Origin of the sequence: Algimonas arctica, from assembly GCF_014652695.1 — a bacterium.
Lineage (GTDB): Bacteria > Pseudomonadota > Alphaproteobacteria > Caulobacterales > Maricaulaceae > Litorimonas > Litorimonas arctica.
Map to the genome: position 1 here is coordinate 1 of NZ_BMZH01000006.1, position 53,399 is coordinate 53,399.

General features: G+C 55.0%; 71 protein-coding genes and 1 pseudogene (1 of these 72 running past the window's edge). 41 read left to right on the plus strand and 31 right to left on the minus strand.

What is annotated here, in order from left to right; genetic code table 11:
• Positions 1–101, plus strand: a 101-nt coding sequence (locus IE105_RS08265) for an EF-Tu C-terminal domain-related protein (protein ID WP_233353933.1), incomplete at its 5' end; no start/stop codon positions are given.
• A 105-nt stretch (positions 102–206) separates the two neighbouring features.
• Complete coding sequence (gene rpsJ, locus IE105_RS08270) at positions 207–521, plus strand: 30S ribosomal protein S10 (RefSeq protein ID WP_189497333.1); 315 nt, start codon at positions 207–209, stop codon at positions 519–521.
• A 243-nt stretch (positions 522–764) separates the two neighbouring features.
• On the opposite strand, the gene IE105_RS08275 is transcribed toward rpsJ, so the two are convergent.
• Positions 765–2,111, minus strand: coding sequence for an NCS2 family permease (locus tag IE105_RS08275; RefSeq protein ID WP_189497335.1), 1,347 nt, complete (start codon positions 2,109–2,111; stop codon positions 765–767).
• Positions 2,108–2,551 carry a hypothetical protein gene (locus IE105_RS08280; protein WP_189497337.1) on the minus strand — a complete coding sequence of 148 codons (444 nt, stop codon included), beginning with the start codon at positions 2,549–2,551 and terminating at the stop codon, positions 2,108–2,110. Before IE105_RS08280 ends, IE105_RS08275 begins: the two co-directional genes overlap by 4 nt.
• Before the next feature lie 327 nt (positions 2,552–2,878).
• Here IE105_RS08280 and rplC point away from each other — a divergent pair, with 327 nt between their 5' ends.
• From rplC to rplQ, 27 genes and pseudogenes are all read left to right on the plus strand, one after another.
• Positions 2,879–3,646: a 50S ribosomal protein L3 gene (rplC, locus tag IE105_RS08285; RefSeq protein ID WP_233354070.1), complete on the plus strand. Its 768-nt coding sequence runs from the start codon at positions 2,879–2,881 to the stop codon at positions 3,644–3,646.
• Between the two features lie 2 nt (positions 3,647–3,648).
• Positions 3,649–4,269: a 50S ribosomal protein L4 gene (rplD, locus tag IE105_RS08290; RefSeq protein WP_189497339.1), complete on the plus strand. Its 621-nt coding sequence runs from the start codon at positions 3,649–3,651 to the stop codon at positions 4,267–4,269.
• Entirely contained in the window at positions 4,266–4,562 is a 297-nt protein-coding gene (locus tag IE105_RS08295) for a 50S ribosomal protein L23 (RefSeq protein ID WP_189497341.1), read from the plus strand. Before rplD ends, IE105_RS08295 begins: the two co-directional genes overlap by 4 nt.
• 4 nt (positions 4,563–4,566) lie before the next feature.
• On the plus strand, positions 4,567–5,403 hold the full coding sequence (gene rplB, locus IE105_RS08300) for a 50S ribosomal protein L2 (protein ID WP_189497343.1): 837 nt from the start codon (positions 4,567–4,569) through the stop codon (positions 5,401–5,403).
• Between the two features lie 14 nt (positions 5,404–5,417).
• Positions 5,418–5,696 (plus strand): 30S ribosomal protein S19, encoded by a 279-nt coding sequence (rpsS, locus tag IE105_RS08305; RefSeq protein WP_189497345.1) that lies wholly within the window; start codon positions 5,418–5,420, stop codon positions 5,694–5,696.
• A gap of 6 nt (positions 5,697–5,702) precedes the next feature.
• On the plus strand, positions 5,703–6,089 hold the full coding sequence (gene rplV / locus IE105_RS08310; protein ID WP_189497347.1) for a 50S ribosomal protein L22: 387 nt from the start codon (positions 5,703–5,705) through the stop codon (positions 6,087–6,089).
• Complete coding sequence (gene rpsC, locus IE105_RS08315; protein ID WP_189497349.1) at positions 6,089–6,838, plus strand: 30S ribosomal protein S3; 750 nt, start codon at positions 6,089–6,091, stop codon at positions 6,836–6,838. Before rplV ends, rpsC begins: the two co-directional genes overlap by 1 nt.
• A 12-nt stretch (positions 6,839–6,850) precedes the next feature.
• Positions 6,851–7,270, plus strand: a complete 420-nt coding sequence (rplP, locus tag IE105_RS08320) for a 50S ribosomal protein L16 (RefSeq protein ID WP_189497351.1) — start codon at positions 6,851–6,853, stop codon at positions 7,268–7,270.
• A gap of 1 nt (position 7,271) precedes the next feature.
• A complete protein-coding gene (rpmC, locus tag IE105_RS08325) occupies positions 7,272–7,508 on the plus strand; it encodes a 50S ribosomal protein L29 (RefSeq protein ID WP_189497353.1) in 237 nt (78 codons plus the stop codon).
• Positions 7,509–7,513: 5 nt separating this feature from the next.
• Entirely contained in the window at positions 7,514–7,747 is a 234-nt protein-coding gene (gene rpsQ, locus IE105_RS08330) for a 30S ribosomal protein S17 (protein WP_189497355.1), read from the plus strand.
• 38 nt (positions 7,748–7,785) lie between these two features.
• The gene (rplN, locus tag IE105_RS08335) at positions 7,786–8,154 is read left to right on the plus strand and encodes a 50S ribosomal protein L14 (protein ID WP_189497357.1); all 369 of its coding nucleotides are present in this window, start codon (positions 7,786–7,788) and stop codon (positions 8,152–8,154) included.
• 2 nt (positions 8,155–8,156) lie between these two features.
• On the plus strand, positions 8,157–8,477 hold the full coding sequence (gene rplX, locus IE105_RS08340) for a 50S ribosomal protein L24 (RefSeq protein ID WP_189497360.1): 321 nt from the start codon (positions 8,157–8,159) through the stop codon (positions 8,475–8,477).
• The gene (gene rplE, locus IE105_RS08345; RefSeq protein WP_189497362.1) at positions 8,470–9,024 is read left to right on the plus strand and encodes a 50S ribosomal protein L5; all 555 of its coding nucleotides are present in this window, start codon (positions 8,470–8,472) and stop codon (positions 9,022–9,024) included. Before rplX ends, rplE begins: the two co-directional genes overlap by 8 nt.
• Before the next feature lie 86 nt (positions 9,025–9,110).
• Positions 9,111–9,416 carry a 30S ribosomal protein S14 gene (gene rpsN / locus IE105_RS08350; protein WP_189497364.1) on the plus strand — a complete coding sequence of 102 codons (306 nt, stop codon included), beginning with the start codon at positions 9,111–9,113 and terminating at the stop codon, positions 9,414–9,416.
• 11 nt (positions 9,417–9,427) lie between these two features.
• A complete protein-coding gene (rpsH, locus tag IE105_RS08355; RefSeq protein ID WP_189497366.1) occupies positions 9,428–9,826 on the plus strand; it encodes a 30S ribosomal protein S8 in 399 nt (132 codons plus the stop codon).
• Positions 9,827–9,839: 13 nt separating this feature from the next.
• Entirely contained in the window at positions 9,840–10,373 is a 534-nt protein-coding gene (gene rplF, locus IE105_RS08360) for a 50S ribosomal protein L6 (RefSeq protein WP_189497368.1), read from the plus strand.
• Entirely contained in the window at positions 10,373–10,726 is a 354-nt protein-coding gene (gene rplR / locus IE105_RS08365; RefSeq protein WP_189497370.1) for a 50S ribosomal protein L18, read from the plus strand. The genes rplF and rplR overlap by 1 nt, the downstream gene beginning before the upstream one ends.
• Before the next feature lie 10 nt (positions 10,727–10,736).
• Positions 10,737–11,309 (plus strand): 30S ribosomal protein S5, encoded by a 573-nt coding sequence (rpsE, locus tag IE105_RS08370; protein ID WP_189497372.1) that lies wholly within the window; start codon positions 10,737–10,739, stop codon positions 11,307–11,309.
• Positions 11,310–11,498 (plus strand): 50S ribosomal protein L30, encoded by a 189-nt coding sequence (gene rpmD / locus IE105_RS08375; protein WP_189497374.1) that lies wholly within the window; start codon positions 11,310–11,312, stop codon positions 11,496–11,498. It begins immediately after the preceding gene.
• A 47-nt stretch (positions 11,499–11,545) separates the two neighbouring features.
• Positions 11,546–12,001: pseudogene (rplO, locus tag IE105_RS15660) on the plus strand (50S ribosomal protein L15); the annotation flags it as partial.
• Between the two features lie 18 nt (positions 12,002–12,019).
• Positions 12,020–12,466, plus strand: coding sequence for a DUF2853 family protein (locus IE105_RS15665; protein WP_373299070.1), 447 nt, complete (start codon positions 12,020–12,022; stop codon positions 12,464–12,466).
• 131 nt (positions 12,467–12,597) lie between these two features.
• A complete protein-coding gene (gene secY / locus IE105_RS08385) occupies positions 12,598–13,965 on the plus strand; it encodes a preprotein translocase subunit SecY (RefSeq protein WP_189497377.1) in 1,368 nt (455 codons plus the stop codon).
• Positions 13,966–13,992: 27 nt separating this feature from the next.
• A complete protein-coding gene (locus IE105_RS08390; protein WP_189497714.1) occupies positions 13,993–14,628 on the plus strand; it encodes an adenylate kinase in 636 nt (211 codons plus the stop codon).
• A gap of 205 nt (positions 14,629–14,833) precedes the next feature.
• On the plus strand, positions 14,834–15,202 hold the full coding sequence (gene rpsM, locus IE105_RS08395; RefSeq protein WP_189497379.1) for a 30S ribosomal protein S13: 369 nt from the start codon (positions 14,834–14,836) through the stop codon (positions 15,200–15,202).
• 9 nt (positions 15,203–15,211) lie between these two features.
• Positions 15,212–15,601 (plus strand): 30S ribosomal protein S11, encoded by a 390-nt coding sequence (rpsK, locus tag IE105_RS08400; RefSeq protein ID WP_189497381.1) that lies wholly within the window; start codon positions 15,212–15,214, stop codon positions 15,599–15,601.
• Between the two features lie 119 nt (positions 15,602–15,720).
• Positions 15,721–16,737 (plus strand): DNA-directed RNA polymerase subunit alpha, encoded by a 1,017-nt coding sequence (locus IE105_RS08405; RefSeq protein ID WP_189497383.1) that lies wholly within the window; start codon positions 15,721–15,723, stop codon positions 16,735–16,737.
• Between the two features lie 65 nt (positions 16,738–16,802).
• Positions 16,803–17,213, plus strand: a complete 411-nt coding sequence (rplQ, locus tag IE105_RS08410) for a 50S ribosomal protein L17 (RefSeq protein ID WP_189497385.1) — start codon at positions 16,803–16,805, stop codon at positions 17,211–17,213.
• Positions 17,214–17,479: 266 nt separating this feature from the next.
• On the opposite strand, the gene IE105_RS08415 is transcribed toward rplQ, so the two are convergent.
• From IE105_RS08415 to IE105_RS08425, 3 genes are all read right to left on the minus strand, one after another.
• A complete protein-coding gene (locus tag IE105_RS08415; protein ID WP_189497387.1) occupies positions 17,480–18,283 on the minus strand; it encodes a DUF2306 domain-containing protein in 804 nt (267 codons plus the stop codon).
• Between the two features lie 364 nt (positions 18,284–18,647).
• A complete protein-coding gene (locus tag IE105_RS08420; RefSeq protein WP_189497388.1) occupies positions 18,648–19,082 on the minus strand; it encodes a group III truncated hemoglobin in 435 nt (144 codons plus the stop codon).
• Between the two features lie 2 nt (positions 19,083–19,084).
• Positions 19,085–19,255 carry a hypothetical protein gene (locus IE105_RS08425; protein WP_189497390.1) on the minus strand — a complete coding sequence of 57 codons (171 nt, stop codon included), beginning with the start codon at positions 19,253–19,255 and terminating at the stop codon, positions 19,085–19,087.
• 97 nt (positions 19,256–19,352) lie between these two features.
• On the opposite strand from IE105_RS08425, the gene IE105_RS08430 reads away from it, so the two are divergent.
• A complete protein-coding gene (locus IE105_RS08430; protein ID WP_189497392.1) occupies positions 19,353–19,790 on the plus strand; it encodes an RrF2 family transcriptional regulator in 438 nt (145 codons plus the stop codon).
• 1 nt (position 19,791) lies between these two features.
• Complete coding sequence (locus tag IE105_RS08435; RefSeq protein ID WP_189497394.1) at positions 19,792–20,070, plus strand: TehB-like domain-containing protein; 279 nt, start codon at positions 19,792–19,794, stop codon at positions 20,068–20,070.
• Positions 20,071–20,136: 66 nt separating this feature from the next.
• Here the strand turns inward: IE105_RS08435 and IE105_RS08440 are convergent, their stop codons facing one another.
• The 4 genes from IE105_RS08440 to IE105_RS08455 form a co-directional block, all read right to left on the minus strand.
• Complete coding sequence (locus IE105_RS08440; protein ID WP_233354072.1) at positions 20,137–20,526, minus strand: fatty acid desaturase; 390 nt, start codon at positions 20,524–20,526, stop codon at positions 20,137–20,139.
• Between the two features lie 98 nt (positions 20,527–20,624).
• Complete coding sequence (locus tag IE105_RS08445; protein WP_189497398.1) at positions 20,625–21,050, minus strand: hypothetical protein; 426 nt, start codon at positions 21,048–21,050, stop codon at positions 20,625–20,627.
• Positions 21,047–22,039: a hypothetical protein gene (locus tag IE105_RS08450; RefSeq protein ID WP_189497400.1), complete on the minus strand. Its 993-nt coding sequence runs from the start codon at positions 22,037–22,039 to the stop codon at positions 21,047–21,049. The genes IE105_RS08445 and IE105_RS08450 overlap by 4 nt, the downstream gene beginning before the upstream one ends.
• Before the next feature lie 22 nt (positions 22,040–22,061).
• The gene (locus IE105_RS08455) at positions 22,062–22,619 is read right to left on the minus strand and encodes a GbsR/MarR family transcriptional regulator (protein ID WP_189497402.1); all 558 of its coding nucleotides are present in this window, start codon (positions 22,617–22,619) and stop codon (positions 22,062–22,064) included.
• 176 nt (positions 22,620–22,795) lie between these two features.
• Here IE105_RS08455 and IE105_RS08460 point away from each other — a divergent pair, with 176 nt between their 5' ends.
• Complete coding sequence (locus tag IE105_RS08460; RefSeq protein WP_189497404.1) at positions 22,796–23,563, plus strand: RNA polymerase sigma factor; 768 nt, start codon at positions 22,796–22,798, stop codon at positions 23,561–23,563.
• Positions 23,564–23,598: 35 nt separating this feature from the next.
• On the opposite strand, the gene IE105_RS08465 is transcribed toward IE105_RS08460, so the two are convergent.
• From IE105_RS08465 to IE105_RS08505, 9 genes are all read right to left on the minus strand, one after another.
• The gene (locus IE105_RS08465; protein WP_189497406.1) at positions 23,599–25,683 is read right to left on the minus strand and encodes an alpha/beta hydrolase family protein; all 2,085 of its coding nucleotides are present in this window, start codon (positions 25,681–25,683) and stop codon (positions 23,599–23,601) included.
• A 67-nt stretch (positions 25,684–25,750) separates the two neighbouring features.
• Complete coding sequence (locus tag IE105_RS08470) at positions 25,751–27,565, minus strand: monovalent cation:proton antiporter-2 (CPA2) family protein (protein ID WP_189497408.1); 1,815 nt, start codon at positions 27,563–27,565, stop codon at positions 25,751–25,753.
• Positions 27,566–27,607: 42 nt separating this feature from the next.
• On the minus strand, positions 27,608–28,312 hold the full coding sequence (locus tag IE105_RS08475; RefSeq protein WP_189497410.1) for an ATP12 family chaperone protein: 705 nt from the start codon (positions 28,310–28,312) through the stop codon (positions 27,608–27,610).
• Positions 28,312–29,286, minus strand: a complete 975-nt coding sequence (locus IE105_RS08480; protein ID WP_189497411.1) for an RluA family pseudouridine synthase — start codon at positions 29,284–29,286, stop codon at positions 28,312–28,314. Before IE105_RS08480 ends, IE105_RS08475 begins: the two co-directional genes overlap by 1 nt.
• Positions 29,283–29,660, minus strand: coding sequence for a fluoride efflux transporter CrcB (gene crcB, locus IE105_RS08485; RefSeq protein ID WP_189497413.1), 378 nt, complete (start codon positions 29,658–29,660; stop codon positions 29,283–29,285). The genes IE105_RS08480 and crcB overlap by 4 nt, the downstream gene beginning before the upstream one ends.
• A gap of 80 nt (positions 29,661–29,740) precedes the next feature.
• Positions 29,741–31,183 (minus strand): Do family serine endopeptidase, encoded by a 1,443-nt coding sequence (locus IE105_RS08490; RefSeq protein WP_189497415.1) that lies wholly within the window; start codon positions 31,181–31,183, stop codon positions 29,741–29,743.
• An 85-nt stretch (positions 31,184–31,268) separates the two neighbouring features.
• Complete coding sequence (locus tag IE105_RS08495; RefSeq protein ID WP_189497417.1) at positions 31,269–33,119, minus strand: M56 family metallopeptidase; 1,851 nt, start codon at positions 33,117–33,119, stop codon at positions 31,269–31,271.
• The gene (locus IE105_RS08500) at positions 33,112–33,486 is read right to left on the minus strand and encodes a BlaI/MecI/CopY family transcriptional regulator (RefSeq protein ID WP_189497419.1); all 375 of its coding nucleotides are present in this window, start codon (positions 33,484–33,486) and stop codon (positions 33,112–33,114) included. Before IE105_RS08500 ends, IE105_RS08495 begins: the two co-directional genes overlap by 8 nt.
• A 146-nt stretch (positions 33,487–33,632) precedes the next feature.
• Positions 33,633–34,094, minus strand: a complete 462-nt coding sequence (locus IE105_RS08505) for a hypothetical protein (RefSeq protein WP_189497421.1) — start codon at positions 34,092–34,094, stop codon at positions 33,633–33,635.
• 108 nt (positions 34,095–34,202) lie between these two features.
• Between IE105_RS08505 and IE105_RS08510 the strand changes: the two genes are divergently transcribed.
• Complete coding sequence (locus IE105_RS08510) at positions 34,203–35,177, plus strand: SDR family NAD(P)-dependent oxidoreductase (protein WP_189497422.1); 975 nt, start codon at positions 34,203–34,205, stop codon at positions 35,175–35,177.
• 191 nt (positions 35,178–35,368) lie between these two features.
• Here IE105_RS08510 and IE105_RS15525 read toward each other — a convergent pair whose 3' ends face one another.
• Entirely contained in the window at positions 35,369–35,503 is a 135-nt protein-coding gene (locus tag IE105_RS15525) for a hypothetical protein (RefSeq protein ID WP_267904667.1), read from the minus strand.
• Between the two features lie 96 nt (positions 35,504–35,599).
• Between IE105_RS15525 and IE105_RS08515 the strand changes: the two genes are divergently transcribed.
• Positions 35,600–36,889 (plus strand): cation:proton antiporter, encoded by a 1,290-nt coding sequence (locus IE105_RS08515; RefSeq protein WP_189497424.1) that lies wholly within the window; start codon positions 35,600–35,602, stop codon positions 36,887–36,889.
• An 11-nt stretch (positions 36,890–36,900) separates the two neighbouring features.
• Here the strand turns inward: IE105_RS08515 and IE105_RS08520 are convergent, their stop codons facing one another.
• From IE105_RS08520 to IE105_RS08535, 4 genes are all read right to left on the minus strand, one after another.
• Complete coding sequence (locus tag IE105_RS08520; RefSeq protein WP_189497426.1) at positions 36,901–37,119, minus strand: hypothetical protein; 219 nt, start codon at positions 37,117–37,119, stop codon at positions 36,901–36,903.
• 194 nt (positions 37,120–37,313) lie between these two features.
• Positions 37,314–37,742, minus strand: coding sequence for a glycosyltransferase family 2 protein (locus tag IE105_RS08525; RefSeq protein ID WP_233354073.1), 429 nt, complete (start codon positions 37,740–37,742; stop codon positions 37,314–37,316).
• A 70-nt stretch (positions 37,743–37,812) separates the two neighbouring features.
• A complete protein-coding gene (locus tag IE105_RS08530) occupies positions 37,813–38,748 on the minus strand; it encodes a DUF8453 domain-containing protein (RefSeq protein WP_189497430.1) in 936 nt (311 codons plus the stop codon).
• 9 nt (positions 38,749–38,757) lie between these two features.
• The gene (locus IE105_RS08535; RefSeq protein ID WP_189497432.1) at positions 38,758–38,979 is read right to left on the minus strand and encodes a DUF6471 domain-containing protein; all 222 of its coding nucleotides are present in this window, start codon (positions 38,977–38,979) and stop codon (positions 38,758–38,760) included.
• Positions 38,980–39,062: 83 nt separating this feature from the next.
• Here IE105_RS08535 and IE105_RS08540 point away from each other — a divergent pair, with 83 nt between their 5' ends.
• Complete coding sequence (locus IE105_RS08540; RefSeq protein ID WP_189497434.1) at positions 39,063–40,022, plus strand: IS1595 family transposase; 960 nt, start codon at positions 39,063–39,065, stop codon at positions 40,020–40,022.
• Between the two features lie 187 nt (positions 40,023–40,209).
• Positions 40,210–40,401 (plus strand): hypothetical protein, encoded by a 192-nt coding sequence (locus tag IE105_RS08545; protein WP_189497436.1) that lies wholly within the window; start codon positions 40,210–40,212, stop codon positions 40,399–40,401.
• Here IE105_RS08545 and IE105_RS08550 read toward each other — a convergent pair whose 3' ends face one another.
• The 6 genes from IE105_RS08550 to IE105_RS08575 are packed head-to-tail and all read right to left on the minus strand — an operon-like array spanning position 40,402 to position 44,620.
• Positions 40,402–40,860: a hypothetical protein gene (locus IE105_RS08550; RefSeq protein ID WP_189497438.1), complete on the minus strand. Its 459-nt coding sequence runs from the start codon at positions 40,858–40,860 to the stop codon at positions 40,402–40,404.
• A 45-nt stretch (positions 40,861–40,905) separates the two neighbouring features.
• Positions 40,906–41,433 (minus strand): glycosyltransferase, encoded by a 528-nt coding sequence (locus IE105_RS08555; RefSeq protein WP_189497439.1) that lies wholly within the window; start codon positions 41,431–41,433, stop codon positions 40,906–40,908.
• 36 nt (positions 41,434–41,469) lie between these two features.
• Positions 41,470–41,706 (minus strand): hypothetical protein, encoded by a 237-nt coding sequence (locus IE105_RS08560; RefSeq protein ID WP_189497442.1) that lies wholly within the window; start codon positions 41,704–41,706, stop codon positions 41,470–41,472.
• 50 nt (positions 41,707–41,756) lie between these two features.
• Positions 41,757–42,809 (minus strand): tRNA epoxyqueuosine(34) reductase QueG, encoded by a 1,053-nt coding sequence (gene queG / locus IE105_RS08565; RefSeq protein WP_189497444.1) that lies wholly within the window; start codon positions 42,807–42,809, stop codon positions 41,757–41,759.
• Positions 42,810–42,833: 24 nt separating this feature from the next.
• A complete protein-coding gene (locus IE105_RS08570; protein ID WP_189497446.1) occupies positions 42,834–43,508 on the minus strand; it encodes a glutathione S-transferase family protein in 675 nt (224 codons plus the stop codon).
• Positions 43,509–43,567: 59 nt separating this feature from the next.
• Positions 43,568–44,620 (minus strand): cation diffusion facilitator family transporter, encoded by a 1,053-nt coding sequence (locus IE105_RS08575; RefSeq protein WP_189497448.1) that lies wholly within the window; start codon positions 44,618–44,620, stop codon positions 43,568–43,570.
• 114 nt (positions 44,621–44,734) lie between these two features.
• Here IE105_RS08575 and IE105_RS08580 point away from each other — a divergent pair, with 114 nt between their 5' ends.
• From IE105_RS08580 to IE105_RS08590, 3 genes are all read left to right on the plus strand, one after another.
• The gene (locus IE105_RS08580; RefSeq protein ID WP_189497449.1) at positions 44,735–47,467 is read left to right on the plus strand and encodes a M1 family metallopeptidase; all 2,733 of its coding nucleotides are present in this window, start codon (positions 44,735–44,737) and stop codon (positions 47,465–47,467) included.
• A gap of 108 nt (positions 47,468–47,575) precedes the next feature.
• Positions 47,576–48,388, plus strand: a complete 813-nt coding sequence (locus tag IE105_RS08585; protein WP_189497451.1) for an undecaprenyl-diphosphate phosphatase — start codon at positions 47,576–47,578, stop codon at positions 48,386–48,388.
• A 66-nt stretch (positions 48,389–48,454) separates the two neighbouring features.
• Positions 48,455–49,633 carry a serine hydrolase domain-containing protein gene (locus IE105_RS08590; RefSeq protein WP_189497454.1) on the plus strand — a complete coding sequence of 393 codons (1,179 nt, stop codon included), beginning with the start codon at positions 48,455–48,457 and terminating at the stop codon, positions 49,631–49,633.
• Between the two features lie 15 nt (positions 49,634–49,648).
• On the opposite strand, the gene IE105_RS08595 is transcribed toward IE105_RS08590, so the two are convergent.
• Complete coding sequence (locus IE105_RS08595; protein ID WP_189497456.1) at positions 49,649–50,119, minus strand: Dps family protein; 471 nt, start codon at positions 50,117–50,119, stop codon at positions 49,649–49,651.
• 56 nt (positions 50,120–50,175) lie between these two features.
• Positions 50,176–51,345 carry a pyridoxal phosphate-dependent aminotransferase gene (locus IE105_RS08600; RefSeq protein ID WP_233354074.1) on the minus strand — a complete coding sequence of 390 codons (1,170 nt, stop codon included), beginning with the start codon at positions 51,343–51,345 and terminating at the stop codon, positions 50,176–50,178.
• 40 nt (positions 51,346–51,385) lie between these two features.
• Between IE105_RS08600 and IE105_RS08605 the strand changes: the two genes are divergently transcribed.
• Both IE105_RS08605 and IE105_RS08610 read left to right on the plus strand, forming a co-directional pair.
• Positions 51,386–52,294, plus strand: coding sequence for a DMT family transporter (locus IE105_RS08605; protein WP_189497457.1), 909 nt, complete (start codon positions 51,386–51,388; stop codon positions 52,292–52,294).
• 231 nt (positions 52,295–52,525) lie between these two features.
• On the plus strand, positions 52,526–53,399 hold the start of the coding sequence (locus IE105_RS08610) for a hypothetical protein (protein ID WP_189497459.1). Its footprint extends 920 nt past the window's final position; only the first 874 of its 1,794 coding nucleotides appear in the window; the start codon lies at positions 52,526–52,528; its stop codon lies beyond the right edge, outside the window.

Below are 53,399 nucleotides of genomic sequence, written 5' to 3' on the forward strand. Positions count from 1 at the left end.
AGCTGATCGTCCCAATCGCGATGGAAGAGAAGCTCCGCTTCGCCATCCGCGAAGGTGGCCGCACAGTCGGCGCCGGCGTGGTGTCAAAAATCACGGAGTAGGCCCAATCAATTTGAAGCGGGCCTGCTTCAATCCCTAACCCCGATGCGGAAGGTTATTTTTCCGCGTCGGATCGTTGTTTGAAAACATAAAAATAAAGTAGAGCCATGGCTGCCCAAAACATCCGCATTCGGTTGAAGTCATTTGACCACCGTATCCTCGACAAGTCGACCGGCGAAATCGTCGCGACGGCCAAGCGCACAGGCGCATCGGTCCGTGGCCCAATTCCGCTGCCAACGCGCATCGAGAAATTTACGGTCAACCGGTCGCCCCACGTCAATAAAAAGTCACGCGAACAGTTCGAAATTCGGACTCACAAGCGTATGCTCGACATCGTCGACCCGACACCACAAACTGTCGATGCGTTGATGAAACTCGACCTCGCCGCAGGCGTCGATGTTGAGATTAAACTGGGCGCATAGCGATCCCAACGAAAGGGAGCGGGTGAGCGCTAAGCGCTCAAGCTATCCCTTCGTACGATATTATTTTAAAAAGGCGTCCTTCGGGGCGCCTTTTTTATTGGCCTCATGCGGTCTTGGTCGACCAAAGAATGATGAAGGATCCCCCTTGGGTCCACAATGGAATTATCAAACTGATAGGCGTGCGGGACAGCCTGATCATCCACCCTAATTTGAGCCCATCTATTCGCCGCGTTCAACGTAGACTTAAATCCACAAGTACTGAAATCCTAGCGCCACGCCCAACGCGACGGTTGACCCTAAAAGATAGGGGTTGACTCGCCCTTTGTTCACAACGGCTTGCTTGAGACTATAAGCCACAAAACCAAACAGCATGGATTTGTCTAAGCTAAAAGTGAGGAATGCGATCGCACCCATGACGACGATAATAATAAGGTCAAAGTAATCTAAGCGGCTGCCGGGGTCTTTCGTGCCATATGCGGCATCAATTAACTCGGTCGTCGGTTGTAGCAGTAAGCCGACAAAGACAAGAACACCGCCAACGGCAGCAACCGGAACGAGTTGTACTAATGGGGCGAACATTAAGCTGAGCAGCATCAATACCCCGGCAACGACGGCAACCAGTCCCGTTCTTCCGCCTTGTTTAATGGCGATAGAGCTCTCGACAAAGGTGATGATTGTCGATGTTCCCATAAGCGAACCGCCAACCGTCCCCAAACTGTCAACATAAAGGGCCGCCTTAGGGTCTTTGATTTCAGGAATATCAGCCAAATTCGTACCGCGCGTAAGGCCAATAAACTTCCCAATGCTGCCGTAAAAGTCGATCATAAAGAAGATCAATAAGGCTGCCCAAGCACGGGGGTCTGTAAAAATAATAAAGATATCCAAACGACCGATCGCTTGTGTGAATTGTTCAGGTTCAGCGGCGGGGGTGTCAGCCACGATTCCGAGTGGTCTGGCGACAATCGAACAAATAATAATTGCAATCAGCATGCCGGCGGGAAAGCGGAGCGGTTTCCAGGCTAAGACCACTGAAATGACTAAGCCGAGTACCAAAAGAACGAGTTTTGGATTGGCGAACTCCCCAATACCGGTCAGCAGTCCATTTTCAAAAGTCAGGACATCGGTCACAACAAGGCCGATAACTAAGACAAATATACCTACACTGGCGGTAATCGCTGCTCTTAATCCTTCTGGAATGGCATCAATAATCTTGGGTCGGATAGGTATCAACGTCAGAAGAACACACAATATCCCGGACCAGAAGACCAAACCAAGAGCTTGTTGCCAGCTAAACCCCAACGAAACGACGACGACAAAAACGAAAAAACTACTCGATTCAAGTCCGGGCGCGACAGCAAAGGGTAATTTTGAATATACCCCCATCCAAATTGTGAAGGCGGCCGATGTAACAACTGTAGCGAAGAATGCCGCGCCAGCCGGTATGCCGGATTCCGCAAGAATAGTCGGATTCACAATGAATATATAAGACAGGCTGAGGAACAGTGCGATGCCAGCGACAACTTCTCTGAGGAGATTCGTGCCTCGCTCCTCCATAGACGATATGGTTATCTGACGAATGCTGGAGATCATTGACCTGATTCCTTTGATTGATGTTTATGCCTATTCTTTTGACGGTTTCGGCCAATGTTCGTGCCAAGTAGGGCTCCGGTTGCACTAAAGAATGCTTTCTCGGCCATGGCTGCGGAGCCCGACTTTTCAAAAAAGACCGACCCAACCCAAACCACGCTGGCCAAGAGAAAAAGGAATAGAAAAACCGCGGTTTCCCCGGCCGATGTTTCATTCATTTCTCTGATCAAAATATCTAGGTGGCGTGAAAGCCCCCACGTGAGATTCATGACGAACCCAAACGCTGCGACAAATGCGGCGGGAAGAAAGGATAAGACATTGCCAAGGAACGGGGGCTGACCAGCCACAAAGCAATAAGTACCAAAAAGAAATAGAGCGATTGTCACGAGCACGATCAGAACTATTACAAGTTCGCGCTCTCCCTCTCTACGTGTATCTATCATGTATACACCCTTAATGTTCTGAGGCACCGAAAGTCAATTACGTAGGCGCTATATATTTTTACAACTTTAAGGTGTGTATCCTGAACGTAAATGTGAAAGGTGAGGCAATCTGCACTTCTGCTGTTGACGACTCGGAATCATCTCCATAAAGCCCGCGATGTTCATAGCTGGCAGTGCTTAGGCAGACGCGGCTCACGACATTGGACTAAAAGACGGCCAGACGCTCTGATAGCGTGCTGGCCTGATTTTGTATTTGTCGTTAGTCTATCTCCCAAAACACTGTTCATATGACGCCCGAAGACCAATGAGGGTCATCAGGTGTACTTCATGAAGGATAACCTACTGATGCAACGATCAGGATTATTGGCGCGCAAACTCGGGATGACCCGGGTTTATGACGACGCCGGCAACCATATCGCTGTCACTGTTCTGGACCTGCAAGGGTGTCAGGTTGTGGCGCAAAAAACTCCTGAGCGCGACGGCTACGCCGCTTTGCAGCTCGGTTCTGGTGAAGCGAAGGTCAAACGCGTGTCTAAAGCGGAGCGCGAGCGCTTCGGTAAAGCGGGCGTAACGCCGAAACAGAAACTCGTCGAATTCCGCGTTTCTCCGGATAATATGATCGAAGTCGGCGCAGCGATGTCTGCGGAGCACTTTGTTCCGGGTCAGAAAATCGACGCCTCCGGCATTACTGTCGGTAAGGGTTTCGCTGGCGCGATGAAGCGTCACAATTTTGGTGGTCTTCGGGCCACACACGGTGTGTCAATCTCACACCGTTCACACGGCTCTACAGGGCAGTGTCAGGATCCGGGCCGCGTCTTCAAAGGTAAGAAGATGGCGGGTCACATGGGTGCGGTTCGCCGGACTTTGCAAAACCTGACGGTTGCACGTGTTGATGCTGAAGAGGGTCTGGTTTTGGTTCACGGACACGTTCCGGGTTCCAAGGGTGCGTGGATTGAGTTGCGTGACGCTGTCAAAGGCGTGAAAGCAACGGATCTGCCGATGCCAGGTAAATTTACAATGGACGCGCCTAAAGCTTCTAAAGCAAAGGCGGCTCCGGCTGCTGATGCTGCGGCGTCTAAAGGCGAGGAAGAGTAGTCATGAAGATCGATGTGACAACACTCGACGGCAAAAAGGGCGGCTCTGTCGACCTTGATGACGCTGTCTTTGGCCAAGAGCCACGCAAAGATATCCTGCACCGCATGGTCCGCTATCAGCTAGCCAAGCGCCAAGCAGGCACACACCAAGTGCAAGAGCGCGGCGATGTCTCTAAGACAACGAAGCGTATTGGTAATCAAAAAGGCGGCGGTTCAGCGCGTCACGGTAACGGATCTGTGTCACAGTTCCGCGGCGGTGCAAAAGCGCACGGTCCACGCACACGCAGCCACGCGCATGACCTGACGAAAAAGGTCCGCAAAATGGCATTGCGTCACGCTTTGTCAGCCAAGCAATCAGCGGGTGAGTTGATCATCGTTGATACGCTGAGCATCAAAAAAGCCAAAACAGCCATGTTGCGCAAGCAACTCGAAGCGATGGGCGTGACAAATGCGCTGATCGTGGGTGGTTCTGAGGTTGATACGGTCTTTGGTCGCGCTGCACGCAACATTCCAAACATCGACGTGCTGCCAAGCCAAGGTGCCAACGTGTATGACATTCTACGTCGTCACACATTGGTCTTGTCTAAAGACGCTGTCGAAGCCCTGCAGGAGCGTCTAAAATGAGCGCGAACGCCAAACATTATGATACAGTTCTGACACCCGTCATTACTGAAAAATCGACTATCGTCGCTGAGAACAACCAGATTGTTTTCCAAGTGCCTTTGTCTGCCACGAAGCCGGAAATAAAAACTGCTGTCGAACAGCTGTTCAATGTCTCCGTCATGGCCGTCAACACGATCTTGACCAAAGGGAAGACAAAGCGCTTTCGTGGTCGTCCGGGTCGTCGGAATGACGTCAAGAAGGCCATTGTTACGCTGAAAGACGGCGACACCATCGACATTGCGACGGGGCTCTAGAACCATGGCATTGAAGACATTTAACCCAACAAGCCCATCGCGGCGTCACCTGGTTCAGGTTGACCGTAGCGAGTTGCACAAAGGGCGTCCTGAAAAGGCGCTTACTGAAGGTCTGACAAAGACCGGCGGTCGCAACAACACAGGCCGCATTACATCTCGCCGTCAGGGCGGGGGTCACAAGCGCCTTTACCGGATGATTGATTTCAAACGGAATAAGGTTGGCATGGAAGCCACAGTTGTCCGTTTGGAATATGATCCGAACCGGACCGCTTTCATCGCATTGATCCAGTATAAAGACGGCGAAAAAGCTTACATCCTTGCGCCACAACGCCTCGCGGCAGGTGACACAGTCTTGTCAGCCGAAAAAGCAGACGTGAAGCCGGGCAATACCATGCCGCTTCGCTCTATGCCTGTCGGGACAATCGTTCATAACATCGAAATGAAGCCAGGTAAGGGCGGGCAGATTGCTCGTTCCGCCGGTGCCTATGCGCAGCTTGTCGGTCGGTCTGAAGGTTACGCGCAGGTGCGTCTGAAATCAGGCGAGATGCGGATGATCCACCAGACATGTCTTGCGACTGTTGGGGCGGTTTCCAACCCGGATCACATGAACATTAACCTCGGTAAAGCTGGCCGTAAGCGTTGGTTGGGCGTTCGTCCTTCTGTTCGCGGTGTGGCCATGAACCCGGTCGATCACCCCCACGGTGGTGGTGAAGGTCGGACATCCGGTGGTCGTCACCCTGTGACACCTTGGGGTAAGCCGACGAAGGGCGCACGGACGCGCTCGAACAAGGCTACTGACAAATTCATCATTCGTTCGCGTCATGCGAAGAAGAAGCGCTAGGAAAGGACGAAACTATGCCACGTTCCGTCTGGAAAGGGCCGTTTGTTGACGGTTACCTTCTGAAAAAGGCCGAGGCTTCTCATGCCGAAGGTCGTCGTAAACCGATCAAGACATGGTCGCGTCGTTCGACAATTATGCCAAATTTTGTAGGCCTGACATTTCAGGTTCATAATGGCCGAAAATTCGTGCCTGTGCTCGTCGATGAAGACATGGTCGGTCACAAGCTCGGTGAATTTTCGCCAACCCGCACTTATTACGGCCACGCGGCTGATAAAAAAGCCAAGCGGAGATAGAGACCGATGGGTAAGCAAAAACAACCGCGTCGGCTCGCCGACAATGAAGCGCGCGCTAAGCTGCGTATGATCCGCATCTCGCCGATCAAACTGAACCTTGTGGCTCAGTTGATCCGTGGCAAGAAAGTGGACGTCGCCTTGGCTGACTTGGAATTCTCGCATAAGCGGATTTCCGGTGACGTGAAAAAGGTGCTGGAAAGCGCGATCGCGAACGCTGAGAACAACCATAATCTGGACATCGATAATCTGATCGTTTCCGAAGCCTATGTCGGTAAGAACTTCGTTATGAAGCGCTTCCGGGCCCGGGCTCGCGGTCGCGGCGCGCAGATTCTCAAGCCGTTTTCCGAGCTGACAATTGTCGTCAAGGAAGTGTCTGAAGAGGAGGCCGCGTAATGGGTCAGAAGATCAATCCGATCGGCCTTCGCCTCGGTATCAATCGCACTTGGCAGTCACGCTGGTATGCCAACACGAACGATTTTGGTGATTTGCTTCACCAAGATCTGACGATCCGGAATTTCCTGACGTCAGAACTTAAAAACGCCTCTGTGTCTCGCATCGTTATCGAGCGTCCGCACAAAACATGCCGCATCACAATCTACACGGCGCGTCCGGGTGTTGTGATCGGTAAAAAAGGCGCTGACATTGAAAGCCTGCGTCTACGTGTTGCGACGATGGTTGATGGCGAAGTGTTCATCAATCTTGTCGAAGTCCGCAAGCCGGAAGTCGATGCGAACCTCGTTGCTGAAGGCATTGCCCAACAGCTTGAACGTCGCGTCTCTTTCCGTCGCGCCATGAAGCGGTCGCTGCAAAGCGCGATGCGCATGGGTGCTAAAGGCTGTAAGATCAAATTGGGTGGACGTCTTGGCGGTGCCGAGATTGCCCGGGTTGAACAATATCAAGAAGGTGCCGTGCCGTTGCATACATTGCGCGCCGACATCGACTACGGGACTGCACGCGCGATGACTGCCATGGGCATCATCGGGATCAAAGTGTGGATCAATAAAGGCGAGATCATGGAGCATGACCCATATGCCCATGAACGCCGTATGACAGAGCAGGGCGATACACGCTCGCGCGCAGGCGGCGACCGGGGCGGTCGTGGTGGCGATCGCGGCGGACGACGTCCAGCTCGTACGAACTAGGAGGCAGGCGAGATGCGTCAGCCAAAGAGAACCAAGTTCCGCAAAGCCCATAAGGGTCGGATTAAAGGCACTGCCAAAGGTGGCACGGCCCTGAATTTCGGCTCCTACGGTCTTAAGGCTCTCGAGCCTGAGCGGGTAACAGCACGCCAGATCGAAGCGACTCGTCGCGCGATCACGCGTCACATGAAACGTGCCGGTCGCGTGTGGATCCGGATTTTCCCGGATGTGCCAGTGACAAAAAAGCCTACTGAAGTCCGTATGGGTAAAGGTAAGGGTTCGGTTGAATTCTGGGCCTGTAAGGTCAAGCCGGGTCGTGTCATGTTCGAAATCGACGGTGTTAGCGATGAAGTCGCTCGCGAAGCTCTGCGCCTCGGCGCTGCGAAGCTTCCGATCAAGACAAGAATCGTCACACGTCCGGGTGAGGGCAACTAAAATGGCCGATAAAAATCTCAAAGTTGGCGAATTGCGCCAGATGACTGACGATCAGTTGTCGGAAAAGCTGTTGATGCTCAAGAAAGAGCAATTCAACCTGCGCTTCCAAGATGCAACCGGTCAGCTTCAAAGCACAGCACGCGTTCGTGAAGTTCGCCGGGCTGTTGCGCGGGTCAAAACACTTCAAGTCCAGCGTAAAGCCACGGCTACGAAGACTGACAAGAAAGCGGAGGCGTAAGCGCTATGCCAAAACGTATTCTGCGAGGCACAGTGGTGTCTGATAAGGGTAACAAGACAATCGTCGTCAAAGTTGAGCGTCAGTTCCTGCACCCGCTGCTGAAAAAGACAATTCGTCGGTCCAAGCGTTACGCGGCACACGACGAGCAAAACGTGCACAAAGTAGGCGATAAAGTTCGCATTATTGAGTGCCCGCCCAAGAGCAAAACCAAGACCTGGGAAGTCGTCACATCTGCTTAGGCAGATGTGCGCGAGACTCCCAAGCTTAGGAGAGACCAATGATTCAGATGCAATCCAATCTGGAGGTCGCGGATAATTCCGGGGCCCGCCGCGTGCAGTGCATCAAGGTGCTGGGCGGATCAAAACGCCGCTACGCACATGTTGGCGACACGATTGTCGTTTCTGTGAAGGAAGCCATTCCTCGCGGTAAAGTAAAAAAGGGTGACGTCCGTAAGGCCGTCGTCGTTCGTGTTCGTAAGGACATTCAACGTCGTGACGGCTCTGTCATCCGCTTTGATGGCAATGCTGCCGTCATTATCAATAATAACGGCGAGCCCATCGGCACGCGGATCTTTGGCCCTGTTCCTCGCGAACTGCGTGCTAAGAACCACATGAAGATCGTCTCGCTCGCACCTGAGGTGCTGTAGTCATGGCTGCGAAGATCAAAAAAGGCGACTATGTTGTCGTCATCGCCGGTGCGGATAAAGGCAAGAAGGGCAACGTCCTTCGTGTCATTCCTAAAGAGGACCGTGTTGTTGTCGAAGGCGTTCGCGTTGTAAAACGTCACGTCCGGGCCAGTCAGACTGACCCTGAAGGCGGCATCAAACAGTTCGAAGCCCCGATCCACATTTCCAATGTCGCGCACATCGATCCCCGTGATGATGTTCCAACGCGCGTTGGTTTCAAGACGCTCAAGGATGGTAAAAAAGTCCGCGTCGCCCGTAAATCGGGAGAAGTCATCGATGTCTAAGCCTTATGAACCTCGCCTCGCGGCCGTCTATCGTGACGAGATCCGCCCGGCCCTTAAAGAGCAGTTTGGTTATTCCAACGAGCTTCAGATTCCCACGGTCGAAAAAGTCGTCCTTAATATGGGTCTCGGTGAAGGCGTTGCGGATAAGAAAAAAGTCCAAGCTGCGATCGAAGAGCTCACACTGATTGCGGGTCAAAAACCTGTTCCGACAATCGCCAAACAATCCATTGCGGGCTTTAAGCTTCGTGACGGCATGATCATTGGCGCCAAAGTCACGCTCCGTCGTGACCGGATGTGGGAATTTTTGGATCGTCTAACCAACATTGCACTGCCGCGCGTTCGTGACTTTCGCGGACTGAACGCTAAGAGCTTTGACGGTAATGGGAACTTTGCCATGGGTCTGAATGACCTGTTGGTTTTCCCAGAGATCAGCTATGACAAGTCCGATGCCACTCGTGGTATGGATATCGTGGTGCAAACCAGCGCCAAAACAGATGAAGAAGCCAAGGCATTGTTGGCCGCGCTTTCGTTCCCCTTCCGTAAATAATCGGACGTCGGACCAAAAGCGAACGCAACGAGCTAAGCGGGAACCCCTCAACATATAGGGTTCTCCCCGCACAGGAGAAAATTTGAATGGCTAAAGTCAGTTCAGTCGAACGCAATCTAAAGCGTCAACGTTTGGTGGCTCAGTATGCCGCGAAACGCGCACTGCTTAAAGATATTGCCCGCGACAAAGACCTTCCGGTCGAAGAGCGTTTCGGCGCTCAGTTGAAACTTGCGGCCTTGCCGCGGAATTCAGCCCCTTCGCGTATCCGTAACCGTTGTCAGGTTACCGGTCGTCCGCGCGGTTATTACCGGAAAATGAAAATGAGCCGGATCGCATTGCGCGAATACGGTAGCCAGGGTCTGATCCCTGGTCTCACGAAATCCAGTTGGTAGGAGGGTAGACCATGTCTTTTTCCGATCCCCTCGGCGATATGCTCACGCGTATTCGTAATGCGATCATGCGGGGCCGTACGTCGGTCTCGACACCCGCCTCTAATCTTCGCGGCGCCGTCTTGAACGTGCTCGCTGACGAAGGCTTCATCCGCGGTTTCTCTGAAGCCAAAGATGATAAGGGCTTTCGCGTCTTTAACATCGAATTGAAATATTACGAAGGCGACGCCGTTATCCGTGAAATTAAACGGATTTCTAAACCCGGCCGCCGCGTATATTCTTCGGTCAAAACGTTGCCACAAGTCCGTAACGGTCTTGGCATCGCCATCTTGTCCACGCCCAAGGGCGTCATGAGCGACACCGCTGCCCGCGAACATAACGTCGGCGGCGAAGTCCTCTGTCAAGTCTCCTAGGAAAGGGCGAGCAATGTCACGAATCGGCAAAAAGCCCATCGCAGTCCCTGCTGGCGTCACGCTGACGCAAAAGGGCCAGTCCATTTCGGTCAAAGGACCGAAAGGAGAGCTATCCTTCGTGCTTCCCGACGCCGTTGTCGGAGAGTTCAAGGATAATGAGTTGACAATCACGGATGTTGAGGGCGTCAAAAACGCCAGCGCTATGTGGGGCATGGCCCGCACAATGGTCTCAAACATGATTGAAGGCGTCACAAAGGGTTACAGCAAAGCGCTGGAACTCCGGGGCGTTGGTTATCGCGCGCAAGCACAAGGCACTGGCCTGACGATGCAGCTCGGTTACTCTCACGATATTAATTACACACCGCCTGCCGGCATCACGATTGAGGCGCCTAAGCCAACATCAGTGATCGTTTCCGGGATCAACAAGCAGCAAGTCGGTCAAGTCGCAGCTGAAATTCGCGCCTTCCGCAAACCTGAGCCTTATAAAGGCAAGGGTGTTCGCTATGTTGGCGAATATGTGCGCCAGAAAGAAGGGAAGAAGAAGTAATGGCTTCCACTGCCCACAAATTAATGAAACGCCGGGCGCAACGCGTTCGTCGTCGTCTCAAAAAACATTCGCAAGGTCGTCCGCGTTTGTCAGTTACTCGTTCCGACAAGAATATTTCGGTTCAGGTGATCGACGATGCACAGGGCATCACCGTTGCTTCCGCCTCGACGCTTGAAGATAAGAGCCAAAAAGGGTCCGACGTTGCTGCGGCAACACGGATCGGCACTTTGATCGCCGAACGCGCAACCAAAGCGGGTGTCACCGACGTGGTCTTTGATCGCGGCGCTTATCTTTATCATGGCCGCGTCAAGGCGCTGGCTGACGCCGCGCGTGAAGCCGGCCTGAAATTCTAGGATAAACGATATGGCAGGCAGAAATGACAACCGCCGCGGCGGTCGTAACGACGAACAAGACAGCGAGTTCATTGACCGTCTCGTCCACATTAATCGTGTGGCTAAGACTGTTAAGGGGGGCCGGAACATGAGTTTCGCCGCACTCGTCATCGTAGGTGATGAAAAAGGCCGGGTCGGCTTCGGTAAGGGTAAGGCACGTGAAGTGCCAGAAGCCATCCGTAAGGCGACTGAAGAAGCCAAGAAAACAATGATCCGCGTGCCCTTGCGGGAAGGCCGGACCTTGCACCATGATGTCAAAGGACGTCACGGGGCTGGTAAAGTCATGATGCGTGCAGCCCCTCCCGGGACTGGCGTGATCGCAGGTGGTCCAATGCGGGCTGTTCTTGAATGCCTCGGCATTCAGGATGTTGTTGGCAAATCCATCGGGACGTCCAATCCTTACAACATGGTTCGGGCGACTTTTGATGCGCTAAAGCGTATGGAAAGCCCACGGACTGTCGCGTCTAAGCGCGGTAAGAAGGTCGCAGATATCGTCGAGCGTCGCTCCGACGGCGCATCTGCACCGGAAGCATTGGAGGCTTAGATGGCTGCCAAGAAAACATTAAAGGTTCGCCAAACAGGCTCGCCGATTCGTCGTAAGCCGGATCAGCGCCAAACCCTGGTTGGTCTTGGACTGAATAAAATGGGCCGCGTCCGTGAGCTCGAAGATACGCCGTCTGTGCGCGGCATGATCAAAAAAGTCTCCCACATGGTGGAGATCGTCGAAGAGTAGTCCCCCGGCTCCTTGAGTCTTCGGAAACCTCTCGAAAGGTAAATACAATGCGTTTGAACGAATTATCAGACAATCCGGGCGCAACAAAAGCCCGTAAACGTGTCGGTCGTGGTATCGGCTCCGGTAAAGGTAAAACCGGCGGTCGTGGTGTCAAAGGTCAGAAATCCCGTTCCGGTGTTTCGATCAATGGCTTTGAGGGCGGCCAAATGCCGATCCACATGCGCCTGCCGAAACGTGGTTTTAACAAGCCGAACCGTTTGCGTTTTGCTGAGCTGTCCATCGTGAACCTAGAGCGCGCGATCCAAGCCGGTAAAATCAAAAAAGGCGACAAGCTTGACGCCGAAGCCCTTGTCCGCGCGGGTGTTATCCGCCGCTCACATGATGGTGTTCGCATCATCGGTGCCGGTGAATTGAGCCAGCCATTGGATCTTCACGTTGCATCCGCGACAAAAGGTGCTCTCGCGATTGTTGAGGGGGCCAAAGGCTCCATCACAATGGTCGAAGGTAAGCCTGAGCGCGTGATGAAAGACAAAGCAGACGGCACAGAGCCGAAAGCCAAGAAGCCTGCAAAAGCGAAAAAAGCTGATGTTGTGGCTGAAGATAAGCCTGCGAAAAAAGCACCGGCTAAAAAGGCCGCTGCCAAAAAAGACGATGCTGACTCTGAGTATCTTGCCAAAACGCAGGATTATGATGCTGATGCGGACAATGCCGTTGTGACAAAAATCGAGAAATATCTCGGGGCGTCACTCTCAAACCGCGACGCGAAATATGTGTCGTGTAGTGATGAGACGGAATTGGAAACAATCGTCAAAGGCTTCATGAAGAAAAAGTTGGGCATCGATGATAAAGATGCGGCCATGGAGAAGGTGAAAGCCGTCTGTGAAACCATGAAGCCGACACGGATGAAAAACCGCGTCACATTCTACTACTTGCTTGCCAAAAACGAAGGCAAGCTAGGCGAATTCTAGTTAGCCTACCCCATTTGACCCCGGCGCAACTGCGGCGGGGTCTTTCGCTTTTGGGACACCGTCCCTAGCTAAGGAAGATATCCGCAACGCCGCGTCATTTCTTCGCGCGTTCGCGAAGAGGACCTTCGATCATGGTATCAGCCGCAGAACAGCTTGCGCAGAACTTCCGGCCCGGGACCTTTTTTAAGGCCAAGGAGCTGCAGCAGCGCCTTCTCTTTACTCTCGGTATTCTCGTCATCTATCGCCTTGGAACCTACATCCCGGTTCCGGGTGTCGATTTAGGTATGTTTGAGAGCTTTCTCAGCAGCGGCACATCCGGTGGCTTTGGCGACCGATTGAATATGTTCTCTGGCGGTGCCGTAGAACGGATGGCGATTTTCGCGCTTAACGTGATGCCTTACATCTCTGCGTCGATCATTATGACGCTGATGAAGGGGTCTGTTCCAAGCCTAAAAGAGCTGGACAAAGAGGGCCAGCAAGGCCGCCAACAGATCAACCAATATACGCGCTACCTCACGCTCGTTCTCGCGGCGTTCCAAGCCTTTGGTGTGGCCAAGCTGATTGAAAAATCCGGTGCGGCGATTGATCCGGGTGTGTTCTTCCAAACTTCGACTGTGATTACATTGGTCGGCGGGACGATGTTCCTGATGTGGCTTGGTGAACAGATCACGGCGCGGGGTGTCGGTAACGGCGTTTCTTTGATCATCTTCGCGGGTATTGTTGCAGAGCTGCCGCGCGCGATCTTCCAGGTCTTCTCGCTGAATAGCTCGTCTTCTGTTGTCTCGACGCAACTCCTGATCTTCCTCATCGTGATGTTTATCGCCCTATCGATGCTGATTGTTTACGTCGAACGCGCGCAACGTCGCCTGTTGGTGCAATATCCAAAGCGTCAAATGGCGCGGGGCCGTCAGTTCGGGGGCGAAAGCTCCTTTATGCCGCTTAAGCTCAATACGGCCGGTGTTATCCCACCGATCTTTGCAAGCTCGCTTTTGATCCTGCCAACAACACTCGCGCCTCTTATGCTGGGCCAAGATGGTTCCGGCGCGTCTGGCGTGGCGACAACGCTTCTGGCTGCGCTTGGTTATGGTCAGCCGATCTATCTCGCGCTGTATGCCTTGCTGATTGTCTTCTTTTGTTATTTCTACGTTCCTTACGTTTTCAAGCCAGATGATGTGGCGGATAATTTGCGTAAGAATGGCGGTTTTCTTCCCGGTATTCGTCCGGGCGCGCGGACGGCTGATTACCTCAGCTATGTCTTGTCTCGCCTGACGTTTATCGGCGCGTTTTATGTCGCCTTTGTCTGTGTTGTGCCTGAGCTTGTGATTGCGCAGAATGACGGAATTCCACCGTCTGTCGCGATGCTGATCGGCGGGATGAGCTTGCTGATTATTGTTTCTGTGACCTTGGATACGGTCGCGCAGATTCAGTCGCACTTGATCGCGCACCAGTATGAAGGCCTGATCAAGAAATCACGCATGCGCCGTAGAGCTAAAAAGTAAGCCCGCAGGGGTGGGGAGCACATGTCGATGACTGATCGAAAGCTAAATCTCATTTTGTTCGGCCCTCCTGCGGCTGGCAAAGGCACACAAGCCAAACGGCTTGTCGCCGATCACGCGCTTATCCAACTTTCAACGGGCGATATGTTACGCGCCGCTGTGGCTAGCGGCTCAGAGCTCGGCGAACGCGTTAAGCTGATCATGCAGCGCGGGGACTTGGTCTCTGATGACATCGTGATCGCGCTGATCGAAGATCAAATTAATCAAAATCCTGACGCGGCCGGGTTCATCTATGATGGTTTCCCGCGTACAGTGCCGCAAGCCGAAGCGCTTGATGCTGCGCTCGCGTCACGCGGCATGGCGATCGACTCGGTCATTCGTTTGGTCGTGGATGACACCGCACTGATGGACCGGATCAAGACGCGATTCGCAGAACAGGGACGCAAAGACGATAATCCTGAGAGTTTCGCGATTCGTCTCGGAAATTACAATAAACAGACGGCCCCGTTGCTCCCGTATTATGTGGCACAGGGCAAATTAGCCGAAGTTGATGGGATGCAGAGCATCGAATCTGTGTCGACTCAGGTCGGTGATGTGCTAAAGATGATCAAGGCCGCAAAAAGCCCTCAGAAAAAGGGTTTCTTCGCACGTCTTTTCTCACGCTGACTGACATCGCTGCTGCGTTCCTGTTGACGGAACTGTGGTTGCGGATTAAGGGAGCGCCCTTCGCGAAGGTGGCGCGTAATCCGCCTATATCCCTATGGGAAACGCTCTTTGTATTAAGAGCACAAGAAACAAGCGGACTGCCATTGCGGTCCAAAGCGCACCCGACCATCCCGGTCTAGGTTCGCCAGGAAGAAGGAAGAGCATTGTGGCTCGTATCGCTGGGGTAAATATCCCGACCAATAAGCGCGTAAAAATCGCGCTCACGTATATCCATGGTATCGGTCCGGCGAAAGCCCTCGAGATCGTCACGGCCGTTGGCATTGCTGACGATCGTCGTGTCCAAGATCTGACTGATTCTGAAGTTTTGAGCATTCGCGAAGCGATTGATCGCGACCACATGGTCGAAGGTGATCTGCGCCGCGAAGTTAGCCAGAACATCAAGCGCCTTATGGATATGGGTAACTATCGTGGCCTGCGTCACCGTCGTGGTCTTCCGACCCGTGGTCAGCGGACACATACCAATGCTCGTACCCGTAAGGGTCCCGCCAAAGCCATTGCCGGCAAGAAGAAGTAGGACGAAACAATGGCTAAGGAACCAGGTCGCGTCCGCCGTGCGGATCGCAAGAACATCACATCGGGCGTTGCCCACGTGAATTCAACATTCAACAATACAATCATCACCATCACCGACGCACAGGGTAACGCTGTTGCTTGGTCGTCTGCAGGGACAATGGGCTTTAAAGGATCGCGTAAATCGACTCCTTATGCAGCTCAGGTCGCCGCAGAAGACGCCGCAGCAAAAGCTCAAGAGCACGGCATGAACACATTGGAAGTCAATGTGAACGGTCCTGGCTCTGGTCGCGAATCGGCTGTCCGTGCATTGCAAGCGGCTGGTTTCACCATCACGACTATTCGTGACGTGACACCAATTCCACACAATGGCTGTCGTCCGCCTAAGCGCCGTCGCGTTTAGACGCTTCGGTTTAATCGGCACGTCTACGCCGAGTTAGTTTCTACAGCCTGCCGGAGAGACGTTTCCGGCAAGGCTTACAGCCCCGAATATCGGGGTTTTCCCAGGAGAGGGAACCCACCATGATCGAAAAGAACTGGCAAGAGCTTATCCGTCCGATCAACCCGGAAATCGAACCGGGCCGTAATCCAGAACGCAAAGCCACGATCACGGCTGAGCCGTTGGAGCGTGGCTTTGGTATGACACTGGGTAATGCGCTGCGTCGCGTCCTATTGTCGTCCCTGCAAGGGTCGGCTGTCTCGGCTGTGCAGATCGACGGTATCGTTCACGAATTTACATCTATCCCGGGCGTCCGCGAAGACGTCACGAATATCGTTCTTAACATTAAAGGCCTGACGGTCCGTTTGCACGCGGAAGGTCCTAAGAAAGTCCTGCTCCGTCATACGGGTTCAGGTCCTGTCACAGGTCACGATATTGAAGAAACGGCTGACGTCGAAATCCTCAATAAAGATCACATCATCTGCACCGCCGACGAAGGCGCCGACATCCGTATGGAACTGACCATTACCTCTGGTAAAGGCTATGTCCCTGCGTCAGCGTCCCGTCCCGAAGATGCGCCGATTGGTCTGATTTCGATTGATGCGCTTTATTCGCCCGTCAAACGCGTGGCTTACCGCGTCGAAGATACTCGCGAAGGCCAAGTGCTCGACTATGATAAGCTGCTAATCGATATCGAAACCAATGGTGCTGTGTCGCCTGAGGATTCTATCGCTGTTGCTGCGCGGATCCTTCAGGATCAGTTCCAAGTCTTCGTCAACTTTGATGATCCAGAAGACACGGTTCGCGGCGAAGAGAAGCCAGAGCTCGACTTTAACCCAGCGCTGCTGCGTAAGGTTGATGAGCTTGAGTTATCTGTGCGTTCAGCCAACTGCCTCAAGAACGATAATATCGTTTACATTGGTGATCTGATTCAAAAATCCGAAGCCGAAATGCTCCGGACCCCGAACTTTGGTCGCAAATCTCTGAACGAGATCAAAGAAGTGCTCGCCGCTATGGGTCTGCACCTCGGTATGGATGCGCCAAACTGGCCACCAGAAAACATTGAAGAACTCGCCAAGAAATACGACGATCATATCTAGGCTCCTCTCATAAAAGAGAACGCCTGATTTCAGGTCGCACGTTTTAAAGCTAAGGAATTTTTGCCATGCGCCATCGCATTGCCCACCGCAAACTGAACAAAACAGCCTCACACCGTAAGGCTATGTTCGCAAACATGTCATCGAGCCTCGTCGAGCACGAGCAAATCGTCACGACATTGCCGAAAGCCAAAGAGCTTCGTCCATTCGTAGAGAAGCTCGTCTCACTCGCCAAAAAAGGCGATCTTGGCTCCCGCCGTATCGCCATCGCGCGTATGCGGAACAAGGAACAAGCTAGGAAGCTTTTTGATATTCTCGGCCCACGCTATGCGGAACGCTCCGGCGGTTATATTCGCATCATGAAAGCCGGTTACCGCTATGGCGATAACGCGCCTATGGCTGTTATCGAATTTGTTGACCGGGACGAAAGTGCCAAAGGCAAAATCGATCGCGAACGCGCAGAAGCGGCTGACGCATAGCGTCAGGCAAAAGCTCCTTAATGAGCTTTTGACGTCAGAGCGCCGACGTCTCAATACGTCGGGGTCTCAATCTATATTAAAAGACCTGCCTCACGGCAGGTCTTTTTTTTTGGCGGATGCGCGATAGGTAGGAAATCAGCGGCAGACGTCGTCCTGAGGAAACGGACTTTAATCTCCAGAGTCCACACGATCCAAGCTTCTCAAACGCTCACAATTGGATTGTCAGGTTTGAGGTCAAAGTCTTGGCTTTCTTTGTGCGGACATGCCTAACCCAAAACGGGGAACCACATACCCAGCGTGGTTAAACCCACGCCGACTGTGGTGGCCAGCGCGGCGAACCACAGGAAGATAGCGAAGGCGAAGCGGACGCGGCTACTCGGTCCAACTTTGATCCGCCAGTAAACTTCGTACAAGACGACCGGTAAGAATTGTAGGACTGACATAGCGTCGATAAACCACCCCGTACCATTCGATTGGTCTATGCCGATGCCTCCCGTCAGGACAAACCAGATCATAATCAGAACTCTGAAGAACCAGACCGCACTGGCGGCAAGGAATAACCGCGTGGCCCAACGCATATGCACAGTGAATTTGCGTTGCCGCGCATAACGGACGGTTTGCCAAGCGAACCATAAGATCAAAAATCCTTGGAAGGCGAATCCGGCCCGCAGGGTCCAAGCGCCAATCCCGCGCGCCACCAGCATATAGGCCCCAGTGGCGACAACGATAATAACGGTGACAACAAAAGCCCGGCCAGACCATCGGTGGAAGGCGGGAAACTTGGCGCGAACGGCGGGCACGAGTTGCAAGGGCCCGAAGAAATGGATGATAACTGCCAACGCCAAATGCGCCGCCACAGCGACATTTCCAAATGTTCGGCTCTGCACATAGGCGTCCGATAAATGCGCATTCATACCGGCCGGGTTGCCAGCGATAAGAGGTCCGCCATAGGCATAAAGGATATAGGCAACAAATATCCACTGACCGATTAAGACCGGGGTATACCAAGCCGACGCGGCAATCTTCAGGGCTTTGATTGACCGGGGAGACGGGACACTTATATCTGACATTCGATAAAAATACATCGATAAACGATAACTGTCAATTGCTTATGTTTGGATTAATCCATGGACGTGGCGTGCCTAAGATATAGCGAACCAAAGACGTAAACTGCGCTTCGTTTTTGATGGGCGTTAAGTCAGGTTCGATAATCTTCCAAACAAACCTGATCTTCGTTAACCGTTGATAGACTTACCCGCCGGGATCGGGTTGACGGGGAAAAATCCCGCGCCTCATTGAGCACGCGCAAATTGTTTCGACATTGCCAGCAGCCAAAGCGCTTCGTTCATTTTTTTGTTGGGCGGATGTGCGCGCGTTGCGCCTGTGTCGTCCAAAAACTAGGGGCTCAACGTAGCCTTTGAATAACCTCTGGGGTTAAACCGTGTCTTTTGAGGGCCTGAGGCCAAACTCAACGAAGGGGTGGTTTTTATCTCCTCCGCTTTCGGCGTGAAAGGCCAATCCCATTTGCAGACTTTGCGCAATCCGTTGCGCCATGGCGTGCATAGCAACGGACTGCTCTGGCAATAAGACGGCGTCGGCCGTGTCTTTGAACAGAGCGAGCCAGCGCGTGAAATGGGCTGGGGTCAAGCCCTCTATGGCGACATGTTTGCGCATGGGATTGCCCGTAAATCGCCCCGTCTTGAGGAAAATAGAACTCCAAAAATCAATGATATGGTCGTGATGTTGAGGCCAAGCCTCAGCCGCAATTTTCGTCGCAAAGATCGGGGCCAGAACGGGGTCTTGCCGAACCCGCGCGTAAAAGGCGTGGACGATTGTTTTAATACACGCTTCATCAATGGGGGCTGACATCTCTAGCGAATGACAAAGGGTAGGGTGCAAAACATCGCAATGATCCCCCAAAAGATCATGTTGATCATGGACCGGAAAATTCCGCCATCACTATCGACGGCAATATTGAGCGAAGACAGAACAGTCGTTCCCGGGAACAGAAAAATTACGGCGAGTTGACGGAGCACAGCCATGATAAACCTATAATAAGTAAACTATTTGCGTATTATATAGATCAGCTTTATAGGGGCGTCAAGCTGCGGGCGTATGGCCTACCGAAAGAGAGGGTTTATGAATATTACGACGTTTTCGGATTATGCCTTGCGCGTGCTCATTTACCTGGCGGTCGATGAGGCCGAGAAATCCACGGCCAAAGATATTGCGGCCTCCTACGATATTTCATTCCATCATGTGGCAAAGGCGGCGCAATGGTTAGCGCGCGAGGGCTATATACACGCCGAACGCGGACGATCGGGGGGCATATCGTTAAGTCGGCTTGCGCAAGACATTAATGTCGGCGAGCTCGTGCGCGCGACGGAAGCGGGGACGGCTCTCGTTGACTGTATGCGTGTGGACGGGGGCGCTTGCTCTATCCGTCCCGCCTGCGGGTTGAAACAGGCCTTAGCCGAAGCCCAAGACGCCTTTTATGCCGTCTTAGACAGGGTCAGTCTGGCGGATGTTGTCGTAAAACGCTCCGCACTGAGCCAATTACTTACTGTGGGAGATTGATATGGCAGCGACATTACCCGAGCCGGTCAAGAAATACGCCGAATCCCCAATTTTTACAGAACAGACGGTCCCGAAGAAATTAACGCGGGAACATGACACCAAGCCGGGTGTCTGGGGGCGCCTGATTGTCTTGAAGGGCGAACTTGATTTCGTCATTCCCGGTCTTCCGGCCATAACGGACCGCATCGACATACATGCCCCTGCGATCATAGAGCCCACAGTCTTGCATTACCTCGTGTTGGATGGGCCCGTGACGTTCAAAATAGAATTCCTCAAATAGATCGCACAGCCAGAGTTTCGCGTCGGCAAGGGGTGAGGGTTATTTGAAACACCCCGGCGGGCGGTTTCAGATGGGTTTCTCAAGGGTCATTGTCTGCGTCATTGTCTGGGTCATGGGCGTGACATCCGGTTCAACCACATGCCAAACTAACCCCATCTTGCGCAAGGCTTGAAGAACCCACCAGCCGGGATCGGGCTGCCCCGGAAATAGACCCAATCGCGCGCTCTCTGGAAAGGCGTGATGGTTGTTGTGATAGGCTTCGCCAAAGGTGATGAGGCCAAAGCCACGAACATTATGCCCTTGGGTGCAATGTCCTTCATTATGGAAATCGCGATGACCTTGATTGTGGGCGACCCAACCGACCGCCCAATGTCCGAAGATTGAAAGGCTGATCCGGCCACATACCGCCCACGCGACAAATCCGGGGCCGCCGCCCCATAATAAAAGCAATGCCACGGGAATCTGTTGGGCGAAGGCCGTCAATTGCAGGCGCTGCATCGTGCGACTGGACTGATAGAGCGCACTCGGCTCAAAGTCTGGGGGGTGGTCGAGCTTTAAGGCACCATGCACTTGCCAGAAAAATCACGTAGTGGGCCATGCCCATGACGCAAATAGGGGTGGCAATCCGCCTGCCGCTGAGCCCAGTCGCGTAGGTCATGTGTGTGCATCATGGTGCGTGGACCGCCGAGTCCCACCAACGTTCCGAGCCAGACCCCGATCAGCGTTAGCCAGTGTGGGCAGTCAAAGCTTTCATGGATTAAGCGTCGATGCATCCCGAGCGAATGCCCTCCGCACAGAACGATAGCGCACGCGACAAAGAACGCGGCCACAGCGGCCCAACTAAACCAGATATAGCCTCCAATAATCCAACCTGCGGTTATTGCGCTCCACCAAAGTGATTTTACCGGGTCCCAAGTGACGCACCCTGCGACAGGGTCCGCTTCGCGCGTCTTGATTATCCTCGCCGTGATATCTCTCATTGTGCGGGTCCAAGAATATCACGCAGCGCGTAATCCAGACCGTCACCGACGGCTTTCTTTTGTAGCGGTGCAAAATACCATGCGGGGGCGAGCTTACGCTCATACCCGACCGTGATGGTGACTTGGGTCTGTCCCGTTGTGAGCGGGGTCATCTCGAGCGCCCACGTCTCGAAATTCATGTAATGCGACAGGTAACTATCGTCATGGATAAAGCGCGCCCGGAGCCGCGTCGGGGTGCTTTCCGTGAATTCCATGACTGTCGTGCCACGGTGCACATTGATGTGGGCCAATCCCCAACGGCGATATTCCATATGCGCGGTATGTATCGTGCCGATGTCCAGTGATTGAGCATCGACGGAGATCGGGCGCGGAAACAACGCGAGGAAACGAGACCGCCCGGCGGCCGGATAAGTATGACCAATAATATTGGCGCGGACTTGTGCGGGTGTGAGGTCGAGAACAGCCGTGCGACTGACGGTGGTCGCTTTGTCAGGACCGAGTGAAACCCCTGTGCCGGGAATGCCTTCTAAAGACAGAATCACAATGATCATCGGAATCAGGCTAGACCGCAGATGCTGTCCGGGTCCGCCGTCACTATTTTCGCTTAATATACTGTCGCTGGGGGCTTTCATATATCGCGAGTTCGTCGCGATGATCAGAATCGCGAAGAAAAAATAAATCGGCAGGAACATAACGACACAGAGGAACCCCTCAAAGAGCAGCAGTGACGTGGACAACATGACTATCAAGGCCGTCCGCATATGGGTCCACAGCCGTGCCCAAAACCCGATCCCGGATGCCGGAGGTGTCACGAGATAAATGAGAACCCCGACAAGATAGGGGATGAGCACGTATAGCACCGCGCTTTCACGCATCCATTGTGTGCCGAGCGCGAAGCGCGTCATGCCAGAGGCCGCCGCAATCAACAGAAGGTATCGGATCCAGATCGGTTTCGGACCTGCCTGCGTAAACCATTGCCATCGCGTCATGATTGCCTCCTCCGAGGTGCGGTCAGCTTTTACTTAAACCAAGCAGCGCGACGATCCGGTCACCGAGGCGTACAAGTCGGGTCAGGGTGCGGACGGGCAGCGCCTGCATTTGGCTGTACCAGCGGTCCATATCGGCGGTGAAGGCGTGCATCTCGCGGAGGCGGCGACGCTGTTCGTCCGAGACCTGAATGTCGCCCTCCGCGTCGCTAAGGCAATGCGCAAGCGTTTCGAGCGCCGGATCAATCTCGCGGGCCTTACGGACGGCGGCAATTCGGCGCGCTAAGTCCCACACATCGGTTTCGGCAGTAAAATGATCGCGCCGTTCGCCCGCGACGGGAACGCGTCGGACGATTTTATACCCCATGAGTTCCTTGAGACTGTTGCTGACATTACTGCGCGCAATTCCCAGTGCTTCGCTGATTTCGTCGGCGGGAAGGGGATGCTCGGTGATGTAGAGAAGCGCGTGAATCTGCGCGATGGATCGGTTTACCCCCCATTGCTGCCCCATGTCGCCCCAGTGCAAGATGAACCGACGCACGGCTTCGGGCATCACATCAATTGTTTTCGTTATTTCTGTCATAACAGAAACATAAGAAATAAAGACCGGAAATGCAAGGCCGAAGCTCCCGCTATTTCGCCAGACGGTGGGCGAACTGTGGGCTGATGTACCGCGCGGTCATCCCGTCACGATTCTGAGTTTAGAGTGACAGACGCACCTCGTTCAGATACGAAAAGTTGAAGGCGTTGGGTCCGTAATTGAGCGACCCAGCCCAAACCGGAGGAGACGTGGCGATTTCAAGCAAAGACGGAAAGGAGGGTAGCGCGGGCTCAGTGATACCTCAATCGGCGTCTGTTTTGAGAAATGACGCGACGGCACAGGCTGAAATTGACGCTGAACGCGCGCCAGCCGCGCAGGCCACGCATCTTCCGAACCGCGCAGCCCTGATGACCGAAAAATCCCTGTCAGCGTCGAAGCGCGATGCCATATGGCTCACCGCAATTGCGGATAATCGTGACGCGACTGCGCTCACGGCGCTGTTCGAGGTTTACAGTCCAAAGCTCATAGGGTGGCTGATGGCGCGCGGTGCGGGCGGGTCTACGGCGGAAGACGCGGTGCAAGATGTGATGATCAAAGTGTGGACCAGCGCACATATGTTCGATCCGTCGAAGGCGTCATTTGCGACGTGGGTTTACCGCATGACGCGTAACCGCTGGATTGATCATCAGCGCAAACATGGGCGCATGGATGTGCGGGACCCGGAGTTGATGAAAACCATTGCGGATGAAGAAGTGCCGAGTGCCGAGACGGGTTATATGGAGCAGCAGGATAGTCATTGGGTCAATGACGAAATCGCCAAGCTAACCCCGTCGCAACAGGTGGCGATCCGGATGGCCTATATGGAATTTAAGACGCACAAAGAGATTTCCAAGGAAACGGGCTTGCCGCTCGGGACCGTTAAAACCCGCATCCGCTCTGCTATGCAAGCGCTCAAGGCGAATATGGGGGAGCGCGACCCGGACTAACCGGGCCGCTGTTTTTAGGATGACCTGAGGGTCGACTAGTCAGACGGGTCCGTCTTGGTTGCGTCCATTTTGGCGGGGTCATATTTCGCGAACCAGCCCATGATATTATCCGTCTTTGCGATCAGGCGGCTCGGACGGCTCGCGATGTAATGTGGCGAGTCCGGAACACGGATTAAGGCCGTGTCGACACCGTTCATTTTCAGCCCCGTGTAGAACTGTTCCGCTTCCCATGCGGGTGTGCGGAAGTCCTGTTCCCCTACCATCATCAGAGTCGGGGTCGTGACTTTATCGACCATCATAATCGGAGAGAAATCAAGATAGGCGGCTGGGTCCTTCCACGGATCGGCGCGGATCCAGTGACGACGCACATATTGTCCAATATCCGCGGCCAAGGCCATCGTCATCCAATTGATAACGGGTTTGACCGACGCGGCCGCAGCAAAACGGTCCGTCTTACCCACGGTCCAAGCCGTCAGGATGCCGCCGCCAGAACCGCCTGTGACGAACAAGCGTTTTGAATCGGCATACGAGCGTTCGACGAGGCTATCGACGATATCCATCAGGTCTTGATAATCATCGCCGGGATAGGCGAGATCAATCAATTGCGCGAAGTCCTGACCGTAGCCTGTTGACCCGCGTGGATTGACATAAACAGTGACGTAGCCTTCTGCCGCATAACGTTGAATTTCGCTGGCGAAATACGGGCCATACATCGTGTTTGGTCCGCCGTGAATTTCAAGGATGAGCGGGAAGCTCCCGTCTGCCTTGAAGTCAGCGGGAAGGGCAACCCACGCTTCGATTTCTATACCGTCAACGGAGGAGGCGACTTTGATCTCTTCAACCGTGGCCATGTCGAGATAGGGTAATAGGTCCGCATTCAGATCCGTCAAAGTGCGGGCGGATCGTCCGGGTGTTTGCACGGCGATGTCTGCCGGTTTGTCCGTTGATCCGATAGTGAAGGCGACGGTCGGCGTGTCCGTTTGTGAAATACTAAAACTGCCGCTCGCATAGGGCCGCCCGATGGATGTGCCGCCGATATTGGTGGCCACAGTTTTCGCGCGGCCATTACCCGTGCCGACCGCGATGACATCGATGACGCCTTTATTTTCGACCTGTGCGTAAATCGTCCGATTGTCGCTGCTCCACGACAAACCTCCGAAGGATGAGTCAATTTCCGCCGCCAATTGGCGCTTGTTCGATCCATCAGCGTCCATGATGTAAAGGCGTGTGTCCTGATAGGCTTTGAGCATATCGTCATAGCCGACATAGGCGATGCGGGACCCATCCGGTGAAACAGAAGCGCCGCCGTCCGGACCGTCCCGGCTCGTCAAAGGCGACAGGGAAAGATCACTGAGATTGACGGCGTAAATCTCACTTTCAACCGGATCCATGTCCCGGTCTTCGGCCATATTGCCTTGCACAAGCAGGGTTCCTTGACCGAGCCATTGCGGATTACTGAAATCGACTTCACCGGAGGTAATTTGGCGCACGGAGCCGCCGTCAGTCGACAGTGTGAACACATGTGTGGCGCCTTCGCGCAGATAGCCGGCGCCATCGAAACGAAAGCTCATATCGTCAAAGACGCGGACGGGGGCATTCCACTCCGCCCCTTTAGGCGCGGCGATCGGCGTCGCGAAGGCGGGAGTTTTTCCAGGCACGAACTGTGTGAACGCAATCGTTTTGCCATCCGGAGACCAGGCCGCGCTGCCTGGACCTTCGGAGAATTGCGCAAGCGAGACACTGTCACGACTATCCATATAGAAGAGGCGTAAATCTGGACGACCGTCCGTTGCGGTCGAATAAAGCAGTTGCGTTCCGTCTGGCGACCAACGGGGTCCGCCTTTTGACGATCCGCCGACAATCAGGGGACGGTGTGCGCCACTGGCGATGTCGAGCGTCCAAATGTCGCCGCGATCCGTGTCGGTTTGGCGGTCCATCGAGCGACGGACATAGGCGATGGTTTTTCCGTCGGGTGAAATCTGTGGGTCGCTGGCATATTCAATGTCAAAAACGCGCTCTGCGGTGAAGCGTTTCGACGCGGTGTCATCAGCTTGTGCGAGGCTGGGGGAGAGGGCGGCGAGCGCCAGTAGGCTCGCTCCCGCGATGATAAACTGCTTCATGAAATTCGCCTTTCGATCAATCAATTGTCGTTGCCTTATCATGCGTCTTCACAGAGCGGTAGCGCGGCTAATTGTGCCCGGACCGCCGCTGCGCGCGCTCGGTTTCGAGCGTCTCTTTTAACAAAGCCCGCGCTATTTTCGACCGCTCAGCGAGCGCGTCAATATCATCCCGCAAATGGTAGGTTTCTTGGATGTTTTGGTGATCCAGTTCTAAAAAGCGGTCTGCGATCATGTCTGCTTCACTCTCACTGGTTCCCATGGCCATCATCGCGGCGCGTCCTAATGCGATCGCCCCGCGCACCGTTTCGCGCTCGGCGAAATGAACCTCTTCGGCCAAGAGCTCAAATAGATGCGGACGTCCCCGCGCGCGAACGATCAGTTTAGCCGCTGGGTAAGCCGCCTTGATCTCTTTCACTAAAGCGGTGTTATCGGCGATCGCGATGACGATGATCTTGGCGTCTGCCGCTCCGGCCAAGCGGAGTAATTCCATATCCGTCGCATCGCCATAAAAGACGCGGTGGTGAAATTGTTTGAGGAACTCAATATGGTCGCCATTATTGTCGATCAGGGTTGTATGAATGCCCTGTGTTTCGAGCAGCCGCCCGATAATCTGTCCAATTCGGCCATAGCCCAGAATAAGCACAGGGTGGTTTTGATTGATCGGCGCTTCCCCGGTGGTCTCTGGTCCGCGCTGGAAACGGGGCATAATAATTCGATCAAAAGCGAGGAGGGCCAGCGGCGTCATGGCCATCGATAAGGCGATGACGGCGGTCAGTATGCTCGATGTTTCAGGTGAGATCGCTCCTTCGGTTAAGGCAAAGGTGAACAACACAAACCCGAATTCACCGGATTGGCACAGCAGGAGGGCGAAAAACAGGCGCGGCAGACGGCTTAAGCCTGAAATCTTACCGATACAGATTAAGATCAGGAATTTGAGGGCCATCAGGCCGAGTACCAACCCAATGATCAAAACCGGCTGCGTTGCGATAAAAATAAGATCAAGGCTCATGCCGACAGAGATAAAGAACAATCCGAGCAGGAGGGCTTTGAACGGTTCGATATCGCGTTCCAGCTGGTGGCGATATTCGCTATCGGCCAGAACCATGCCCGCAATAAAGGCCCCGAGCGCCGCAGAGAGACCGAGCCAATCCATCAACAACGCCGCCCCAACAACGAGCAGGAGCGCGACGGCGGTGAAGGTCTCGCGCACTTCTGCGCGGGCAATGAGACGAAACAACGGGGTGAGGAGGTAACGCCCGCCCAAAAACATACCAGCAAAGACCAGTAGCGCGGAGATGCCGAGCCAAATGCCGCTCGGGCCGGGGCGCTCTGCGCCGTACTCGCTGACCGTCCCCTCAAAGGGCGTCAGTGTTGCCAAGATAGGCATGGCGGCAATCATCGCAATGACAATAACATCTTGAAACAGCAGTATCGAGAAGCCGCTTTCGCCTTCCGGTTCTGACATGAGTCTCCGGTGTTGTAGGATTTGTAGCGCGATGGCGGTCGATGAGAGAGACAGCGCCATACCGACGGCGAGCGATTCACCGAGCGACAGCCCAATCATGACGGCGACGCCTGTGAGCGCGAGGGTGGTGAGCGCGACTTGCGATCCCCCCAACCCGACAAGCTTGCCCCGCATCGACCAGAGTTTGCGCGGTTCGAGCTCCAGCCCAATCAAAAACAACATCATGACGACGCCGAATTCCGCAAAATGCAAGATGGTGATCGGGTCTGAAATCAACCCTAAAACGCTGGGTCCAATCAGGACACCTGCGACGAGATAGCCAATAACCGACCCAAGCCCGGAGAGCTTGCTGATCGGAACCAAGAGACAAGCCGCGCAGAGAAAGATAAAGACGGAGAGTAGAAAATTGCCATCCATGGGCAAGGCCTAAAGTTTAGACCCCCGCTTGACCAGTGACAATTAGCCGAGGTGGCGTGCCAAATTTCCCAAGGTCACGGTTTCTGTGCGCAACGCCACGCGAACGGCTTCATCATCCTCGTCCACACCCCAAATCTCGGCGCGATAAATCTCGTCGATTCGCGAGAGATCAAATGCGTCTCCGGGGTGGAGTTCGCCCTCCATCACAGCCATCGCGAGCACAGATGACCCCGTGACGGCGATGAGGTGGACAAATAGCGTCAGAGAAAAATCACACAAAGGCGTGGCATAATTGGCCACAGCATCGAGGCTCGTCGGGTCTTGGTCGATGGCGCGGATAGCGTCCGTTGTCTGCAAGATCACACCGCGCGTCACCGCCCAGTCGAGCCAAGGATTCCACGCCGCCGCTTGACGGGCGACATAGTCCGCAGGGTCTGGCGCGCGGTAGGACAAAAGGTCAGTCCCGGCATAGGTGCGGGCTTCCGCGATTAGGCTATCGCGCCGCTCAGAGACATTTTCGCTCGCGACGTTGGCGAGCCGGGTGACAGGCATAACGGTCGGGTCGATGTTGCCATCCGTGGCAGGTGGAACGGCGTCCCACTCCGCCTTGATTTGGGCCGCAATCGGCGCGGAAGGCACGCGAAGGGCGCGTTTGCCCGGCGTCTTTAGCGCGCGTCCATCGAGCCGGATGAAATGCCCGTCTGCGTCATTGTCTAGCGTCACCTCGGTGTAGAAACGCTTCGCCATTACAGCAGCTCATCCCAGTCAACTTGCTCTTCACTTTCGGAGAAACCAAACAACTCAAACGCGCTCTTCATATGTTTGGGCATCGGCGCCGTCACGGATAGGTCGGGTTGGCCGTCGCGCGGAATAGTGAGCGAGCGGGCGTGCAGGTGCAGGCATTTGTCCAAACCACCGGGCAGCTGTCGATCCGTCATATATTTCGGGTCCCCCGCTAAAGGCGCGCCGAGAATTTGCATGTGTAGGCGGAGCTGATGGGTCCGTCCCGTCAGGGGCATCATGGCGACGAAGGCGGCTTTCGCTCCGGCCGTTGCCACCACTTCATAGAGGGTGCGCGCGTGTTTGGCCTTGGGTGTGCCGTGGCGCACGGCCATCATGACCTCTTTGCCCTCATGGATATTTCCAAAGCGGTTATCGAGCTCACCCTTAGCCATATAACCGGCGATTTCACCGGACAGCGGGCGCGGCACGCCATTGGTGACACCCCAATAGATTTTCTTGGCCGTGCGACTTTGAAAGGCGCGACCCGCCCATTTAGCGGCTTGAGCTGATTTCGCGATCAGCAGGACGCCTGACGTATCGCGGTCGAGCCGGTGCACGAGGCGAAAGCCGTCCGGCAACATGCCGTCAATATGCTCATGCGTATTGGTCCCGCCCTGCACGGCTAGCCCAGCGGGCTTGTCGATAGCGATGAGGTCGCGGTCCTCATAAATGACCATGTCGAAGAGGCGGCTTCTGTCGCGTTTGCTTGTTTCGGCTTTTACAACCTCGGGGTCGGGTAAGGGCGGAATGCGAACAGACTGTCCGGCCTCTAGGCGAAAATTACCTTTGGCCCGTTTACCGTCGACGCGGATTTGTCCCGTCCGCAGGAGTTTTTCGACCTTGCCGTGGGCGACATGCGGGAACAGCCGTTTGAACCAACGGTCAAGCCGTTGTCCGGCATCATGCTCCGGCACGTCGAGTTGTTGAACACCACTCATGCGAAGGCCTTTCGGGCAATAAGAAGGCCAACTGCAATCGCTGCAATGGCCAAGATAACAGAGCCGCCGACATAGGCGGCGAGGACCCCGTATCGGCCTTTTTCGAACATCAAAAATGCGTCGAGTGAAAAGGCTGAGAACGTCGTGAATCCACCGAGTAAACCGACGCCAAGCAGCAGGCGCAAATTCTGTCCGCCGTCTTTTGTCGCCAGCCATCCGGCCAATAATCCCATGAGCAATCCGCCCAGCACATTGGCGGCCAGAGTTCCCACGGGAAAACCGGGACCAAAGACGCGAAAGGTGAGCTGGCCGAGACCGTGTCGCCCCATGGCGCCGATCCCGCCGCCTAAGGCAATAAGGAGGTAAGCTTGCATGGGCGGGGCTATACGCGACCCCGCGTCTGTTTCAAGCGTCCGCCGCGCTCAGTGCGCTGTGGACCGCACAGGGTTGCGGACTAGGTTGGGTTCGGGATCGCGCGAATAGGCAACAGCCCAATTCGGCCTTGGCGGTCTATTTCAACCTCCCAGACATCGCTGTTTTCTTCGGCTTTTAGGCTTCGTTCCAGATCGTTGGTCGCGTCAACGATCCGGTCATTGACCGATAGAATGAAATCACCGGGCCGGAGGCGGTTATAATAGGCGGCGGATCGGCGCTGGACTTTGAGGACCATGACGCCGTTCAAATAGGGGTCAAATCCCAGTTCCTCGCCCAGCGCGGGGCTCATATTAACAACGGTCGCGCCGTCGAGCGGATGCACACCAAGCAATTCGCGCTCATCGCGTTTTGGGCTTTCCTGTGGAATATCGATTTTAACAGTCGCGGTGCGTTCACGGCCATCGCGGACATAGTCGACGCGCGTGCGCTCCCCGCTTTCCATTGTCGCCAATGTGAAACGCAGACCGCTATTATCATTCACTTCCGTGCCGCCAACGGATAGGATCACGTCACCTTTGCGCAGACCCGCTTCGTCGGCGGGGCCGCCATCCAATAACTCATTGATGACCGCACCGCGCGCGCGATCAAGGCCTAGCGCTGCCGCCATAGTGGCGTCAACGGCATCGGTGCGCGCGCCAATCCACGGGCGGACAATTTCGCCGGTGGATAAGGCACTATCGACGGCGCGACCGACCAGTTCGGCGGGGATCGCAAAGCCGATTCCGTTTGATCCACCAGAGCGTGAGAAAATCGCCGTATTGACGCCGATTAACTCACCCGACAGGTTGACGAGCGCCCCGCCAGAATTGCCGGGGTTTACCGCCGCGTCCGTTTGAATGAACGAGCTGGAATTGGACACATTGGTCCGACCGAGAGCCGAAATTATTCCGCTTGTGACGGTCTGCCCGACGCCAAAGGGGTTGCCGATCGCGAGCACAATGTCGCCAATTTCGCGGTCGCCGTCCTGTTGCAAGCGCAACGTGGGGAGCTGTTCGCCGGCTGTGTCGATTTGTAGGACGGCCAAGTCGAGATCATCATCTTTAGCGATAACGGTGGCATCGAATTCACGGCGGTCATTCAAGACCACGCGCAGTTCATCAGCCCCGCGAATGACGTGGGCGTTGGTGACGACTGTGCCGTTCGAGCGGACGATAACACCAGAGCCAAGCGAATTTTCAACGCGTTCTTGCGGCGCGCGGCCCATCCCAAACATACGGTCAAAGAAATCATTGCCCGTCGACTGGCGTCTTTGCACTGTGCGGGACGTAAAGATGTTAACGACTGCTGGCGCGGTTTCCGACACGACAGGCGCGTAGGACAGTTGGACCTCCATTTGTGAGGTCGGGATTTGTCGGAGGAGCGGTTGAAGGGCGGGGTTCAGCGGGGTTTGGGCATGCGCGGACAGGCTGAGCGTCGCGATCGCTAAAAAGCTGATGAGTGTCTGATTCAGGGCGGTTTTCATAACACCTCTATAGGCGACGTCCCGCGAGGGTAAAAGCGGGACGTCAGAGAGTGACCAAGGTTTAAGGTGGTCTTTGTGGGGTAATTTAGCGGCCGCTGCTTTTTTCGATGGCCGTGCGGGCTTTTTCTAATGCTTTGAGCGCTTTCTCAAGCTCCCGCTCTGCACTGCGAAGGTCTTTCTGGGCATCACCTTCAGCGGTTTCGCGCAAATCCGCCAGCATCTTGTCGGTTGATGCGAGCATTGATTGGGCGGCGCGCAGTTGGCTTTCCGCCATGACAGAACTACCGTCTTCGCCCTGAGCGAACGTGAAGCTGTGTGATTTTCCGTCATTGGAAACCCAATTCGACATTTCATTATTCGTTGTGAAAACACGAAGCTTTTGTTCGCCATCGCTCGTCGGGAATCTATCGCTGCCGCGAATAACGATCGTTTCAATGCCGGGGACATCCCCCATTTCGTCTTCGCTGATTTCTGTGCGCGTGCCGTCGTCTTCAATGCGGAAAACCTGTTGGACACCATCCTTAACTTTGACCTCATAGGACCCGCCGTCGCTATCGCTACTTTTTTTGATGATCATTGTGCGGACGTGGGTTTCAGCCGGGGTGTGGGTCAGTGCGTGTAAACTCGGTTCTCCGTTTAAGCGCGCGCGATGCGGCGGCGGTGGGGGCGGCGGCGCTTTGACGTCCAGCAACGTATCGACGTCGATATCATATTCGGCTTCTAGTTGCTCGCGAGTGAGTGTCTCAGTTGTGCCGTCACGGCTGACACGCAGATAGGTTTTGACGCCGTCTTCACTGCGAATTTCATAGCCCGGTTTGTCGTCATCGGTAAATTCCGCGCGCACGACGTGGACAGATTTTTGTGTCGTTGTGCTTGTTGTCGTTGTTTCTGGTGTGTCTGTCGTTGGCGGGCCGTCAGCCAAGCTCAGCGGGGCCGTGAGGGCCGCGCCGGTGAGGAGTAGGGCAGCGAGGCCCCATCGGCTCGCACCGCGTCGTGAATTCGTCGAAGTTCCCAGAGTCATAAGTCTCTCCTTTACGGGATGGTGAAGCGACAGGGTCAGTCCTGTTGCGGAAGCTGGGTTGGCAAGCCCAGATTTTTTCGTGGCAGTTCTGGCCGCCGTGAGCAGCGTTTCTGCATAATCCGCGCGCGCAGCCTCACCCGTCAGCCGCAATACGGCGGCGTCACAGGCGGCTTCTTGGTCGGCGCGAAAGCGAGGCCACGCCAGATGGGCGAGGGGGTTCGGCCAGAGGGCTAAGCGGAAGGCCATCATTGCACTGGCGGTCCAGAGGTCGCCGCGCCGCACGTGAGTCATTTCGTGCAGAAGGGCGAGGTGGCGTTGCGCGGGCGTAAAACGCTGTGTGAAATTGACGGGTAAGATGATGACGGGACGGACTAAGCCGCACACGAGCGGGCCATCATTGTCGAGACTCATGCGTAGAGTAGGTATCGTTTTAAGACCGGATAGGCGCGAGGCGCGGGCAATCTCCACCCGCAAAACCGTATCGGGCATAAGGCTCATTCGGTGAATACGACGCGCGAAACGGTGCTGTCGGATCAAAACCCACAGGGACCCAACCCCGATCCCGATCAACCAAATGGCTATTAGTCCCGTCGGCCAGAAATCAGAGAGCGTTGACCCAGAGGATGCGAGAACAGGTATGACGTCAGCGCCCTCATAATAGGCGACAAATTTGGGCGCGGGCTCCGCTACTTTATCAAAGGCTTGTGTGTACCAGCGGCTTATGCCCCAGTCGGACGGCAGGCTGATGGGCGGTGTTACCAAACGCAGGATGGGCAGTAACCAAAGCGCATAAGCGATGCGCGCGCCAAACCGACGTGTCACCGCGCGGCGGGTGAGTAAGACGAGAGCCAGAAGCGCTGTCACGGCGATCCCCGTTGAAATCAACGACTCAGATGAGATGAACAAATCAGTCACGGCGCTTCAGCTCCCGAATAATGGCTTCCAACTCAGCAATGTCTGAGTCAGACAGCCCGTCTCCTTCCGCAAGATGCGCCACAATGGGCGCAGCCCGGCCGCCAAACAGCCGCTCGGAAAAGCGGCGTGTGGCACTGGCGGCATAGTCGTCGCGCGATAATGTCGGGTGGTAGAGAAACCGGCGACCGTCGCGTTCCGCGCGCAACGCGCCCTTGTCGACCAGACGCGACAAAAGCGTCTTGATCGTTTGTAAGGAGCGACCGTCATCGGTCGGAAGTTTGGCATGGACGGCGCTTGCCGCGAGACCGGATTGATCCCAAAGCACGCTCATGAGATCAAGTTCAGACCTTGCAATTGCGCGTTTCATTAAACCACACCCCAACGATTATCTTACGACTACAGTTGTAGCCTTAGAATCGATTACAAGTGTAGTCAATGGTAATTTGAGGGTGGAAAATTGAATTTTAGACAGGTTTTCCAGAGACGCGAATTGGGTCGTCAGGCAGGCGTTGACTAATTATTGAGGGTTGCCGCGTGCGGCATGCCTTCGAATATCGGGTCGAGATAGGCGTCGTTATTGCCGGCATCCCAATTCTCGACACCTTTAATGCAGAAGTGTTCAATCGCGGGGGGCTGTTCCGCGAGACGCGCGTCGGTTTCCATGCGGTGATAGGATTGAATATCCGCCAGTGTGGTCGCTTTTCCATTGAGGCAGGACAACACCAGAGAGTCCGGGGTTGCGTCATCAATCTGGATAAATTCTGAACGGTTATAGGCTTTGTAACTTACGCTGACGCCGTCCGCAGAGAGGTATTTCACAAAGACCATACGGCGATAATTGGGGTTATCGCTGGGCCCTGTTTCAATCAGGAGGGTCGGGGACAGATCGGCGGATTGTGCCGCCGATGCATTAGGGATGATTAGCGCCACGAGCCAGGTGGCCGCCACACATCCTGCCGATTTGCTAAATCCCATAATGGGTTCTCCACACTTGCCCCAGCGCTTATCCCATACCATGGATGAACACAGGATGGCATCTGCAATGGCAGAGTCAGCTTAATTGTAAACGCGACAGGACATTATATGAGCGACCGCAGCGGCTTCGGCCATCAGACAACAGCGGACGAAGTTCTCGATGGGATCGACCTGTCAGGACGGCTCGTACTGATTACGGGCGGCGCGTCGGGGTTGGGACATGAAACCGCGCGGGCCATGGCGGCAAAAGGGGCGCAGATTATCATTGCCGCGCGCGATATGGAAAAGGGCGAAGCCGCCATGACGGCGATCCATGGGTCAGTCCCGGACGCGCAGATCGAAGTGATGCAGCTCGACCTCGCGGACCTTGATAGTATCCGCGCCTTTACAACGCTGTTCTTGCGCGAACATCCACGGCTTGATCTGCTGATTAATAATGCGGGCGTGATGGCGTGTGCGCAAGCGACCACCAAAGACGGATTTGAGATGCAATTCGGGACCAATCATCTCGGGCATTTTCTGCTGACCAATCGCTTGCGTCCTGCTTTGGAAGCCTCTGCGAAAGAAGGCCGCAAGCCGCGCGTCGTCACCCTTTCGTCTCGGGCTCACCACACCGCCCCCGTTGATTTGGACGATCCAAATTATAAGCAGGCGACTTATGAAAAATGGGAAGCCTATGGCCGGTCAAAATCAGCGAATGCCCTGTTCGCGTTGGAACTCGACAAACGCGGGCGCGATACGGGTCTGCGCTCTTACGCCGTGCATCCCGGGGGTATTATGACCAACCTCGGTCGGCATTTGACAGATGAGGATATTGCGATGTTGATGGCGCGGTTCAGTCAATCCGATGATCAGCCGGGCTTCAAAACCATCCCACAAGGGGCGGCGACCAGCTGTTATGCTGCGACGGCACCAGAGCTGGCAGACATAGGCGGGATGTATCTCGAAGATTGCGGGCAGACCTTCGTCAATGACGATCTAAAAGGCGATAAAGCCGGTCAGCGGAGTTGGATTATGGATGCTGATGTTGCGTCGAAACTCTGGACTTTAAGCGAAGAACTCGTCAGCGAGCAATTCGCCTAGTCGATATTCGCGACGATAGTTTGGGCGAGTTGGTCAAGGATGTTCCAGCGTTCCCGACTGTTCCTCACGCCCGCTCTCGATACATATCATAGGGCAGCAGGGGGGCATCTTTGTCTCAGGCGTCTGGGCCATAACCCCGTGCCATAAGAGTTCATAATTGGTATTGCGGTCTATACAGTCTGGCTCAGGCCTCAGCCGAGCAAAATTATCCCGGCGACCACAACGACTAAAATTGAAATAATCGCGATAGTTGACGGGCTGAAGCGAGATTTTCCCGCTTTTCCTTTGTGCATATCGTCGGTTCGGCTTTGTAAATGGTCTGGCATGATTGTCCTTTCTCTAAAAAAGGAACGTTTAGGGCGTGTAGCGGTTCCAATGTATGAGGTCAGTCATCATGGCCGAAACATGTGGGGCGCCCGAATTTGACCGATATACTTCTCACAAACTCAGTGGCCAGCGTCTATGCGCTGATCGGGTTTGCGCTGTTCGGTTTAACCCTGCAGCCTGCCTTGGCGCGGCGATATCATATTAATTTACCAGCGCTTTATATCGCCTTGGGCGTTATTGCGACGCTGCGGGGGTTTCCGCATCTCTCGCCGCTTGGCTCCGATCTACAAGCGACCATTCTTGCTCATGCGTCTGAGCTCATCGTGATTGTCTCCCTAACAGCGGCCGGCCTGTCGATTGATCTCAAGTCCGGATGGAAACGCTGGAACGCGACGTGGCGTCTTCTGGGGATTACGATGCCTCTGACGATTATCGCGCTCATCGCGCTTGGTCACTGGGCAGGGTTGGGGCTTGCGGGCGCTATTTTGCTGGGCGCGGCACTTGCCCCGACGGACCCTGTGTTGGCGCGGTCTGTTCAGGTCGGGGGCCCTGGCGAAGATGAAGACCCAACGCGGATCGCCCTCACATCCGAAGCGGGTCTAAATGATGGTCTCGCGTTCCCCTTCGTTTGGGCCGCGATTGCCTTGGCGGCCGGCACATTTAATTGGACAGAGTTTCTCGCCTATGACGCGCTTTATCGCGTGGCGGCGGGGATTGGGGTTGGCTGGGGTGTCGGATGGTGTGTCACGCGTGTTGTGGTGTCAAAGTTTGGCGACGCCGCAAATGAGCGCAGCAACCCGCTGATATTCGTGCTCGCCGCGACCTTCATCGCATACGGCCTCGCGGAGTTTGTCCACGCTTATGGCTTTCTGTCCGTCTTTATTGCGGCGCGTTCCGGGCGCCAAAATGACCAAGACGCAAAAGTACGGCAGCCTGACGAGAGGGCCTATTCACGCAAAGCGCATACGTCGGCGGATCAATTTGAAAGTATCTTAATGGTGATCCTCTTGCTCTGGTTCGGCACCTTTGTGGCGGCAGAACTATGGGATCAATGGCGTTGGACGGACCTTATAATTGCCCTCGCCCTATTACTCATCGTGCGCCCTTTGGCGGGGTGGATTGCGATGATCGGTTTTGGCTGTTCCAAGACGGAGCGGTTTAAAATGGCGTTTTTCGGTATCCGCGGCATGGGGACGATTTTTTACATCGCCTATGCGCAAACTCATGCGCAATTTGACGATATTGACGCGGTCTGGCGGATTGCCGGGCTTTGTATTCTGATTTCCGTGCTGATGCATGAAAGTCTGGCGGGCTGGCTGTTTAATCGCTCTCGTGTCGCCATTCCGATTGCGACGACAGATATGGGCGCGAACCACCCGATCTAAGTCATCTGAGCTTAGCGCCGTCCGCCCGTCTCGAAACCAATCAAATTGACCAAATGCACAATTAACATGAAGCCGACCGCGATGGCGACGAGGGCGATGATCATCCACGGCATCCGGTAGGGCCGGATATCAGTACTTTCACGAAAGCGCAGACGAATGCCAAGCGCGGCGAGAACCGCACACACGGCAATGCCCGAAAGGGTCAGAATTAAATCAAGATTCGCATACATGGCCGGCACATCTATCAACCACCTGTCGCTTCAGGCGGCGCGCCCGTAACACCATGTTCAGTCTTGTGCCAGTGGAAGGGACGGGTTTGTAGCTCAATCAGCGCTTGGAGAAGCGGTGGGAACAGTAAGAGCCAGTAGAGCGGCATGAACGGCACGTGTTTGAGTAAATGAAGTTGCCCTGCGCGGACAGCCCCCTAGGCGCCAACGGCCATGCCGCAGAGCAGGCTAAACCCAAGTGCCAGAAGGTAAATCGCGGGGATGGTCGCCTCCATGATACCCATCAAACGGGCGCCTTCATACAGCGCCAAACCGGTCATAACCGGGGCAAAGAATAGCACAGACAGCAACGATAGCCCCAAGGTCACTTGCAACATCACGGCCCGTCGCCACCCTCCCGACAGGGGCGCATTCATATGCACCAGCCATGTTTGCAGATAACCTTTTAGCCAGCGTGAGCGTTGCTTGAACCAAGGGCGAAGCCGAGAGACAGCTTCTTCTTGCGTGGGGAGGTGTATCCAGCCGATTCCGCCACCGTTTGCGACTAAGCGAAACGCCAAATCGGCATCCTCAGTCACATTAAACGGGTCCCATCCGCCCACAGTTTCTAACGCGCTGCGACGCATATGCGGACTTATGTAGCAAACGCACCAAGCATGACGCCTCATGCGGGCGGGCGCTAGTATGAGCGCCCTTCTATGTAGCCTCGTCTTTCTTGCGGTCTCTTTTAACAGTGTATTGCGGCCCCATAAATTCGAAGCCGTGACACATAAGGTCGAATACGGTTACGGTTCGGAATTGACGTCCACCACTAAAGTCGCTGTATTCAACTCCGACGTAAATTTGGGTCCGGTATCCATCTCTAATTTCAATGTCTCTGACAACGCTAACTACGTCGGTTTCAGAGTTAACGCTTACGGTAATAGGCGAACCTGTGCTCCGTCCATATACCTCAGTTGCGCTTGCCGCCAAATGGCCACAAAACTTCAAAATCTCCCCCGCCTCAGAAAAGAGTTTATCGCGATTTTCGGAGGTGTGCAGAGAAACATTAAGTGCGGGGTATTTACCGATATTTTTCACTTCAAGTTCGACGGTATAGGTTTCTCGATTTTGAGTGATCCAATCCCCTATGGCATTAACTTGGACATTTTCAAAAATAAGGTAGGGGCGGATTTCGGCGGCGGTCGCCTTGCGAGATTCCGTCAAGGTCTCTTCCGCAATTCTCAATGTTTCAGAGGCCGCGCCGGATGCCTTGCTGGTTTGCAGCAAAGTGAGGACAATCGTTGCGAGGCCCAGCAACCCTATCCACACGCCCCAGAATGCTACGAGCGCCATGAATTGCTGGGCCTTAAGGTCATCGCACGCAATAAAGTCGGTCAAGCGCTCGCGGGTTTGGTCTTGTTTTTTTGCCTGATTTGGGGATTGCGTATTAGACGAAAACTCCCCAGCCAGAGTTTCTGCTTTACTCGACTGACTGTGGATTTGCTGTGCTTCGTAACGGCAGCTTATGTTTTGATTATACCCGCCACTTGGTGAAATCGCCGCCCCGATCATCAACCAAACACCAGCACACAGAATGAAACCGATACGGCTGAACATTACTCTTTGCTTCTCGTCGTAGAAGGGACTCATACAACCTTGCTAGAGCCGAATCGTCTCGACTCCAAGCGCTTCTAAAACTTGGACCATGAACGCGGCTGAAAACTTACCGCGCCCAATCTTGTTGCGCACATTCGCCTCTTTCTCATTCACGCCCATCTCATTCAGCTTTTCAGTCAAGCTGGCATAGGTATGCCCTGCCCGCTTGATCTCGCCTTTCAGAATCGCTGAAATACGGCCTTCGTAAGTGTCTGTATCGGGCATATGCACTCTTTATGATGTTTTTTGCACTATATAACGTGCTTTTATGTTGCTTCTATAGTTCTTATGCACTATAAACAGTGCATATGCAACACTTCTTACTATCCGCCAAGTCCCGCTCATTGAGCCTCAAAGCCATCTACAAAATGGGTGAGGCCAAGGCGTATGAAGCGTTCTGTCAGTTGCGCTGGCCTGAAACAGGCGGTGAGGCCGTGTGTCCACGTTGCGGCTGTGTCGAGTCCTACAAGATCACCACGCGCCGCAAGTTCAAGTGCAAGGGCTGTCACCATCAGTTTAGCGTCACGTCCGGCACGATCCTGCATAGCCGCAAACTGGATTTCACAGACCTGCTCGCTGCTATCTGTCTATTCGTGACAGGCGCTAAGGGCATGAGCGCCGTTCAATTCTCACGCACAATGGACGTGCAATACAAGACCGCGTGGGTTCTGTGCCACAAGCTACGCGAAGCGCTAGCAGACGAAACAGACCACGCGCGCCTATCCGGCGAAGTCGAGATTGATGGCTGTTACGTTGGCGGCAAGGTTCGCCGCGCGAACTATAAGAACGACCGTCTGGACAAGCGTCTGACTGGCAACCGTTCGCCTCGTCGCCGCGTTGTTATTGCGTTGCGTGAACGTGGCGGGCGCACACTTCCTTTTGTCCGCCGCTCTGAAAGCGAAGGCGTGGAATTGGCGCGCGGCTTAGTCGAGACTGGCAGCACAATAATTGCCGACGAAGCCCGTCATTGGGACGCGCTGGAATGGGACTTTAAGTCGGAACGCATCAACCACAGCGAAGCATATAGCCACGAAGGCGTTCACACGAACTTTGTCGAAAGCTACTTTGCGCGTCTTCGTAAAATGGTCGGTGGTCAGCATCACTTCGTAAGCGCCAAGTATCTCTATCAGTATGCAGAACACTGCGCTTGGATCGAAGATCACCGCACGACGGACATAAAAGAGCTGGCGTTCAAGCTGGTTGATGCGGCTATGGCGGCTCCGAAAAGTTCAAAGTTTCGCAGTTATTGGCAGCGAGCACAAAACTAGAACAAAAAGTCGCACCCGATTCGCATAATGATGTTCTGTGGGATATAAAAAGATGAAGGCGAACCGCTGAAACGATTCGCCTTCTTAACCCCGCTGATAAGAGCGGTTCATGTACACGACACGCACCTAACTTTAGGGCTGTCGAAGATCAACTCTTATCACCGACATAGATGAAAAGAGTTGAGTCATGTTTGACAATTTAGAGCCATATAAAGAGCGTATTCCGACCTTTTTGGAAGCTGTCGAAGTCCATAAACTTGTGAAACGCGGGTTCCCAAACTCGCAAATTGCGGGGCTTTTTCAGACCAACCAAGGCCGTATTAGCGAGATTCGCACAGGCAAGCGCCATGCTGGATCGAAAACTAAGGCGTTCGGCTAACTAACGACGGGGCCGCAATGTCCATTGGATGTTGCGGCTCTCGTCCTGCTTGCCAATCACAACGCCCTTTTCCCTCTGCGTCCGTAGCGCCTTACTCACACGCCGCGTTAGATCACTCACAGCGCGCCTGTCGCGTATATCGTCGCCCGAAGTGGCGAGTATGTTCTGCGCTAACTCACGGGACCGTAGCGGGCCTTCTGCGTGACGTAATTCCAGCATGAGCGCGCCTAGCAGCTCCCCTTGCCCAAACATGACGTTGCGCTTCTGCCTTGGCATTATGGCGTCCAGTTCGCCGTCATAGCCGACTAGGCGCAAGGTCTTATCCAACGCCTTCACGTCGTTCTTGATCTCTGCCAGCCGTTCCGTGATCCGCTCGGCTTCGTTGAACAGATCAGCGCGGGTCTTTAGCAAGCCGTTCTGTGTCTCGCTGTAATCGGTAATTCGGGAATAGTGGGACATGCACCGGATTTAGCGCGCATTCATGGCTTTGTGTTGGTGCGTCTGCTACATAAGTCCGCGCATATGATTAGAGGTGCCTCCGAGCGGAAACGGGAGGTCAAGCGCGTCGTAAAAGGGCAGTAAAACCTGGAATAGACCCGCGTATTCAAGCCCAAATTGCGCGGCGAGCCAGCTGTCGCGCGTATTGAAATAATTGAGCGGAGCTTGCAAAGCGGTCCAGTCCGGGTGCGCGGTAAAGGCGCTGGCAGCCTGTCGCAACTGTTGCGGGTGAGGCCTGTCTTCGGCATCAAAAATGGTCACTAAACGCCCGTCCGATCTGTCTAACGCATAGTTTAGAGCGCGGGGTTTTGTTTGCGGAGGGCCGCCCGCAATTGTGGATGGGACGATGAGAACGCGAAAAGGGGGCTGCGCCAAGTTCTGCACCGCTCTGATTGTGTCTGGGTCATTGGTTTCGCAGGCAAAGATTATGTCGAGGCGATCAACCGGATAATCCAATTGCGAGAGTGACTGGATCAGATTTGGCACCATATGCGCTTCCCGAAACAAGGGCAGGATCACGGTATAGGTCGGCAAAGCGTCGTGCGGGAGTAACGGAGTGGGTTCTCGTCGCTAGGCGCTGCAGGCGAGTAACCTAAACACACTGAGAGCCACACTGACCCAGGCAACAAGAATCGTGAGGTTGAGCAACCCGTCTTCGATGTTAAATTCGGTGGTGATTCCGGCTCCGAGCACGGTCGCCAAAATGAGTGCGACCCCACTGCTGGTTAAAGTGGACGCCGGTCTGAGTTGATCGGCGCGACCAACATGCCGCAGACGGTGTCGTTTCGTTGTTCCCGGTTGCCCCATACCGACCTCCCGAGGGAGATCGGATAGAAATCGTTTCGGTTGTGCAACGTTTAGTTGGTTTGACTCAACCTAAAACAGGCCCATTCCGCCGCATCACGGACCATTGGGACTCCGCTCTGCGTGTGGGGTTGAGCTATTGCTACTAAGGATGGCATATTTGAGTTCCCGATCGCGTAGAGCACATTGCGTAGAAATCTTGGCCATCCGATCCGTTTAATCGGTGATCCGGAAAAGCGCGCCCGAAAGCCAGCCTCGCCTAATCCCGCAAGATCCGCCAAGGACGGAGCATTCAAATCATCCCGCGCGGCGAGCTTCGTTTCCCGCCCGACTTGCGCGAATTTATTCCACGGACAGACAGCCAGACAATCATCGCACCCATAGATCCGGTTGCCCATTTTCTCCCGAAGTTCCAACGCGACCGGGCCATCATGTTCAATTGTCAGATAAGAAATACAACGCCGTGCATCGAGTTGATAGGGAGCGGGGAAGGCGTCCGTCGGACAGGCGTCGAGACACGCGGTGCAGGATCCGCAATGATCCACCTCGGTCGGTGTCGGTGTGAGTTTGGCCGCGCTCAAAATTGTGCCGATGAACAGCCAATTTCCCCAGTCTCGTGACAGTAAATTGGTGTGTTTGCCCTGCCAGCCGAGCCCCGCTGCGGCCGCCAAAGGTTTTTCCATAAGCGGTGCCGTATCGACGAAAACTTTAACGTCCTCGCCAGTATCCCGCGCGAGTAAGCCCGCCAGTTCCTTAAGCCGCCCTTTCATCACATCATGGTAATCACGTCCGCGCGCATAAACGGATATAGTGGCGCGGTCCGCTTGTTCCAACGTCACAAGCGGGTCTGTCTCTGGTCCGTAATTGAGTCCAAAGATGACGGCAGAGCGCGCCTCGGGCCATAAGGATTGCGGGTGGGCCCGTCGGTCCAATGTGTCCTGCATCCATGCCATCGACGCGTGACGGCCTTGTGCCACATAATCACGCAAGTGCGCGCCGGCGTCCGGCCCGAAGGTCGACACATCTGCGATGTAGGGGTCCGTAAGACCCAGTGCGCGCGCGCGATTGCGCAGCGACTTGAGGGGATCGTTAGGTTTGGACGACATGGCTGCCCCTAGCGCGATGGCTTTCTAAAAGTCCAGATCGCTATAGTGGCGCGGCGGGCGAATTCCGGGCACGCGGTCTTGTAAGAACGGACGGAAAGACGGGCGCGATTTGATCGTTTGATACCATTCTTGAACCGCGGGCACCTCGCGCCACGGGACTTCATCAAGATAGTCAAGACACGACAAATGGGCCGCGGCGATGATATCGGCGAGCGTGTAAGCGGGTCCGGCCAGACCGTCGCGTAGGCTCAAGAGCCAGCTCATATAATCCAGATGTTCACGCAAGGCGGCCCGGCCTTCGCGCAAGGCCTCTGGGTCCGGCGCGCCGCCCAGTAAAACGGTTTCAAGCTTCTCGGGGAAAATTAGCGCGTTCACTTCATGATCAAACCGTTGGCCAAACCAGGTGCAAAGCCGTCGCACTTCTGCGCGCTTATGCCTGTTGGATGGCATGAGTAGATTACGCGTGCTGGCCTCATCGGCATATTCACAGAGGGTCTGACTGCCAACAATGGTAACCGTGCCGATTTCTGTCACATCCGTGAGGATCGGCGGAACATCTTCGATCGACAGCGACAGAAATTTATCATCCGGTTCCCACGGATTGATCTCAACTTCGCGCAGTTTTAGCTTCTTCTCCGCAAAGCAGAGGCGCACGGCGCGGCAGCCGGGATGCAAGGGATAATGATAGAGGGTCCGCATCCGTCGCGTCTATCCAGACATGGAAAACGAAGCCTTAAGGGACAGGGTTAAGACTGTGTTTAGGCGCTATTAAAACGCACATTCCCGTGCGCCTGCGCGCAACCTGCGGGATGGGGATGGATTAAAATATCTGCGGCGGGGAAAGCCGACATGAGCCGGGTTTCTGCCTCGACGACAATATCGTGACTCTCGGAAAGGGATAGGTGCGGATCAAGGTCGAGCCGCATTTGCATATGGAGATGCGGCCCAGAGGCCCGCGTGCGCAAATTGGTTACCGCGCGGATACGCGGGTCGGACATGACGCGATTGATGATCCATTTGCGCTCACTTTGGTCCAGTTCACGATCCATCAATTGAGACCAAGCGAGTCGGGCGACCCGGTAACCGGTAAACAGCAACCAGAGCGCCATCACGATCCCGACGACTGCATCGGCCCAATGTGCGTCTGTGAGCGTTGCAATCGCGAGGCCGATCATCACAAAAAGATTGCCCAGCAGGTCTGCCGTATAATGGGCCCGGTCGCCGCGCACGGCGATAGATCCCGTCGCGCGAATGGCCCAACTTTGTGCAATCAGTAGCCACAATGTCAGCATCACAAACACACCCATCACGACAATCGCGATGAGAGAGCCGTTGATGTCATGGCCATGACCCGCGTGATCCGCGCTAACGCCGCCCGTTCCCATTAATGCGCCGGTCGCAGCCCCGAACAAATGGAAGGCGGCGAGGCCGATTAAGCAGACCTGAAAAACAGCCGAAAAGCTCTCAGCTTTCCCAAAACCGAAGCGATAGCGATCATCCGGCGCACGCGCCGCAAAGCGCACGGCGATAAACGAGCTTCCGGCCGCGACCATATCCAGTGCGCTGTGAACCAGTGATGATAGAATGCCGACAGACCCTGTCAGGCTGTAGAGCCAAAGTTTACCCAGCGCCATGACGACGCCCAACGCCAAAGCGATCGCGGTGATGCGGCGGGTAATGATGGCGGAGCCTTCAGGCGGTAGACGTCCCGGACGCCCCTTGCGGTCCGGTAGGTCAAAGCGGTCATCGCGACCGCCATTTTTTTTCAAGGCGCGCGCCATCTCTGTATCTGTTGGGCCAGAAGCGGACATGGCGGGGGTTTATCACGAATGGACCGTTATACCATAACTTTAACATGTGAGTTGGCGGCACGGGCTCCGTCGGTCTAAAGGGGCGCGACAGTCTTTCATAAATACGGATTTTCCATGAATCGTGCTCTTCTTATCGCGGCTTCCGCTTTGGCTATTGTTGCTTGCAATCCTGCAACGCAGACAGCCCAGACGACTGTGTCCACGGCTCCGACGCAAGCGCAGACAGCGGCTGCGTCACGCGACGTCATTCCTCACGCGCAATTACCTGAAACGGTGATGCCGTCGGCTTACCGAATTGATCTGGTCATTGACCCGACGGCGGACACAATGGGTGGCGTTGTTGAGATTGATGCGGCGGTCTTAGAGGCGACAGAGGGCTTCTGGATGCATGCGAAAGAAATGACAGTATCTGAGGCTTCAATCACGATGGGGGAAACGACTTACCCGCTGACATTTGATGCGGTGTCTCCGGCCGATGCGCCGTCAGGTCTGGCATGGATGCAAGCGAATGAAACCCTTCCCAAAGGTGCAGGGATGATTCGGCTGGCCTTTTCCACGCCCTATAATCAGAACCTTAATAGCGCCTATAAAGTCATTCGCAAGAATGCCGATGGGATGAATGATTCCTACATTGTCACCCAGATGGAACCGCTCGGCGCGCGCGAAGCCTTTCCGGGCTTTGATGAGCCGAAATATAAGCAACCTTTTACGCTCTCGATCACGTCCCCGTCTGACAATGTTGTCGTGTCCAACACGCCTCTGACGTCTGAAACGGCGATGGATGACGGGATGGTCAAACACACTTTTGCCCAAACACGTCCGCTGCCGACCTATCTCGTCGCCTTTGCCGTCGGTCCTTATGATGTCGTCGATTATGGCATGATCCCGCCCAATAGCGTGCGGACCCGTCCGCTCGCATTGCGCGGCTTGGCGGCGAGAGGCGAAGGCAAGCGGCTAAATTATGCGCTGGACAATACGGACGGTATCCTCTCCGCGCTCGAAGGCTATTTCGGCACTGAATATCCGTATGAAAAACTCGATCTGATTGCCGCCCCAGAATATGCGTTTGGCGCAATGGAAAATCCGGGACTTATCGTCTATCGTGAAAGCCTTCTCTTGTTAGACGAAAACGCGCCTCTCAGCCAAAAGCGATCCTATGCGCGCGTGCACAGCCATGAGCTGGCGCACCAATGGTTCGGCAATCTCGTCACGCCTGTCTGGTGGGAAGATATTTGGCTCAATGAGGCGTTCGCGACTTGGATGGGCAATAAGGGCCTGACCCTGTGGCAGCCGGACGGTAATTTCAACAACGCGACCTTAAACGCATCGCTCGGCGCGATGAGTATCGACTCGCTGTCCACGACACGCCGTGTGCGCGAACCGCTCGCCCGGTCTGAGAATGTGATGGATCAGTTTGACGGGATTACCTACCGCAAGGGCGGCGGCGTGCTGGACATGTTCGAGAGTTATGTCGGCGAAGCCAATTTCCAGAAAGGCGTCCGCCTGCATATGGAACGCTACGCCGATAAAGTCGCAACGGGCGATGATTTCTTTCAATCCATCGCAGACGGGTCCGGCAATCCAGACGTGGTCGCCGCGATGAAGAGCTTTGTCGATCAAAAGGGACTGCCATTAGTGAAGGTCGTTGCGAATGGCACTCAATTTGAAGCCAGCCAGTCTCGCTACCTGCCACTCGGTTCCGCGATTGAACAAGGCCAAGTCTGGCAAATACCTATTGTCTTGAAAGAGGGGTATGGGGAGGAAGTTCGCGAGACTAAAATTATGCTTAAGGCGCGTGAATTAGGTATCGCTGACTTATATCGTAACGAAACACCCGATTGGATCATGCCCAATGCAGACGGGGCAGGCTATTACCGGTTCACATTGGACGCAGACGGCTGGACCGCCTTGATGGCCAATCTCGATAAGCTTTCGACCAAAGAAGTCCTCTCGGCGCAAGACAGCCTCGTCGCGGGTTTCCGTGCGGGCAACGTGGACGCCGCAACATTCCTCTCCGGCATGAAAGCCTTCGCCGAACATCCGGAATATGACGTGGCATCTGGATCGACCGAACTCCTCGGCTTTATTTATGATGAGTTCCCTGACGCGCGCGACGGTCTCGCCGCGCATATTCGTAGCACCTATGGCAAACGTTACCGTGCCTCGCGCGGCAAGGACACGATTGAGGGTAATCTTTTGGCCCCATCACTGGGCGCACTGCTGGCCAATGCAGGACAAGACCAAGAGGCAAAGAACTATCTGATCAAACAAGGCTCAGTCTATTTGGGTCTGGATGAAGATAGAGCAGACCGCCGCGCGCGGGTGCCGAGCAATATACTTAGCAGTGCATTCCGCGAGACCATGCGCGCGCGGCCTGACGTCGCTTACGCGCCGCTGCTCGAACTGGCGTCCAACGGTTCGCCACTCGAAAAAGGCGCGGCATTGAGCGCGCTGACTGTGACGCCGGATGTCGATCAGGCGGAACGTCTGCTCGGGATTGCGATTGCCGAGGACAGCCCGCTGACCGGTCGTCAGAGCGGGACAATTATCAATGGCTTGCTCGGCAACGAGGCGCACGCGGAGATAACGTGGGCGTGGTACAAAGCTAATTTCGACGATTACATGATCCGCAAAGTGCCGGACGTGCGCCGTGGCGGCGCGCCGTCAACGGCAAGCGGGTTTTGCTCGACGGCGAAACGTGACGAAGCGCGCGAATTTTATACAGCAAAAGCGGCTGTGATCCCGGGGTATGAGCGCAGTCTCGCGCAAGCGATTGAACGGATTGAACTGTGTACATCGCTAAAAGCCGCACAAGGGCCGTCCCTTGCGGCCGTCCTCAAAGGCTAGGGTTTTACGGTCGCCTATCCCACATAAGGTCTGCTTTTCTAACGGATAGCGGACATTGGGTGGGGCGGTCGTAACCATATACTAACTAGAATTCGGCTACTCGCGCACATGACCTGGTGGCAAGCTCTTCTCCTCGCGCTCATTCAAGGGCTGACCGAGTTTCTTCCCGTTTCGAGCTCGGCTCACTTAATCCTGCCCGAAGTCGTATTTGGATGGACCGAACAAGGCGTGTTGATTGATGTGATGGCGCATTTCGGCACGCTGTTTTCTGTCCTGCTATATTTCCGCAAAGATGTGGCCGAGATGATGGTCGGTTTGGGGGATCTCTTTCGCCGTCGCCTGACACGCGGGTCTGCGCTGGCGCTCAACCTCATCGTGGCGACCCCGCCTGCGCTTGTGTTCGGCCTTATTTTGGCGAGCGGCGGTTGGGATGAAGCCTTGCGTAATCCCGCTATCATTGCAGCGGCGACGATCATTTTTGGGGTTGTCCTGTGGCTCTCGGATGTGTGGGCCAAAGAGACGCGTGAGATGGAAACACTGACTTGGCGCGGTGCTTTTGGGATGGGATTGGCGCAGATGATTGCCTTTATTCCCGGCACCTCGCGGTCTGGCATTACCATGAGCGCCGGGCGCGCGATTGGCCTCTCACGCGAAGCGGCAGCGCGTTTCTCTATGTTAATGAGCCTGCCTGTCATTGGCGCGGGCGGGGCCTATGCACTGCTGAAACTGGCATCAGGCGAAGATACGGGCGGCGCAACTTTGGGGCAGGGGGTGCTTGTGGCGGCTCTGTCGTTTGTGGTCGCTTACGGGGCGATTGCGGTCTTCTTGCGCATCGTGACAAAAATCGGCTTTCTGCCCTTCATGCTGTACCGCTTGGCCTTAGGTATCGCGCTGATTGGTTGGATATTGGCGAGTGGTTAGGGCGTCTTTGCACGTCATGGGCGAGCGCTCTCGACAAGCGTGGGCATATGCCTCTAACGAGTCTCTATGAGATTTTGGCTGGCGCTCCTATTTACTTTGATTAGCGGAGTCTGTGCATCGGCACAGACGGTGCGGGCGCCCGGCGTGGATACAAACGAGTTACATCAGCGTGCTATTCGCCTGATGAATGAACATTCTGAAATGACGGGTCTGTCCATTGCGGTCGTTGAAGATGGCCGCATTACATTTGCCCATGGGTATGGCGAAACCCAACGGGGCACAGGACGATTGGTCAATAAGGACACGGTCTTCCGCTGGGCGTCCGTGTCAAAAGGTGTCGCTGCGGCGGCTCTGTTGGGTCTGGTCGAGCAGGGTAAAGTCGATGCGTCTGTCCCCATTGAGCGCTTAGCCCCGTCGCTGCATTTGCCGCCGACGAATAATAAACATGATATTGTCGATCTTCTTTCCCATCGTATCGGGATTAGCCGGAACGCCTATGATAAGAGTATTGAGGGCGGGCGAAACGCCAAAGACCTTCGCGCAAAGCTTGAAGGTCTGAAATATGTCTGTCCGCCGGGCACGTGTCATACGTATCAAAATGTCGCGTTCGATGCCGCGGCTGAGATCATCGAGGAAGCGACAGAACTCCCATATAAAACCGTCGTGCAACGTGAGATTTTCGATCCGCTCAGAATGAGCAGTGCGAGCATGACAATGGAAGCGATGACGCACAGCCGCAATTGGGCGCGTCCGCACAATAGCCAGGGCCAACAAATCAGCCGCGTCAAGCCAACTTATTATCGAGTCCCAGCGGCGGCTGGCGTGAATAGTTCTGTCGAAGATTTGGCGAAATGGATGATCGCGTTGATGCCGCCGAAAATCGGAGAGCCGATCAACACGCCTTTCCCCTTGGAGCGTTTGATGGCGATGCAAACGCCGATTGTGGCAACGCCCGGCGAAGAACGTTTCATGGACAGCCAGTATCATGCGCTCAAAAACAGCCATTATGGTCTAGGGTTGCGCGTCTATGATTATGAGGGCCGTAAGGTCGTCGGTCATCGCGGCGGCGTTGAAGGCTACCGCGCTTTGATCCTATTTGATCCCGAACAACGGTCCGGGATCGCCGTGATGTGGAATAGTCCGCATAGCCAACCGATTGGCTTGCAGATGGAATTCATGGACCAGCTCTATGGCCTACCAAAGCGTGATTGGTTGCGTTTGGGTCAGAAACGCAAACCAAGCTAGCGTTTTTGAGAGGGATTAGCTCGCCGTCGCGCGGAGCATCCACGCTGTTTTTTCATGCAAAGTCACACGCGGTGCAACGACATCGGCGGTGGCGTCATCTCCGGCGGCCTCAGCCGTGCGCAGAACGTCACGCGCCGTGGCGGCAATATGTTCGTGACCTTTGGCGAGCGTTTTGACCATTGTCTTCCAATCCGGCGGTGTACCGTCTTCTTCCGACAGTGATGCGAGTTTTGCCATTTGCGCGTAAGATCCCGGCGCGTAAAATCCGAGCGCGCGGATACGTTCGGCGAGCTCATCAGAGGCGGTCCACATTTCCGTATATTGTTGCATAAATAGGGCGTGGAGCTGTTGGAAATGCGGGCCTTCCACATTCCAGTGATACCCGTGTGTCTTGAGGTAAAGCGTGTAAGTGTCCGCTAGTAGACGCATCAGGGCGTTCGCAGACGCTTTGCGGTCTTCTGCTTTAATGCCAATATCAATGTCCATTATATATCCTCTTTCGTTCGCCCTCTGGGCATACCATCATTGAGAACAATATGGGGTCAGTGAGTGCAAAATCCAGCAATGTTGTGACACGCCTGCGTGACCTCTTCCATCGAGGCCGCATAAGAGAGGCGTAAATGTCCCGGGGCGTAAAACGCGGAGCCCGGAACTGTCGCGACACCCGCGTGCTCTAGCAACGCCATCGCGAGATCGGCGTCGGTCGAAAATCCCTTGGCAGCCATCACGGCGGTGCAATCGGCAAAGACGTAAAACGCGCCGTCTGGGACAACACAGGGCAAACCGGCCTTATTCAGAGCCGTCGTCATGGCTTGGCCCCGCGTGCGATACTGCGACCGCCAATCATCAAGGAAATCATGCGGCCCATTGAGCGCGGCAACAGCGGCCCACTGGCTGATCGAGCAGGGGTTTGACGTCGTTTGCCCGATAAATTTCCGCATCGCGTTGATGAGCCACTCCGGTCCAGCGCCATAGCCGATGCGAAATCCGGTCATGGCATAGGCTTTGGACACGCCGTTCATCGTCAGGGTCCGCTCTGTGAGATCCGGCGCGACACTGGCCATTGTCGCAAATTTCGCTTCACCGAAAACCAAAGCTTCGTAAATGTCGTCCGAGAGAACCATAACCTTTGGGTGACGGCGCAGCACAGCGGCGAGCGCGCCGAGTTCTTTTGCCGAATAGACCGCGCCCGTTGGGTTGCTGGGGGAGTTGAGCATAAGCCAGCGCGTGGCGGGTGTGATGGCGGCCTCTAATTGCTCGGCGGTAATCTTGAAGTCGGTTCCCCCCGACAATATGATCGGCGTTGCGCCGGTCAGTTTGACCATATCGGGATAGCTGACCCAACAAGGCGCGGGTATGATGACCTCGTCACCTGGTCCAACTGTCACCGCGAGCGCATTCCACAACACGGCTTTTCCGCCCGGAGAGACATTGATTTGGGCGGGGGTAAAGGTCAGGCCATTATCGCGGGTGAACTTGCTGGTGATGGCCTGTTTGAGCTCCGCGATCCCGTCTGCGGCTGTGTAACGCGTATGACCGTCTGTCATGGCGCGGGTCGCAGCATCGAGAATGTGGCTTGGCGTCGCGAAATCGGGCTCACCAACACTCAGCGAAATCACGGCTTTCCCACTGGCGCGCCGATCACGGGCCGCCTGTGTCATGGCCATGGTCGCGCTTGTGGCGACGCGTTGAATTCGGTCAGAGAGTTGCATAATCGTAGCGATGCTAGCGCGGCGCTGCTACGGCGGCAATATGAGCTTACGCGAATCCCTTGTCCTGTTGATGATCTGCACCATTTGGGGCCTGCATTTTGTCGTTATGCGCACAGCGATCGGCGATTTCGGAATTCCGCCGATTTTCTATGCCGCGACCCGCATGAGCCTCGTGGCGTTGATAATGATGCCCTTTTTGAGTTGGCATCCGGGGCAAATGGGCAGGGTGCTGATTGGCGGCCTCGGCTTTGGTGCGCTCAACTATGCCTTTATGTTTCCAGCGATGGGCATGACGACGGCGAGCGCTGCGGCCGTAGCGGTTGAACTCTACATGCCGTTTTCTGTTCTGCTCGGTGTGATTATCTTGGGCGAACGGATCAAGGGTTGGTCCTGGCTTGGTATTAGTCTGGCGTTTGTGGGTGCGGTTATCATTGGTCTCGCAGGGCCGGGCGAGGCCGCTGGTCCGCTCTTCGCTGTTGGTATTGTAATGATGGCTTGCGCGGCCTTAAGTGAAGCGTGCGGCGCGATTGCGGTCAAACTAACGCGCAACATTAAGCCGGCGCAACTGGTGGCCTGGTTTGCTGTTGTCGGGACCATCGTATTGTGGCCGCTGACGGTTTTGATTGAGACGGATCAAACGGCTGTTTTTGCACCGGATATTCGGTGGAAATTTGCCGCGGCGGTTCTCTACTCGGTGTTGCTCGTGAGCATTGTCGCGCATGGGTCTTATTATTGGTTGCTATCCCGGCTGCCCATTCAGGTGGTCACGCCTAGTGGTTTATTGACCACAGTGATCGGTGTCGCGGGCGGGCTGCTGATTTTAAAAGAGCCCCTTTCCATTGGTCTGACAGTCGGAATTGCGATCACGTTAACGGGCGTCGCGATTGTCATATGGCGCGGCAATCGACGTGCAACAAAGATGGCCAAAATGGTCACACCGATGCCATAAATCGGACATGTACCCCTGCCAATGAGCGCTCATGGACCGATATTTTATGATGACGCGAACACGCCCAGAAGACCGGACAGGCAAGACCTTTGAACGCAGCGTATTCTGGACCAGCATAGCGTTGGCCGCGCTGGTTCTTGTCACAGCCTAGTCAAACTGCCTTGCGTGACAAAGCCGTAAGCGATGTAAGCCACATCTTGGCCTGAGCGCGAACCCTGCTAAGCGGGGTCCGTGGCGGCGCATTCACCATATGATCAAGGGCTCTATGCGCCCATCGGCGGAGGGTTCTCCCCGTACCACGATCCCGATCCAATTGCGGATTTCTTTGAAGACGATGCGCAACGGGGGACGGGCACGGTCATCACGGCTGTTTTGGTGCATGCGGCTCTGTTTTTTGCACTTTCATCCAACTTCATAGTTCCGGATCTTAAACCCGAAGAGCCAGATTTCGTCCCTGTCCAAATTGTGTCTTACGAAGCCCCGCAACCGGAGCCTGAACCTCTGCCAGAGGTCGACGTGGCTCCGCCCGCGGTTCCTGTTCCCGCTCGCGCGCCCAGACCCCGCCTCACCCCGCCGCCGCCCGACCCTGAACCAGAGCCAGATCCTGAGCTGATTCCAGAGCCGACACCTGAACCTGAACCTGAGCCGATACTGGAACCAGAGCCTATTCCTGAGCCAGAACCGATTCCAGAACCGATTCCAGAACCCGAACCCGCGCCTCCACCGCCGCCTGAAATTTTGTCTCAACCGATTGTTGAACCGGAACCTGAGGCGCTGTCCGTTCCTGAGCCCGTTATTGAGCGTGAACCAGAACCCACGCCCGAACCCACGCCGGAACCGATCCCAGAACCGATCCCCGAACCTGAGCCTGTCCCCGAACCTATCCCTGAACCAGAGCCTCTGCCCGATCCGGAACCGCTTCCAGAGGTTATTATCGAACCAGAACCAATCGTTGAGCCGACGACCCCGGTTGAGGACCTTGTCATTGAACCGGTGCTTGAACCCGAACCCGAGTTTGAGCCTGAAATAGAGCCTGAAATAGAGCCTGCGCCGTTTGTGAGTCCAAACCCAATAGAGGCGGACCCATTGCCGGGTATTATTACGC

Coding starts and splice junctions, on each gene's coding strand:
- rplC (WP_233354070.1), top strand. CDS start 2,879: ATGAAGGATAACCTACTGATGCAACGATCAGGATTATTGGCGCGCAAA.
- crcB (WP_189497413.1), bottom strand. CDS start 29,660: ATGCAAGCTTACCTCCTTATTGCCTTAGGCGGCGGGATCGGCGCCATG.
- IE105_RS08600 (WP_233354074.1), bottom strand. CDS start 51,345: ATGCAACTCTCTGACCGAATTCAACGCGTCGCCACAAGCGCGACCATG.
- rplF (WP_189497368.1), top strand. CDS start 9,840: ATGTCACGAATCGGCAAAAAGCCCATCGCAGTCCCTGCTGGCGTCACG.
- rpsK (WP_189497381.1), top strand. CDS start 15,212: ATGGCTAAGGAACCAGGTCGCGTCCGCCGTGCGGATCGCAAGAACATC.
- queG (WP_189497444.1), bottom strand. CDS start 42,809: ATGTCGTCCAAACCTAACGATCCCCTCAAGTCGCTGCGCAATCGCGCG.
- IE105_RS08510 (WP_189497422.1), top strand. CDS start 34,203: ATGAGCGACCGCAGCGGCTTCGGCCATCAGACAACAGCGGACGAAGTT.
- IE105_RS15525 (WP_267904667.1), bottom strand. CDS start 35,503: ATGCCAGACCATTTACAAAGCCGAACCGACGATATGCACAAAGGAAAA.
- rplN (WP_189497357.1), top strand. CDS start 7,786: ATGATTCAGATGCAATCCAATCTGGAGGTCGCGGATAATTCCGGGGCC.
- rplP (WP_189497351.1), top strand. CDS start 6,851: ATGCGTCAGCCAAAGAGAACCAAGTTCCGCAAAGCCCATAAGGGTCGG.
- rpmC (WP_189497353.1), top strand. CDS start 7,272: ATGGCCGATAAAAATCTCAAAGTTGGCGAATTGCGCCAGATGACTGAC.
- IE105_RS08425 (WP_189497390.1), bottom strand. CDS start 19,255: ATGGCTGTGCTCCGTCAACTCGCCGTAATTTTTCTGTTCCCGGGAACG.
- IE105_RS08595 (WP_189497456.1), bottom strand. CDS start 50,119: ATGGACATTGATATTGGCATTAAAGCAGAAGACCGCAAAGCGTCTGCG.
- IE105_RS08505 (WP_189497421.1), bottom strand. CDS start 34,094: ATGGGATTTAGCAAATCGGCAGGATGTGTGGCGGCCACCTGGCTCGTG.
- rplD (WP_189497339.1), top strand. CDS start 3,649: ATGAAGATCGATGTGACAACACTCGACGGCAAAAAGGGCGGCTCTGTC.
- IE105_RS15665 (WP_373299070.1), top strand. CDS start 12,020: ATGAAAGACAAAGCAGACGGCACAGAGCCGAAAGCCAAGAAGCCTGCA.
- IE105_RS08490 (WP_189497415.1), bottom strand. CDS start 31,183: ATGAAAACCGCCCTGAATCAGACACTCATCAGCTTTTTAGCGATCGCG.
- IE105_RS08520 (WP_189497426.1), bottom strand. CDS start 37,119: ATGTATGCGAATCTTGATTTAATTCTGACCCTTTCGGGCATTGCCGTG.
- rplE (WP_189497362.1), top strand. CDS start 8,470: ATGTCTAAGCCTTATGAACCTCGCCTCGCGGCCGTCTATCGTGACGAG.
- IE105_RS08480 (WP_189497411.1), bottom strand. CDS start 29,286: ATGAGTGGTGTTCAACAACTCGACGTGCCGGAGCATGATGCCGGACAA.
- IE105_RS08465 (WP_189497406.1), bottom strand. CDS start 25,683: ATGAAGCAGTTTATCATCGCGGGAGCGAGCCTACTGGCGCTCGCCGCC.
- IE105_RS08535 (WP_189497432.1), bottom strand. CDS start 38,979: ATGCCCGATACAGACACTTACGAAGGCCGTATTTCAGCGATTCTGAAA.
- rpsC (WP_189497349.1), top strand. CDS start 6,089: ATGGGTCAGAAGATCAATCCGATCGGCCTTCGCCTCGGTATCAATCGC.
- IE105_RS08435 (WP_189497394.1), top strand. CDS start 19,792: ATGGCAGCGACATTACCCGAGCCGGTCAAGAAATACGCCGAATCCCCA.
- IE105_RS08445 (WP_189497398.1), bottom strand. CDS start 21,050: ATGAGAGATATCACGGCGAGGATAATCAAGACGCGCGAAGCGGACCCT.
- IE105_RS08570 (WP_189497446.1), bottom strand. CDS start 43,508: ATGCGGACCCTCTATCATTATCCCTTGCATCCCGGCTGCCGCGCCGTG.
- IE105_RS08455 (WP_189497402.1), bottom strand. CDS start 22,619: ATGACAGAAATAACGAAAACAATTGATGTGATGCCCGAAGCCGTGCGT.
- rpsE (WP_189497372.1), top strand. CDS start 10,737: ATGGCAGGCAGAAATGACAACCGCCGCGGCGGTCGTAACGACGAACAA.
- IE105_RS08590 (WP_189497454.1), top strand. CDS start 48,455: ATGAGATTTTGGCTGGCGCTCCTATTTACTTTGATTAGCGGAGTCTGT.
- IE105_RS08295 (WP_189497341.1), top strand. CDS start 4,266: ATGAGCGCGAACGCCAAACATTATGATACAGTTCTGACACCCGTCATT.
- IE105_RS08415 (WP_189497387.1), bottom strand. CDS start 18,283: ATGTCAGATATAAGTGTCCCGTCTCCCCGGTCAATCAAAGCCCTGAAG.
- rpsQ (WP_189497355.1), top strand. CDS start 7,514: ATGCCAAAACGTATTCTGCGAGGCACAGTGGTGTCTGATAAGGGTAAC.
- rpsH (WP_189497366.1), top strand. CDS start 9,428: ATGTCTTTTTCCGATCCCCTCGGCGATATGCTCACGCGTATTCGTAAT.
- IE105_RS08605 (WP_189497457.1), top strand. CDS start 51,386: ATGAGCTTACGCGAATCCCTTGTCCTGTTGATGATCTGCACCATTTGG.
- rplX (WP_189497360.1), top strand. CDS start 8,157: ATGGCTGCGAAGATCAAAAAAGGCGACTATGTTGTCGTCATCGCCGGT.
- IE105_RS08560 (WP_189497442.1), bottom strand. CDS start 41,706: ATGGGGCAACCGGGAACAACGAAACGACACCGTCTGCGGCATGTTGGT.
- rplV (WP_189497347.1), top strand. CDS start 5,703: ATGGGTAAGCAAAAACAACCGCGTCGGCTCGCCGACAATGAAGCGCGC.
- IE105_RS08420 (WP_189497388.1), bottom strand. CDS start 19,082: ATGTCAGCCCCCATTGATGAAGCGTGTATTAAAACAATCGTCCACGCC.
- IE105_RS08470 (WP_189497408.1), bottom strand. CDS start 27,565: ATGGATGGCAATTTTCTACTCTCCGTCTTTATCTTTCTCTGCGCGGCT.
- IE105_RS08585 (WP_189497451.1), top strand. CDS start 47,576: ATGACCTGGTGGCAAGCTCTTCTCCTCGCGCTCATTCAAGGGCTGACC.
- IE105_RS08500 (WP_189497419.1), bottom strand. CDS start 33,486: ATGAAACGCGCAATTGCAAGGTCTGAACTTGATCTCATGAGCGTGCTT.
- IE105_RS08540 (WP_189497434.1), top strand. CDS start 39,063: ATGCAACACTTCTTACTATCCGCCAAGTCCCGCTCATTGAGCCTCAAA.
- secY (WP_189497377.1), top strand. CDS start 12,598: ATGGTATCAGCCGCAGAACAGCTTGCGCAGAACTTCCGGCCCGGGACC.
- IE105_RS08280 (WP_189497337.1), bottom strand. CDS start 2,551: ATGATAGATACACGTAGAGAGGGAGAGCGCGAACTTGTAATAGTTCTG.
- IE105_RS08550 (WP_189497438.1), bottom strand. CDS start 40,860: ATGTCCCACTATTCCCGAATTACCGATTACAGCGAGACACAGAACGGC.
- IE105_RS08430 (WP_189497392.1), top strand. CDS start 19,353: ATGAATATTACGACGTTTTCGGATTATGCCTTGCGCGTGCTCATTTAC.
- IE105_RS08275 (WP_189497335.1), bottom strand. CDS start 2,111: ATGATCTCCAGCATTCGTCAGATAACCATATCGTCTATGGAGGAGCGA.
- rpsN (WP_189497364.1), top strand. CDS start 9,111: ATGGCTAAAGTCAGTTCAGTCGAACGCAATCTAAAGCGTCAACGTTTG.
- IE105_RS08405 (WP_189497383.1), top strand. CDS start 15,721: ATGATCGAAAAGAACTGGCAAGAGCTTATCCGTCCGATCAACCCGGAA.
- rpmD (WP_189497374.1), top strand. CDS start 11,310: ATGGCTGCCAAGAAAACATTAAAGGTTCGCCAAACAGGCTCGCCGATT.
- IE105_RS08575 (WP_189497448.1), bottom strand. CDS start 44,620: ATGTCCGCTTCTGGCCCAACAGATACAGAGATGGCGCGCGCCTTGAAA.
- IE105_RS08525 (WP_233354073.1), bottom strand. CDS start 37,742: ATGCGTCGCAGCGCGTTAGAAACTGTGGGCGGATGGGACCCGTTTAAT.
- rplQ (WP_189497385.1), top strand. CDS start 16,803: ATGCGCCATCGCATTGCCCACCGCAAACTGAACAAAACAGCCTCACAC.
- IE105_RS08450 (WP_189497400.1), bottom strand. CDS start 22,039: ATGACGCGATGGCAATGGTTTACGCAGGCAGGTCCGAAACCGATCTGG.
- rplB (WP_189497343.1), top strand. CDS start 4,567: ATGGCATTGAAGACATTTAACCCAACAAGCCCATCGCGGCGTCACCTG.
- IE105_RS08545 (WP_189497436.1), top strand. CDS start 40,210: ATGTTTGACAATTTAGAGCCATATAAAGAGCGTATTCCGACCTTTTTG.
- rpsS (WP_189497345.1), top strand. CDS start 5,418: ATGCCACGTTCCGTCTGGAAAGGGCCGTTTGTTGACGGTTACCTTCTG.
- IE105_RS08580 (WP_189497449.1), top strand. CDS start 44,735: ATGAATCGTGCTCTTCTTATCGCGGCTTCCGCTTTGGCTATTGTTGCT.
- rpsJ (WP_189497333.1), top strand. CDS start 207: ATGGCTGCCCAAAACATCCGCATTCGGTTGAAGTCATTTGACCACCGT.
- rplR (WP_189497370.1), top strand. CDS start 10,373: ATGGCTTCCACTGCCCACAAATTAATGAAACGCCGGGCGCAACGCGTT.
- IE105_RS08530 (WP_189497430.1), bottom strand. CDS start 38,748: ATGAGTCCCTTCTACGACGAGAAGCAAAGAGTAATGTTCAGCCGTATC.
- IE105_RS08390 (WP_189497714.1), top strand. CDS start 13,993: ATGACTGATCGAAAGCTAAATCTCATTTTGTTCGGCCCTCCTGCGGCT.
- IE105_RS08475 (WP_189497410.1), bottom strand. CDS start 28,312: ATGGCGAAGCGTTTCTACACCGAGGTGACGCTAGACAATGACGCAGAC.